General features: G+C 62.6%; 62 protein-coding genes and 3 rRNA genes (2 of these 65 only partly in view). 16 read left to right on the top strand and 49 right to left on the bottom strand.

Annotation, left to right across the window (positions count from 1 at the left end; genetic code table 11):
* The 4 genes in view from rph to clpS are tightly spaced (at most 48 nt apart) and all read right to left on the bottom strand, a layout consistent with a single transcriptional unit that may run on beyond the window.
* A protein-coding gene (gene rph, locus CXR29_RS05600; protein WP_127364084.1) for a ribonuclease PH crosses the window boundary here: on the bottom strand, positions 1-429 show its 5' portion. The gene continues 294 nt to the left of window position 1, outside the view; the window shows 429 of its 723 coding nt (coding positions 1-429); its start codon is at positions 427-429; its stop codon lies off the left edge, out of view.
* 48 nt (positions 430-477) lie between these two features.
* Positions 478-1293: an MBL fold metallo-hydrolase gene (locus tag CXR29_RS05595; protein ID WP_101555425.1), complete on the bottom strand. Its 816-nt coding sequence runs from the start codon at positions 1291-1293 to the stop codon at positions 478-480.
* Positions 1290-1868 (bottom strand): DUF2017 family protein, encoded by a 579-nt coding sequence (locus tag CXR29_RS05590; protein WP_101555426.1) that lies wholly within the window; start codon positions 1866-1868, stop codon positions 1290-1292. The genes CXR29_RS05595 and CXR29_RS05590 overlap by 4 nt, the downstream gene beginning before the upstream one ends.
* 3 nt (positions 1869-1871) lie before the next feature.
* Positions 1872-2177, bottom strand: a complete 306-nt coding sequence (gene clpS / locus CXR29_RS05585) for an ATP-dependent Clp protease adapter ClpS (protein ID WP_025779886.1) — start codon at positions 2175-2177, stop codon at positions 1872-1874.
* A gap of 52 nt (positions 2178-2229) precedes the next feature.
* Here clpS and CXR29_RS05580 point away from each other — a divergent pair, with 52 nt between their 5' ends.
* The gene (locus tag CXR29_RS05580) at positions 2230-3549 is read left to right on the top strand and encodes a nicotinate phosphoribosyltransferase (RefSeq protein ID WP_025779884.1); all 1320 of its coding nucleotides are present in this window, start codon (positions 2230-2232) and stop codon (positions 3547-3549) included.
* A 24-nt stretch (positions 3550-3573) separates the two neighbouring features.
* Here the strand turns inward: CXR29_RS05580 and CXR29_RS05575 are convergent, their stop codons facing one another.
* Both CXR29_RS05575 and CXR29_RS05570 read right to left on the bottom strand, forming a co-directional pair.
* A complete protein-coding gene (locus tag CXR29_RS05575; RefSeq protein ID WP_101555427.1) occupies positions 3574-5367 on the bottom strand; it encodes a DEAD/DEAH box helicase in 1794 nt (597 codons plus the stop codon).
* A complete protein-coding gene (locus CXR29_RS05570) occupies positions 5368-5622 on the bottom strand; it encodes a DUF3039 domain-containing protein (protein ID WP_035320920.1) in 255 nt (84 codons plus the stop codon).
* Between the two features lie 31 nt (positions 5623-5653).
* Here CXR29_RS05570 and CXR29_RS05565 point away from each other — a divergent pair, with 31 nt between their 5' ends.
* Positions 5654-6169 (top strand): flavin reductase family protein, encoded by a 516-nt coding sequence (locus CXR29_RS05565; RefSeq protein WP_025779878.1) that lies wholly within the window; start codon positions 5654-5656, stop codon positions 6167-6169.
* 174 nt (positions 6170-6343) lie between these two features.
* Here the strand turns inward: CXR29_RS05565 and gdhA are convergent, their stop codons facing one another.
* The 8 genes from gdhA to CXR29_RS05525 form a co-directional block, all read right to left on the bottom strand.
* Entirely contained in the window at positions 6344-7690 is a 1347-nt protein-coding gene (gene gdhA / locus CXR29_RS05560) for an NADP-specific glutamate dehydrogenase (protein WP_101555429.1), read from the bottom strand.
* Between the two features lie 102 nt (positions 7691-7792).
* Positions 7793-9094: an ISL3 family transposase gene (locus tag CXR29_RS05555; protein ID WP_127364083.1), complete on the bottom strand. Its 1302-nt coding sequence runs from the start codon at positions 9092-9094 to the stop codon at positions 7793-7795.
* Positions 9095-9477: 383 nt separating this feature from the next.
* On the bottom strand, positions 9478-10356 hold the full coding sequence (locus CXR29_RS05550) for an IS3 family transposase (protein ID WP_115614055.1): 879 nt from the start codon (positions 10354-10356) through the stop codon (positions 9478-9480).
* The gene (locus CXR29_RS05545; protein ID WP_127363851.1) at positions 10353-10919 is read right to left on the bottom strand and encodes a helix-turn-helix domain-containing protein; all 567 of its coding nucleotides are present in this window, start codon (positions 10917-10919) and stop codon (positions 10353-10355) included. Before CXR29_RS05545 ends, CXR29_RS05550 begins: the two co-directional genes overlap by 4 nt.
* Positions 10920-11141: 222 nt before the next feature.
* Positions 11142-11260, bottom strand: a 5S ribosomal RNA gene (gene rrf / locus CXR29_RS05540).
* A gap of 177 nt (positions 11261-11437) precedes the next feature.
* Positions 11438-14556, bottom strand: a 23S ribosomal RNA gene (locus tag CXR29_RS05535).
* Positions 14557-14973: 417 nt separating this feature from the next.
* Positions 14974-16505: ribosomal RNA gene (locus tag CXR29_RS05530) — 16S ribosomal RNA — on the bottom strand.
* Together the 16S, 23S and 5S rRNA genes form the textbook arrangement of a ribosomal RNA operon.
* 569 nt (positions 16506-17074) lie before the next feature.
* The gene (locus tag CXR29_RS05525; RefSeq protein WP_240812239.1) at positions 17075-17749 is read right to left on the bottom strand and encodes an SOS response-associated peptidase; all 675 of its coding nucleotides are present in this window, start codon (positions 17747-17749) and stop codon (positions 17075-17077) included.
* Positions 17750-17801: 52 nt separating this feature from the next.
* On the opposite strand from CXR29_RS05525, the gene CXR29_RS05520 reads away from it, so the two are divergent.
* The 5 genes from CXR29_RS05520 (at position 17802) to CXR29_RS05500 (ending at position 22563) form a co-directional block, all read left to right on the top strand.
* The gene (locus CXR29_RS05520; protein ID WP_101556134.1) at positions 17802-18317 is read left to right on the top strand and encodes a MarR family winged helix-turn-helix transcriptional regulator; all 516 of its coding nucleotides are present in this window, start codon (positions 17802-17804) and stop codon (positions 18315-18317) included.
* A gap of 108 nt (positions 18318-18425) precedes the next feature.
* A complete protein-coding gene (locus CXR29_RS05515) occupies positions 18426-19592 on the top strand; it encodes an acyl-CoA dehydrogenase family protein (protein ID WP_127364082.1) in 1167 nt (388 codons plus the stop codon).
* A gap of 1 nt (position 19593) precedes the next feature.
* Positions 19594-20649 carry an enoyl-CoA hydratase/isomerase family protein gene (locus tag CXR29_RS05510; RefSeq protein ID WP_101595948.1) on the top strand — a complete coding sequence of 352 codons (1056 nt, stop codon included), beginning with the start codon at positions 19594-19596 and terminating at the stop codon, positions 20647-20649.
* On the top strand, positions 20646-21422 hold the full coding sequence (locus CXR29_RS05505) for an enoyl-CoA hydratase (RefSeq protein ID WP_127364081.1): 777 nt from the start codon (positions 20646-20648) through the stop codon (positions 21420-21422). The genes CXR29_RS05510 and CXR29_RS05505 overlap by 4 nt, the downstream gene beginning before the upstream one ends.
* A gap of 169 nt (positions 21423-21591) precedes the next feature.
* Positions 21592-22563 (top strand): NAD(P)H-dependent flavin oxidoreductase, encoded by a 972-nt coding sequence (locus tag CXR29_RS05500; protein WP_241241599.1) that lies wholly within the window; start codon positions 21592-21594, stop codon positions 22561-22563.
* Positions 22564-22674: 111 nt separating this feature from the next.
* Here CXR29_RS05500 and CXR29_RS05495 read toward each other — a convergent pair whose 3' ends face one another.
* The 3 genes from CXR29_RS05495 to CXR29_RS05485 all read right to left on the bottom strand — a co-directional run bounded on the left by CXR29_RS05495 (position 22675) and on the right by CXR29_RS05485 (position 25717).
* Positions 22675-23724 (bottom strand): App1 family protein, encoded by a 1050-nt coding sequence (locus tag CXR29_RS05495; RefSeq protein WP_101556129.1) that lies wholly within the window; start codon positions 23722-23724, stop codon positions 22675-22677.
* A 2-nt stretch (positions 23725-23726) separates the two neighbouring features.
* Positions 23727-24725, bottom strand: a complete 999-nt coding sequence (gene trpS, locus CXR29_RS05490; protein ID WP_127364079.1) for a tryptophan--tRNA ligase — start codon at positions 24723-24725, stop codon at positions 23727-23729.
* Positions 24726-24901: 176 nt separating this feature from the next.
* Positions 24902-25717 carry an exodeoxyribonuclease III gene (locus tag CXR29_RS05485; RefSeq protein ID WP_101556127.1) on the bottom strand — a complete coding sequence of 272 codons (816 nt, stop codon included), beginning with the start codon at positions 25715-25717 and terminating at the stop codon, positions 24902-24904.
* 86 nt (positions 25718-25803) lie between these two features.
* Between CXR29_RS05485 and CXR29_RS05480 the strand changes: the two genes are divergently transcribed.
* Entirely contained in the window at positions 25804-26292 is a 489-nt protein-coding gene (locus tag CXR29_RS05480) for a GNAT family N-acetyltransferase (protein ID WP_025780910.1), read from the top strand.
* Between the two features lie 88 nt (positions 26293-26380).
* Here the strand turns inward: CXR29_RS05480 and CXR29_RS05475 are convergent, their stop codons facing one another.
* The 4 genes from CXR29_RS05475 to glyA form a co-directional block, all read right to left on the bottom strand.
* Positions 26381-27259, bottom strand: coding sequence for an IS3 family transposase (locus CXR29_RS05475; protein ID WP_115614055.1), 879 nt, complete (start codon positions 27257-27259; stop codon positions 26381-26383).
* Entirely contained in the window at positions 27256-27822 is a 567-nt protein-coding gene (locus tag CXR29_RS05470; protein WP_127363851.1) for a helix-turn-helix domain-containing protein, read from the bottom strand. Before CXR29_RS05470 ends, CXR29_RS05475 begins: the two co-directional genes overlap by 4 nt.
* 98 nt (positions 27823-27920) lie before the next feature.
* Positions 27921-28802 (bottom strand): bifunctional methylenetetrahydrofolate dehydrogenase/methenyltetrahydrofolate cyclohydrolase, encoded by an 882-nt coding sequence (locus tag CXR29_RS05465; protein WP_127364078.1) that lies wholly within the window; start codon positions 28800-28802, stop codon positions 27921-27923.
* On the bottom strand, positions 28802-30076 hold the full coding sequence (gene glyA, locus CXR29_RS05460) for a serine hydroxymethyltransferase (protein ID WP_101595956.1): 1275 nt from the start codon (positions 30074-30076) through the stop codon (positions 28802-28804). The genes CXR29_RS05465 and glyA overlap by 1 nt, the downstream gene beginning before the upstream one ends.
* Before the next feature lie 168 nt (positions 30077-30244).
* Here glyA and purU point away from each other — a divergent pair, with 168 nt between their 5' ends.
* The 6 genes from purU to putP all read left to right on the top strand — a co-directional run bounded on the left by purU (position 30245) and on the right by putP (position 37233).
* Positions 30245-31096 carry a formyltetrahydrofolate deformylase gene (gene purU, locus CXR29_RS05455; protein WP_025777883.1) on the top strand — a complete coding sequence of 284 codons (852 nt, stop codon included), beginning with the start codon at positions 30245-30247 and terminating at the stop codon, positions 31094-31096.
* A 140-nt stretch (positions 31097-31236) separates the two neighbouring features.
* Positions 31237-32850, top strand: coding sequence for a phenylacetate--CoA ligase family protein (locus tag CXR29_RS05450; RefSeq protein ID WP_127364077.1), 1614 nt, complete (start codon positions 31237-31239; stop codon positions 32848-32850).
* Positions 32837-33259 carry a hypothetical protein gene (locus tag CXR29_RS05445; protein WP_101555481.1) on the top strand — a complete coding sequence of 141 codons (423 nt, stop codon included), beginning with the start codon at positions 32837-32839 and terminating at the stop codon, positions 33257-33259. Before CXR29_RS05450 ends, CXR29_RS05445 begins: the two co-directional genes overlap by 14 nt.
* Positions 33260-33270: 11 nt before the next feature.
* Positions 33271-34422 carry a GNAT family N-acetyltransferase gene (locus CXR29_RS05440; protein WP_101555480.1) on the top strand — a complete coding sequence of 384 codons (1152 nt, stop codon included), beginning with the start codon at positions 33271-33273 and terminating at the stop codon, positions 34420-34422.
* On the top strand, positions 34419-35576 hold the full coding sequence (locus tag CXR29_RS05435) for a hypothetical protein (RefSeq protein ID WP_101595960.1): 1158 nt from the start codon (positions 34419-34421) through the stop codon (positions 35574-35576). Before CXR29_RS05440 ends, CXR29_RS05435 begins: the two co-directional genes overlap by 4 nt.
* Before the next feature lie 136 nt (positions 35577-35712).
* The gene (gene putP / locus CXR29_RS05430; RefSeq protein ID WP_101555478.1) at positions 35713-37233 is read left to right on the top strand and encodes a sodium/proline symporter PutP; all 1521 of its coding nucleotides are present in this window, start codon (positions 35713-35715) and stop codon (positions 37231-37233) included.
* A 453-nt stretch (positions 37234-37686) separates the two neighbouring features.
* On the opposite strand, the gene rplQ is transcribed toward putP, so the two are convergent.
* The 6 genes from rplQ to infA form a co-directional block, all read right to left on the bottom strand.
* On the bottom strand, positions 37687-38226 hold the full coding sequence (gene rplQ / locus CXR29_RS05425; RefSeq protein WP_101555477.1) for a 50S ribosomal protein L17: 540 nt from the start codon (positions 38224-38226) through the stop codon (positions 37687-37689).
* Between the two features lie 23 nt (positions 38227-38249).
* Positions 38250-39248: a DNA-directed RNA polymerase subunit alpha gene (locus CXR29_RS05420; RefSeq protein WP_025777903.1), complete on the bottom strand. Its 999-nt coding sequence runs from the start codon at positions 39246-39248 to the stop codon at positions 38250-38252.
* Between the two features lie 152 nt (positions 39249-39400).
* Entirely contained in the window at positions 39401-39805 is a 405-nt protein-coding gene (gene rpsK, locus CXR29_RS05415) for a 30S ribosomal protein S11 (protein ID WP_025777904.1), read from the bottom strand.
* Between the two features lie 51 nt (positions 39806-39856).
* Positions 39857-40225: a 30S ribosomal protein S13 gene (rpsM, locus tag CXR29_RS05410; RefSeq protein ID WP_025777905.1), complete on the bottom strand. Its 369-nt coding sequence runs from the start codon at positions 40223-40225 to the stop codon at positions 39857-39859.
* Between the two features lie 214 nt (positions 40226-40439).
* Positions 40440-40553, bottom strand: a complete 114-nt coding sequence (gene rpmJ / locus CXR29_RS05405) for a 50S ribosomal protein L36 (RefSeq protein ID WP_009884960.1) — start codon at positions 40551-40553, stop codon at positions 40440-40442.
* 58 nt (positions 40554-40611) lie between these two features.
* Positions 40612-40833 carry a translation initiation factor IF-1 gene (infA, locus tag CXR29_RS05400; protein WP_025777906.1) on the bottom strand — a complete coding sequence of 74 codons (222 nt, stop codon included), beginning with the start codon at positions 40831-40833 and terminating at the stop codon, positions 40612-40614.
* A gap of 368 nt (positions 40834-41201) precedes the next feature.
* On the opposite strand from infA, the gene CXR29_RS05395 reads away from it, so the two are divergent.
* Positions 41202-42347: a MalY/PatB family protein gene (locus CXR29_RS05395; protein ID WP_101555476.1), complete on the top strand. Its 1146-nt coding sequence runs from the start codon at positions 41202-41204 to the stop codon at positions 42345-42347.
* Between the two features lie 33 nt (positions 42348-42380).
* Here CXR29_RS05395 and CXR29_RS05390 read toward each other — a convergent pair whose 3' ends face one another.
* Positions 42381-43265 carry a PaaX family transcriptional regulator gene (locus tag CXR29_RS05390; protein WP_101555475.1) on the bottom strand — a complete coding sequence of 295 codons (885 nt, stop codon included), beginning with the start codon at positions 43263-43265 and terminating at the stop codon, positions 42381-42383.
* Between the two features lie 79 nt (positions 43266-43344).
* Here CXR29_RS05390 and CXR29_RS05385 point away from each other — a divergent pair, with 79 nt between their 5' ends.
* The gene (locus CXR29_RS05385) at positions 43345-43584 is read left to right on the top strand and encodes a hypothetical protein (RefSeq protein ID WP_127364076.1); all 240 of its coding nucleotides are present in this window, start codon (positions 43345-43347) and stop codon (positions 43582-43584) included.
* A gap of 36 nt (positions 43585-43620) precedes the next feature.
* Here the strand turns inward: CXR29_RS05385 and map are convergent, their stop codons facing one another.
* The 21 genes from map to rplD all read right to left on the bottom strand — a co-directional run.
* Complete coding sequence (map, locus tag CXR29_RS05380; protein ID WP_127364075.1) at positions 43621-44457, bottom strand: type I methionyl aminopeptidase; 837 nt, start codon at positions 44455-44457, stop codon at positions 43621-43623.
* Entirely contained in the window at positions 44454-45020 is a 567-nt protein-coding gene (locus CXR29_RS05375) for an adenylate kinase (protein ID WP_101555472.1), read from the bottom strand. Before CXR29_RS05375 ends, map begins: the two co-directional genes overlap by 4 nt.
* 49 nt (positions 45021-45069) lie before the next feature.
* Positions 45070-46371 (bottom strand): preprotein translocase subunit SecY, encoded by a 1302-nt coding sequence (gene secY, locus CXR29_RS05370; RefSeq protein WP_127364074.1) that lies wholly within the window; start codon positions 46369-46371, stop codon positions 45070-45072.
* A gap of 317 nt (positions 46372-46688) precedes the next feature.
* Positions 46689-47141 carry a 50S ribosomal protein L15 gene (gene rplO, locus CXR29_RS05365; RefSeq protein ID WP_025777913.1) on the bottom strand — a complete coding sequence of 151 codons (453 nt, stop codon included), beginning with the start codon at positions 47139-47141 and terminating at the stop codon, positions 46689-46691.
* A 1-nt stretch (position 47142) separates the two neighbouring features.
* Positions 47143-47325, bottom strand: coding sequence for a 50S ribosomal protein L30 (gene rpmD, locus CXR29_RS05360; protein WP_025777914.1), 183 nt, complete (start codon positions 47323-47325; stop codon positions 47143-47145).
* Entirely contained in the window at positions 47325-48008 is a 684-nt protein-coding gene (gene rpsE / locus CXR29_RS05355) for a 30S ribosomal protein S5 (RefSeq protein ID WP_025777915.1), read from the bottom strand. The genes rpmD and rpsE overlap by 1 nt, the downstream gene beginning before the upstream one ends.
* Positions 48005-48385, bottom strand: a complete 381-nt coding sequence (gene rplR, locus CXR29_RS05350) for a 50S ribosomal protein L18 (protein WP_025777916.1) — start codon at positions 48383-48385, stop codon at positions 48005-48007. The genes rpsE and rplR overlap by 4 nt, the downstream gene beginning before the upstream one ends.
* A 2-nt stretch (positions 48386-48387) precedes the next feature.
* Positions 48388-48924, bottom strand: a complete 537-nt coding sequence (gene rplF / locus CXR29_RS05345) for a 50S ribosomal protein L6 (protein WP_025777917.1) — start codon at positions 48922-48924, stop codon at positions 48388-48390.
* 17 nt (positions 48925-48941) lie between these two features.
* A complete protein-coding gene (rpsH, locus tag CXR29_RS05340) occupies positions 48942-49340 on the bottom strand; it encodes a 30S ribosomal protein S8 (RefSeq protein WP_025777918.1) in 399 nt (132 codons plus the stop codon).
* Positions 49341-49407: 67 nt separating this feature from the next.
* Positions 49408-49977: a 50S ribosomal protein L5 gene (gene rplE / locus CXR29_RS05335; protein WP_025777919.1), complete on the bottom strand. Its 570-nt coding sequence runs from the start codon at positions 49975-49977 to the stop codon at positions 49408-49410.
* Positions 49977-50345, bottom strand: a complete 369-nt coding sequence (gene rplX, locus CXR29_RS05330; protein WP_025777920.1) for a 50S ribosomal protein L24 — start codon at positions 50343-50345, stop codon at positions 49977-49979. The genes rplE and rplX overlap by 1 nt, the downstream gene beginning before the upstream one ends.
* Positions 50346-50347: 2 nt before the next feature.
* Positions 50348-50716, bottom strand: coding sequence for a 50S ribosomal protein L14 (gene rplN / locus CXR29_RS05325; protein WP_025777921.1), 369 nt, complete (start codon positions 50714-50716; stop codon positions 50348-50350).
* A 145-nt stretch (positions 50717-50861) separates the two neighbouring features.
* A complete protein-coding gene (gene rpsQ / locus CXR29_RS05320) occupies positions 50862-51149 on the bottom strand; it encodes a 30S ribosomal protein S17 (RefSeq protein ID WP_025777922.1) in 288 nt (95 codons plus the stop codon).
* The gene (gene rpmC / locus CXR29_RS05315; RefSeq protein ID WP_025777923.1) at positions 51149-51400 is read right to left on the bottom strand and encodes a 50S ribosomal protein L29; all 252 of its coding nucleotides are present in this window, start codon (positions 51398-51400) and stop codon (positions 51149-51151) included. The genes rpsQ and rpmC overlap by 1 nt, the downstream gene beginning before the upstream one ends.
* A gap of 2 nt (positions 51401-51402) precedes the next feature.
* Complete coding sequence (gene rplP, locus CXR29_RS05310) at positions 51403-51819, bottom strand: 50S ribosomal protein L16 (RefSeq protein ID WP_025777924.1); 417 nt, start codon at positions 51817-51819, stop codon at positions 51403-51405.
* Positions 51820-51822: 3 nt separating this feature from the next.
* Positions 51823-52638 (bottom strand): 30S ribosomal protein S3, encoded by an 816-nt coding sequence (gene rpsC / locus CXR29_RS05305; protein ID WP_025777925.1) that lies wholly within the window; start codon positions 52636-52638, stop codon positions 51823-51825.
* The gene (gene rplV / locus CXR29_RS05300; protein WP_025777926.1) at positions 52638-53024 is read right to left on the bottom strand and encodes a 50S ribosomal protein L22; all 387 of its coding nucleotides are present in this window, start codon (positions 53022-53024) and stop codon (positions 52638-52640) included. Before rplV ends, rpsC begins: the two co-directional genes overlap by 1 nt.
* A 42-nt stretch (positions 53025-53066) precedes the next feature.
* A complete protein-coding gene (gene rpsS, locus CXR29_RS05295; protein ID WP_025777927.1) occupies positions 53067-53348 on the bottom strand; it encodes a 30S ribosomal protein S19 in 282 nt (93 codons plus the stop codon).
* Between the two features lie 15 nt (positions 53349-53363).
* Positions 53364-54200, bottom strand: coding sequence for a 50S ribosomal protein L2 (gene rplB / locus CXR29_RS05290; RefSeq protein ID WP_025777928.1), 837 nt, complete (start codon positions 54198-54200; stop codon positions 53364-53366).
* Between the two features lie 30 nt (positions 54201-54230).
* Positions 54231-54530 (bottom strand): 50S ribosomal protein L23, encoded by a 300-nt coding sequence (gene rplW, locus CXR29_RS05285; protein WP_025777929.1) that lies wholly within the window; start codon positions 54528-54530, stop codon positions 54231-54233.
* A protein-coding gene (gene rplD, locus CXR29_RS05280; RefSeq protein ID WP_025777930.1) for a 50S ribosomal protein L4 crosses the window boundary here: on the bottom strand, positions 54527-54949 show its 3' portion. The gene runs 231 nt beyond the window's last position; only the last 423 of its 654 coding nucleotides appear in the window; its start codon lies off the right edge, out of view — the gene reads right to left on this strand; it ends in the stop codon at positions 54527-54529. The genes rplW and rplD overlap by 4 nt, the downstream gene beginning before the upstream one ends.

The following is a 54949-nucleotide window of genomic DNA, read 5'->3' as shown; positions in this document are numbered from 1 at the left end:
CTTGTCGATGGCCTTCGCCAGCGCGACGTAGGCGCCGGTGATCGAGGCGGTGCGGGTGCCGCCGTCGGCCTGGAGGACGTCGCAGTCGAGAACGAGGGTGTTCTCCCCGAGCTTGTCCATGTCGATGACCGCCCGCAGGCTGCGGCCGATGAGGCGGGAGATCTCGTGAGTGCGTCCGCCCTGCTTGCCCTTGACCGACTCGCGGGTGCTGCGCGAGTCGGTGGCTCGCGGGAGCATGGCGTATTCGGCGGTGACCCAGCCGCGTCCCTGGCCCTTGAGCCACCGCGGCACGCCTTCGGTCAGCGAGGCTGCGCAGAGGACGCGGGTGTTGCCGAACTCCACGAGCGCGGACCCTTCGGCGGTGTTGATCCAGTCCGGGGTGATCCGGACGTCACGGAGTTCGTCTGCCGCACGGCCGTCTGCTCGCACTGTCTGCCTCTTTCGTCTCGATGGTGGTGTCTGCTGGTCGTCGCCGAGTCACACGGTCCACGTGGCTCCGGGCTTCGCCAGCTCGATGGGTCCACGGTACTCCCCGGCCGCCTCACCGCGCACGATGGAGCAGTCGGTCCAGGCCGGGATGTGGGTGAGCACGAGCGCGGATGCCTCGGCGTACTGCGCCACACGTCCGGCGCGCTTGCCTGTGAGGTGGATGCCGCGTGCCGTGTCGCGGTCTTCCTGAAAAGCGGCTTCGCAGAGGAAGAGGTCCGCGCCCTTGGCCGCCTCGACGAGGTTCTCGCACTCATCGCTGTCACCGGAATACGTGATGACTTTGCCGGCTGCGTCCGTGATCCGCAGAGCGTAGGCCTCGACGGGGTGGTCGACGAGGAAGGATTCGATCGTCAGCGATCCGATCTGATGCCGACTGCCGTGGTCGATGTCGGTGAACTCGAAGGCGTGGTCGAAGTCCGAATCGTCTCCCCCGTTGGCGACCGGGGACTTGCCGGGATCCGTGTAATAGGCCCGAAAGAGGCGCTCCTTCGCGCCGGCCGGAGCGAACACCGGGGTGCGGATCGTTCCGGTGTCGGAGATGTCGCCGTTGAAGTACTTCGGGTTGAAGCAGTGTTTGACGTAGAGGCCGGTCATGTCCATGCAGTGATCCGGGTGGAGGTGGCTGAGCACGATGCCGGAGAGACGATCGGTGTCGATCGTCTCCTGCAGAGGGCTGAGCGCACCGGACCCGAGGTCGAGGATGATGCGAGTGGGTGTGTCCTCATCCGTCTCGATGAGGTAGCAGCTGGCGAGAGCGCCGCGCCCTGGGAAGGAACCTGCGGTGCCGATAGCGGTGAGTCTCATATCTCGTCATCCCCTTGCCTCTGGTCGAGCAAGGTCGTTGTCAATCGGTCCTGAATCCACGTCAGGAAGTCGTACAGGGTCAGGGTGAGGTCTTCGGACTCGGAGAGGCCCTCGCGGTGGGCGTACTTCTCCTCCTGTGCCTCCTCGGTGTCGATCTCGAGGCGCACGGCGAGGACGAGTCGCAGATCGTTGAGTCCCTTCATCCAGGCGAGCACCTCGTCGCGGGTCAGGGCGATGTCGTTGCCCTTGCTCAGTCCCAGCAGCACGATGCGCACATTGTGTGCCTTGGCCTGTTTGAGGTCGAACTCGGTGAGGCGGCGGAACTCCGCCGAACGCTCCTCGTCGTCGGGGTCGACGTCGGGCAGCAGTCGCAGCAGCGCCGGATCCTCCGGACGCGGCCGGTCGACGAGTCCGAGCCGGGCTTCCCAGTTCTCCGAGTCCGGACGGTCGTCATCGCCGTCACCGTCTTCGGCCAGCAGGGCCGCGAGATCGGTGAACACGGTGAGCATGAGCGAGCGTTCGTTGTCCTGCAGGGTGAGGACGACGTCGTCCCCTCGTGCGTCGATAGCGGCCATGTGTCAGTCGGATCCTGAATCGGGTTGGCACGCGGCCCACAGGCCGTACTCGTGCATCGCTTGGGTGTCTCGTTCCATGGCTTCACGACCTCCCGTGGCAACCACGGAGCGGCCGTTCTCATGGACTTCGAGCATGAGCGAGTGGGCTTTCTCCTCGGAGTAGCCGAAGTAGGTCTGGAACACGAAACTGACATAGCTCATGAGGTTGACCGGGTCGTTGAAGACCACGGTCCTCCAGGGCTTGGCCAGGTCCTCGGCGGGTCGGACATCGACCTCCGGCTCCAGGACTGGTGTCGTTGGATTGCTCACGTTTCCACCATACGGCAGAACACTGACACTGTCGTGACGTAAGATCGCGCCTATGAGTGATCTCACACGGACCGATTCGACGGCTTTCTTCACGGATCAGTACGAATTGACGATGGTGCAGGCGGCCCTGGAATCCGGTGCCGCCCACCGCAAGAGCCTCTTCGAGGTCTTCGGCCGCAGTCTTCCCGCAGGTCGCCGCTACGGTGTCGTCGCCGGTACCGGCCGGATCCTCGAGATGATCCGCGACTTCCGCTTCGATGATGCCGAACTCTCGTTCCTCAGCAGGGAGAACATCGTCGACTCGCGCACCATCGACTGGTTGGCGGACTATCGGTTCTCCGGCAATATCCGCGGCTATGCCGAAGGGGAGATCTATTTCCCCGGCTCACCGCTGCTCACGATCGAATCGACATTCGCCGAGGGTGTCATCCTCGAGACGCTCATCCTGTCGGCGATGAACTATGACTGTGCAGTCGCCTCGGCGGCGTCCCGCATGGCTCAGGCGGCCGGCGATCGACCCTGCGCGGAGATGGGCGGGCGACGGACGAACGAGCATGCGGCCGTGGCTGCGGCTCGAGCCGCTGTCATCGGCGGTTTCGCCTCGACGTCGAACCTGGCCGCCGGCCTCCAGTACGGACTGCGCACGATCGGCACCTCGGCCCACTCGTTCACGCTCCTCCACGATTCCGAGCGAGAGGCCTTCGCCGCCCAGCTGAAGTCGCTGGGCACCGAGACGACTCTGCTCTTGGACACCTATGACGTCGAGGAGGCGCTGGCCACGGCGATCGAACTGGCCGGGCCGAACCTCGGCGGCGTGCGCATCGATTCGGGCGACCTCATCGAACAGGCCAGCGAGGTTCGTGAGAGCCTGGACCGTCTCGGTGCCCGCGACACGACGATCACCGTCACGAGCGATCTCGACGAGTACGCGATCGCTGCGCTGGCCGCCTCCCCCGTCGACTCATACGGTGTCGGCACACGAGTCGTCACCGGTTCAGGCGCCCCGGCCGCCGGGCTGGTGTACAAGCTCGTGGCCCGCGCCGATGAGGCAGGCGAGTGGACCTCGGTGGCCAAACACTCCTCCGGCAAGCCCTCACGCGGAGGACACAAAGAGGCGCTGCGCCTCATCGACGGTCCGATCGCGGTCGAGGAGGCCGTCGGCATTCCGAGCCTGCCCGATGACCTCGGTGACGGTCGTCGGCTCAGCGTCGATCTCGTCGTCGACGGTGAGGTCGATGAATCGTTCACCGGTGCGGCAGGCGTGAAGAAGGCCTGCGCCCGACATGATGAGTCGTTGGCGGAGCTGCCGCGTTCGGCCAGGCGCCTGCAGGACGGCGAGCCCGCCATCCCCACCGTGTTCTATTCAGCCTGATCCGGGCCCGGCCCACCGCGGTGCTCACTTCTTGCCGATGAACCAGCCCTGCAGCTTCTTGATCCGAGCTTGGATCTGCTCCCGTGTGGCCTGAGCGACGGCCGGTCCCCCGCATGCCTTGCGCAGCTCGACGTGGACGTTCTGGTGCGGTGTGCCGGTGCGTCTGGACCAGGCACCGACGAGGCTCTGAAGCTGGTTGCGCTCTTCCTTCATCGCGCGGTGCTCGAGTTCGCTCGTCTCCACCTCGGGTGCCGGAGGTGCCGCCGCAGTCTTGCGCTTCGCCTGCCGGGCCTGCTGAGTGCTCAGCAGCTCACGCACCTGATCGGGTTCGAGCAGACCCGGAATGCCGATGAAGTCGAGTTCGTCCTCGGAGCCGATGGCTCCGCCGGTGCCGAATTCGCCGCCGTCGTAGAGGACGCGGTCGAACAGCGCCTCGGCACCGAGTGCTTCGAAGGATCCGAGTTGGTCCGACGAGGCGCCTTCGTTCCGATTCGCCTGCTCCATGGCCTGCTCGTCGAAGACGACGACATCGTTCTCGTCCTCGTTCTTCGGGCGATCGAGGGCATGGTCGCGTTCGGTCTCCATCGAGTTCGCCAAGGCCAGCAGCACGGGCACCGAGGGCAGGAACACCGAGGCGGTCTCGCCGCGTTTGCGAGCACGCACGAAGCGGCCGATCGCCTGGGCGAAGAACAGCGGCGTCGACGAGGAGGTCGCGTAGACGCCGACACACAGTCGGGGAACGTCGACGCCTTCGGAGACCATCCGCACGGCGACCATCCATCGGTCGGTGGAGTTCTGGAACTGTTCGATCCGCTCCGAGGCTCCTGCTTCGTCAGAGAGCACCACGGTCGGTTTCTCTCCGGTGATCTCGTGCAGCCGTTTGGCGTAGGCTCGGGCGGCCTCCTGGTCTGTGGCGATGACGAGTCCGCCGGCATCGTGGACGGTGCGCCGGACTTCCGTCAGTCGGATATCGGCGGCCTTGAGGACCGCCGGGATCCAGTCGCCCTTCGGATCGAGTGCCGTGCGCCAGGCCTGCGAGTTGATGTCCTTCGTCGTCTCCTCGCCGAGGACGTGCGACATCTCGTCGCCGGCCTTGGTCCGCCAGCTCATGGCGCCGGCGTAGGCGAGGAAGAGGACGGGGCGGACGACGGAGTCCTTGAGCGCACGACCGTAGCCGTAGGAGTAGTCCGCCACCGAGGTGCGGATGCCGTTCTCGTCGGGAGCGTAGGTGACGAACGGGATCGGTGAGGTGTCCGACCGGAACGGGGTTCCGGTCAGGGACAGTCGACGGACCGCGGGGCCGAAGGCCTCTCGCACGGCATCGCCCCACGACAGGGCGTCACCTCCGTGGTGGACCTCGTCGAGGATGACCAGGGTGCGGCCGGCGGCCGTCCGGTTGTGGTGGAGAACGGGTTTGGCCGCCACCTGCGCATAGGTCAGAGCCACTCCGTGGTACCCGGGGGCGTGTTTGCCCTGGGAGTTCTTGAAGTGCGGGTCGAGTTTGATGCCCACACGTGCCGCCGAATCGGCCCACTGCACCTTGAGGTGTTCGGTGGGAGCGACGACTGTGACCCTGTTGACGACTCTTTGGGCCAGCAGTTCGGCAGCCAGGCGCAGAGCGAAGGTGGTCTTACCGGCCCCGGGGGTCGCGACGGCGAGGAAGTCCTTGGGCTGCTTCTGGAAGTAGAGTTCGAGAGCCTCCGCCTGCCAGGCACGCAGCTTTCCGGCCGTTCCCCACGCTGCGCGCTCGGGGAATGCCGGTGGAAGCTGTTCTGCTGCGGAGGTCCCTGGTGCTGATGGGAGACGATCCGCGGACATCTACTCCTGCGGTCCTTCGGACATCGTCTCGTAGATCTCTTTGCACTTGGGGCAGATCGGGAACCGCTCGGGGTCGCGCGTGGGGACCCACACCTTCCCGCACAAGGCGATCAGCGGAGTCCCGGTCACCATGGACTCCATGATCTTGTCCTTGGGCGCGTAGTGGCTGAAGCGCTCGTGGTCGCCGGGCTCGACTAGCTGCTCGGACTGCTCGCGCTCGATCGTTGCTGAACCGCCTGAAGCTGGAATGGTCATGGCTCCATTGTAGTTCCCTAGAATGAGTGTCATGGACCAGGCCTACGACGATTCCCTCACAGAACGCTACCGCGAACTCAGCGATGACATCGCCGCGGCGGTCGCCGTGGTCTCTGCCACCCGCGGCAGTGCCCTGCATGCGATCACCGTCGATTCGTTTCTCGACGTGTCGTACGATCCCCCGACGATGGCGGTGAGCGTCTATTCCGGCTCACGGATGATGGAGACCCTGGAGACGAGTTCTCACTTCGCCATCTCGCTGCTCAATTCCGACCAGCGAGACATCTCTGAACGCTTGGGAGCTTCGGGCCAGCCGCTGTACGGGTCGCTCAAAGGCATTGACACCTTTCCCGCCCCGCAGGCCGGGCAGCCGGTACTCACCGAGGCGATCGCCTGGTTCGAACTCGAACTCACCGAGGTGCTCGAGGTCGCCACGCACAACCTCGTCGTCGGTGAGGTGGTCTCCATGGGTGCGGGCACGAATGCGGGAACATCCCGTCCCCTGCTGCGCTGGCGCAAAGGCTACGGGACGATCGGAAAACGCTGAGCGGGCCGAGCGACGGGACATACACCCGCCGGCGAGTCCTTGGCCCTCTGACAGAACTGGAGCTGTTCGGTCCGACTGCGCGCGGCAGATACGACACAGGCCCTGCTCAGCATCATCATGCTTCGCTTGGAAGCGCAACCGTCCTGGGCAGGGCCTGTCTTGTGGTTCAGTCGATCAGACGACTCCCTGAGCGAGCATCGCTTCGGAGACACGGATGAAGCCTGCGATATTGGCGCCGGCGACGTAGTCTCCGGGCGAACCGAATTCATCGGCAGCGGCGGCGCAGCTGTCGTGGACATCGCCCATGATCTCGGCCAGGCGCGCCTCGGTGAAGTCGAAGTCCCACGAGTCGCGGCTGGCGTTCTGCTGCATTTCGAGCGCACTGGTCGCGACACCGCCGGCGTTTGCGGCCTTGCCGGGGGCGAAGAGGACGCCGGCCTCGGAGAAGATCTTCACGGCTTCCGGCGTGCAGGGCATGTTCGCGCCTTCGGCGAGGGCGATGACTCCGTTCTTGACCAGAGTCGCAGCCGAGTCTCCGTCGAGCTCGTTCTGAGTCGCACATGGCAGTGCGACGTCGACCTCGATGTCCCAGACATTGCCGCCCTCGTGGTAGGTCGCGCGTCCCCCGCGCTGCTCCACGTATTCGGAGATGCGTCCGCGCTCTTCGAACTTGATGCGCTTGACGAGTGCCGTGTCGATGCCATCCGGATCGTGGATGAAGCCGGCCGAGTCGGACATCGTGATGACCGTGCCGCCGAAGGCCGTGACCTTCTCTGCTGCGAACACCGCGACATTTCCGGATCCGGAGATCGAGACTGTGCGACCGTCGATGTTCTTCTTCGCAGCCGCCAGCATGTCCTTGAGGAAGTACACGACGCCGAAGCCGGTGGCTTCGGTGCGGACCATGGAACCGCCGTAGGACAGTCCCTTGCCGGTGAGCACACCTGCCTCGTAGGAGTTCGTCATCCGCTTGTACTGGCCGAAGAGGTAGCCGATCTCCCGACCGCCGACGCCGATGTCGCCTGCGGGCACATCGCGGCATTCACCGATGTGACGATACAGCTCGGTCATGAACGACTGGCAGAACCGCATGACTTCGCGGTCGCTGCGGCCCTTCGGATCGAAGTCAGATCCGCCTTTGCCGCCGCCGATGGGCAGGCCTGTGATGGCGTTCTTGAAGATCTGCTCGAAGCCGAGGAATTTGACGATGCCGAGGTTCACCGAAGGGTGGAACCGCAGTCCACCCTTGTACGGGCCGAGTGCCGAGTTGAACTGCACACGGAAGGCGCGGTTGATCTGCACGACTCCGGAGTCATCGATCCAGGGGACCCGGAAGATGATCTGGCGTTCGGGCTCGCACAGCCGCTCGAGCGCTGAGAGTTCGAGGTATTCGGGGTGTTTGTCCACGACGGGGCCCAGGGAATAGAGAACTTCCTGTACCGCTTGGTGAAACTCCGACTCTCCAGGATTACGCTGGAGCACCGTGTCGAAGATTGGCTGCAGTGATGGATGTAGACTCATGCGCACAAACCTACCGTGACCCGCATAACAACAATCCGAGCGACCAGATAATGGACAGCGTTGTCCGGTCACTTCAAGTGGGATATAAGTGGCTCTTCGCAGTTAGGGGTGTAATCGGGGTCTGAATCCTCCCGTCTCGAGCAAGCTTCGGGCGATGTAGTGGGTGAGGTTCCGGAACCCCAGCGCCGATCCACGTAGGTGTTCCAGCCTGCCGTTCAATGCTTCCGTCGGACCGTTCGACGTCCCCGGCCGATCGAAATACGCCAACACATCCATAGCCCGCTTCTTCAACGTCCGCCCCAGCCGGCGCAGCTCAACAAGACCAGCAGGCACCCCGGACGAGATGGAGTCGATGATCGACTGCAGCGACTTCTTCCCCGCGGTTCGGTCCGGGTTGCGGTAGGCGGTGATGATGTCTTGGAACACGCTCCAGGTCACCTCCACATCAGCATGATTCTCATCAGCAAAGAGAGCGACGATCCGTTGCTGCTGCCGCTCGGTGAGTAACTGACACCCGGTGTGCAGAGTCCGCCGGGCCTGATACAACGGGTCGCCCTTCTTCCCGCGGTGCCCGGTCGTTTCCTGCTGAACACGCCTGCGGACCTCGTCCAGACTGTCCCCGGCGAGCTTGACGACATGGAAGGGATCCATCACTTCCACCGCGGCCGGCAGCTCTTCGACAGCAGCGGTCTTGAACCCGGTGAACCCATCCATCGCCACGACCTCGATTCCATCGCGGAAGGCCTTCGACTGCCGGGCCAGCCACGATTTGAACACGGCCTTCGATCGTCCCTCAACCATGTCCAGCAATCTCGCTGGTCCTGTCTGATCGCGGATCGGGGTGAGATCGATGATCACGGTCACGTACTTGTCACCCCGTCTGGTGTGCCGCCAGACATGTTCGTCGACGCCGATGACGCTCACGTTATCGAACCGGGAAGGATCGTCGATGAGAGCCCGATGTCCTTCGGCCAGGATCGCGTCATTAGCGGTGTGCCAGGATACAGCGAGCTTGGCCGCGATGACGGAGATCGTGGCGTGATCGACAACGAGTGCTTTCAAAGCCCATGCGAGTCCGGTGCGCGAGATCTTGGCCCTGGCTGGGGCTGCTTGGTCGGTGTCATGGCGCCACACGCGCCCACAGAGTTCGCACTTGTAGCGACGGAGTCGGATGAGCAGGGTGGTGGGACGGTGCCCGAAGGGTTCGTGAGCCAATTTCCGGGTCACAGTATCGCGGGGCCGGCCATGTCCGCCCCATCGGTGGCACCACTCATCGTCAGTGGTTGGGGTGCACAGGAGAACTGTTTCTGAATCGGTGACGTGTTGGCCCGTGCAGTGCAGGCCGAGTGTGTCGAGGTGGCAGAACGTGGTGAGGTCAGGGGTGGAGAACGTAAGGTGGTGCACGTCGAGGTCTTTCGGATGGTTTGTCTAGGAAATTCCATCTTCGAAAGGCCTCGACCTATTTCTGTGTAGCGACGCGCACCGGTTCTACACCCTCAACTGCGAAGAGCCATATAAGTCATCCTCGCAGTTCCAGGGCCATTGAACAGGAAAGAATGGAAACAAGTCACATGGACATCTCGGAGATCTGGCCGCCGTTCGCACTTCATCTGCGATCAGATGGTATGGAGCTCTCGCCCGTACAAGAGGCCGATATTCCGGAGCTCGCACAGATCGCGCGAGGCGGAGTGAGACGCGATGGAATCGAAGCCTTCTCCTATTGCTACCTGGCGGGGGCCCAGCAACCCCGCGCTGGACTGGTCCCCAGAAGTTGGACTGCTGTGAGGTCAGCATAGTTCGTAAATAGGCTCACCATCCTTGGCGGTCTTGCTTCGATATTCCATCGGGGCAAGGCCGCCAAGTCGTGACGAGATCCGTTCGTAGTTATACCAATGAATGTACTCATCGATCGCGGCCTTGAGGTCCTCGACCGTGTCGAATTTCTGCAGATAGAACATCTCGGACTTCAACTGCCCGAAGAAGTTCTCCGCCATCGCGTTATCCCAGCAGTTTCCCTTCCGCGACATCGACGCTGTGGCACCATGCTTGGCCAGGATCGACGCCCACGACACGTGCTGATACTGAAACCCCTGATCGGTATGCACCAGCGGCGTCTGCCCGGGACGCAGTCCCTGACAGGCTTGCGTCAGCGACTCGTTCGTCAATGCCGTGTTCGGTGACGTCGACATCGAGTACGACACCACACCGGCATCGAACAGATCGATCACTGGTGACAGATACAGTTTCTTGTCTTCAACAGCGAATTCCGTGACGTCAGAAACCCATTTCTCATTCGGTTCATCAGCGGTGAACTCCCGATTGAGTACGTTGTCAGCAACGGCACCGACCGTGCCGCGATGGGAGTTGAACTTCTTCTTCCGCACCTCGGTCTGCAGACCCATGTCACGCATTAATCGCAGCACGGTCTTCTTCGCTATAGCGATGCCCTGTTTGACCAAGACAGCCCAGATCTTGCGGTGCCCATAGCGTTTGTGACTCTTCTCGAAGATGTCCTTGATGAGTGTTCTCACCTGCGCGTATGGGTCGGGTCTCACGTCGAAGCGTTTCTGGTGGTAGAAGAACGTCGACCGGGCCAAACCCGCGACCTGCAGCAGCAATGGCAGTGGATAGTCCGCCTTGAGACTGGCAACGATGCGTGCTTTCACAGCTGCCCTTTTTGCCTCAAGGCCCGAAGTTTTTTCAAGTACGCGTTCTCCGCTTCAGCCCGCAGCAGCTGGTCTTGCAGCTGCCGATATTCGGCCAGGCTGATGTCCTCGACACGAGTCTTCCTCGCCATCAGGTCTGGCTTGGATGGGGCCGGATCAGCATCCGGGTCCTGACCGTTGTCGAGGGCTCGCATCCGTGCTGTCTTGCCTTTGGCCGGCGGCGATGTCGCGAACGCGTCTTCGCCCTTGTCCCGGTATTTCTTCGCCCAATCAACCACGGTGCGCGAGGAGGCCAGACCAAGCTCCTTGGCTAAAACGACTTTGTGTTCGCCATCGAGATACCGTTTCGCAGTCGCGATCTTCGTCTCTGCCGGTATCCGGCGGCGCTGGTGCGGTTCCATGACCGATATTGTTCCACGCACCAGCCACCGGTCGTGGAGGAGCTTGAGTGAGGGTTTGTGGACGTCGAGCATCGTGGCTGTCGCGGCATAGCCGTGCCCTTGGTCGAAGAGTTCGATCGCGGCTTTGGCTTGTTCGTCTGTGATCAGACAGTCCTTACGCATGGAATGGTCCCTTCAAGTTGGCTTGTGTTGATCACAGTCCAACTTTTGGGGACCACTCCACGCGAGGTTGCTGCGCCCCCGCCAGGTAGCAATAAGCACGGACAACACACCCCATCGTGCACACAGACAACACACCCACCCATAAATGAAAACACACCATGAATAAAGAAGAGGCCCTGCCCCTGACCCAAAGATCAGAAGCAGAGCCTCCCTCAAAAAATATTGCGGCAGTCACTTACTCTCCCACAACCACCAAGTTGCAGTACCATCAGCGCGAATGGGCTTAGCTACCGGGATCGGAACGGTTAACCGGGCGTTTCCCCACCACTATCACCACCGCAAAACCACACAGACCACACACACCCAAACCCACGTTTGAGTGGTAGTGGTCCAAGAACCGCACAGCGAACGCGAACACCAAAAACTATGTAATACGCACACCCCAAAGAGTGTGAACTCTTCAAGCCATCCTAGAAAAAACAAAACATCTTTTCGCACACACCAACCCCAAAAGGATGGTTGATGAGTGATCGGTGTATTAGTACCAGTCAACTCCACACATTGCTGTGCTTCCATACCCGGCCTATCAACCCCATCATCTATAGGACACCTCCCCTGACAAAAGTCAGTTGGAAATCTCATCTCGGAGCCGGCTTCCCGCTTAGATGCTTTCAGCGGTTATCCATCCCGAACGTAGCCAACCAGCCATGCTCCTGGCGGAACAACTGGCACACCAGAGGTTCGTCCGTCCCGGTCCTCTCGTACTAAGGACAGACCTCCACAAATTTCCTACGCACGCAGCGGATAGGGACCGAACTGTCTCACGACGTTCTAAACCCAGCTCGCGTACCGCTTTAATGGGCGAACAGCCCAACCCTTGGGACCGACTCCAGCCCCAGGATGCGACGAGCCGACATCGAGGTGCCAAACCATGCCGTCGATATGGACTCTTGGGCAAGATCAGCCTGTTATCCCCGAGGTACCTTTTATCCGTTGAGCGACCACGCTTCCACAAGCCATGGCCGGGTCACTAGTCCCAGCTTTCGCTCCTGCTCGACACGTCCGTCTCACAGTCAAGCTCCCTTGTGCACTTACACTCGACACCTGATTGCCAACCAGGCTGAGGGAACCTTTGGGCGCCTCCGTTACTCTTTAGGAGGCAACCGCCCCAGTTAAACTACCCATCAGGCACTGTCCCTGAACCCGATCAGGGTCCGAAGTTAAGGAATCCACTATGGTCAGAGTGGTATTTCACCGATCGACTCCACCCCAACTAGCGTCGAGGCTTCCCAGTCTTCCACCTATCCTACACAAACCACACCGAATCCCAATACCAAACTATAGTGAAGGTCTCGGGGTCTTTCCGTCCTGCTGCGCGTAACGAGCATCTTTACTCGTAATGCAATTTCGCCGAGTTCGTGGTTGAGACAGCAGAGAAGTCGTTACGCCATTCGTGCAGGTCGGAACTTACCCGACAAGGAATTTCGCTACCTTAGGATGGTTATAGTTACCACCGCCGTTTACTGGGGCTTAAATTCTCCGCTTCACCCCTAACGGGGTTAACAGGTCCTCTTAACCTTCCAGCACCGGGCAGGCGTCAGTCCGTATACATCGACTTACATCTTCGCACGGACCTGTGTTTTTAATAAACAGTCGCTTCTCTCTGGCCTCTGCGACCACCACCAGCACATCCCACCGCAAGGATGGTTCACCGGGATGGTCCCCCTTCTCCCGAAGTTACGGGGGCATTTTGCCGAGTTCCTTAACCACGATTCTCTCGATCACCTTAGTATTCTCTACTCGACCACCTGTGTCGGTTATAGGGTACGGGCAACACACACCCTCACGTCGATGCTTTTCTCGGCAGCAGAGGATCACCAGATCACCCCACCAATGTGGGGCGCCCATCAGCTCTCACACACTTGCGGGGACGGATTTACCTACCCCCACGTGCTACAACCTTAGACCGTGACTACCATCGCACGGCCTGGCTACCTTTCTGCGTCACACCTCACGCTTACCGACTCCACACTCAGGTCCCCCACTCAAACCCAACCACAGGCCCGAAGGCCTGACGGGGTCATCACAGGGTTAGTCTCATGTGTTTTGGTACTGTCGGTTGTGTGTCGGTACCAGAATATCAACTGGTTGTCCATCGACTACGCCTGTCGGCCTCGCCTTAGGTCCCGACTTACCCAGGGCGGATTAGCCTAGCCCTGGAACCCTTGGTCATCCGGTGGACGGGTTTCTCACCCGTCTTTCGCTACTCATGCCTGCATTCTCACTCGAATCGCTTCCACCACTCGTTCACACGGCGACTTCACCAGCAACTCGACGCTCCCCTACCCAACACCACACCATTACGGCTATACGTGGTGCTGCCACAACTTCGGCGGTGTACTTAGCCCCGCTACATTATCGGCGCTCAATCACTTGACCAGTGAGCTATTACGCACTCTTTCAAGGATGGCTGCTTCTAAGCCAACCTCCTGGTTGTCTTCGCAACTGAACATCCTTTCCCACTGAGCACACGCTTAGGGGCCTTAGTTGATGGTCTGGGCTGTTTCCCTCTCGACAATGAAGCTTATCCCCCACTGTCTCACTGCCACGCTGAACCTTGACTGGCATTCGGAGTTTAGTTGACGTCAGTAACCCGGTAGGGCCCATCAGCCATCCAGTAGCTCTACCTCCAGCAAGAACCACGCAACGCTGCACCTAAATGCATTTCGGGGAGAACCAGCTATCACAGAGTTTGATTGGCCTTTCACCCCTAACCACAGGTCATCCCCTCCATTTTCAACTGAAGTGGGTGCGGGCCTCCACGCGCTCTTACACACGCTTCACCCTGCCCATGGCTAGATCACTCCGCTTCGGGTCTAGGACACGCGACTGACTCGCCCTATTCGGACTCGCTTTCGCTACGGCTACCCCACACGGGTTAACCTCGCCACGTACCGCTAACTCGCAGGCTCATTCTTCAAAAGGCACGCCATCACAGTCATCAAGATACTGCTCTGACGGATTGTAAGCACATGGTTTCAGGTACTCTTTCACTCCCCTCCCGGGGTACTTTTCACCATTCCCTCACGGTACTCATTCCGCTATCGGTCATCAGGAAGTATTTAGCCTTACCAGGTGGTCCTGGCAGATTCACACGAAATTCCACGAGTTCCGTGCTACTCGGGCAACGCACACACCACGACAGGCTGATGTTTCGTCTACGGGACTCTCACCCACTCCGGTCCTGTTTCCCACCAGGTTCGACTACACCAACCACGCTCGCGGACCAGTCATGCTGAACCGGACCATGCACACCCCACAACACCCTGACAGCAACACCAGCACGCTTGACACTGACAAGGTTTAGGCTCATCCAGTTTCGCTCGCCACTACTCCCGGAATCATTGTTATTTTCTCTTCCTGCGGGTACTGAGATGTTTCACTTCCCCGCGTTCCCTCCACATGCCCTATATATTCAGACACGGGTCACCACCCTCACGAGTGGCGGGGTTTCCCCATTCGGAGACCCTCGGATCAACGCCTGTTTATCGGCTCCCCGAGGCTTATCGCAGATTTCCACGTCCTTCATCGGCTCCTGATGCCAAGGCATCCACCATGCGCTCTTACACACTCACCCAACCCCCAAACAGGGCCAGCTTCGTGTGCGCGAAAAATTGTTTCATTCACCTCAACTAGATGATGACAAGAAAAATCACATTACATAAACAACACTTTCGTGTTGTTTGATGCTCGCGTCCACTATACGATTCTCAAACCACTACCAAACACCCACCACCACACAACACCATTTCGCTGCTGTCTGGCCGTCGGGTTGGTCCTGTTGGTTGAAACCACACCCACACACACTGTGTGGGGTTTGTGATTCCAGGACCCAATAACGTGTTCGTCCTAGCCCACCCGATCACCACCGTCGTCATGGCACACAGGCCACACCACGCTGGTTGGATGAGCGAAAGAAGTGATGTTCCACCCTTGAGCACCCAACACCAACACGTACGGCTGGTTCGTTGGGGTTCTGATGTGTGCTCCTTAGAAAGGAGGTGATCCAGCCGCACCTTCCGGTACGGCTACCTTGTTACGACTTAGTCCCAATCACCAGTCCCACCTTAGACGGCCCCCTCCCCACAAAGGGGGTTGGGACACCGGCTTCGGGTGTTACCGACTTTCGTGACTTGACGGGCGGTGTGTACAAGGCCCGGGAACGTATTCACCGCAGCGTTGCTGATCTGCGATTACTAGCGACTCCGACTTCACGTAGTCGAATTGCAGACTACGATCCGAACTGAGACTGGCTTTAAGGGATTCGCTCACCCTCACGGGTTCGCCTCTCTCTGTACCAGCCATTGTAGCATGCGTGAAGCCCAAGACATAAAGGGCATGATGATTTGACGTCATCCCCACCTTCCTCCGAGTTGACCCCGGCAGTCTCCTATGAGTTCCCACCATCACGTGCTGGCAACATAGAACGAGGGTTGCGCTCGTTGCGGGACTTAACCCAACATCTCACGACACGAGCTGACGACAACCATGCACCACCTGTACACCAGCTCCAAAGAGAAGAACTGTTTCCAGAACGGTCCAGTGTATGTCAAGCCTTGGTAAGGTTCTTCGCGTTGCATCGAATTAATCCGCATGCTCCGCCGCTTGTGCGGGCCCCCGTCAATTCCTTTGAGTTTTAGCCTTGCGACCGTACTCCCCAGGCGGGGCACTTAATGCGTTAGCTACGGCGCGGAGAACGTGGAATGTCCCCCACACCTAGTGCCCAACGTTTACGGCATGGACTACCAGGGTATCTAATCCTGTTCGCTCCCCATGCTTTCGCTCCTCAGTGTCAGTTACAGCCCAGAGTCCCGCCTTCGCCACCGGTGTTCCTCCTGATATCTGCGCATTTCACCGCTACACCAGGAATTCCAGACTCCCCTACTGCACTCTAGTCAGCCCGTACCCACTGCACGCGCAACGTTAAGCGTTGCGTTTCCACAGCAGACGTGACCAACCACCTACGAGCTCTTTACGCCCAATAATTCCGGACAACGCTCGTACCCTACGTATTACCGCGGCTGCTGGCACGTAGTTAGCCGGTACTTCTTCTGCAGGTACCGTCACCTTACGGCTTCTTCCCTGCTGAAAGCGGTTTACAACCCGAAGGCCGTCATCCCGCACGCTGCGTCGCTGCATCAGGGTTTCCCCCATTGTGCAATATTCCCCACTGCTGCCTCCCGTAGGAGTCTGGGCCGTGTCTCAGTCCCAGTGTGGCCGGTCGCCCTCTCAGGCCGGCTACCCGTCGTCGCCTTGGTAGGCCATTACCCCACCAACAAGCTGATAGGCCGCGAGCCCATCCCCGATCGAAAAACTTTCCACCAACCCTCATGCGAGGATTGGTCGTATCCGGTATTAGACCCAGTTTCCCGGGCTTATCCCGAAATCGGGGGCAGGTTACTCACGTGTTACTCACCCGTTCGCCACTCATCCACCAGGTGCAAGCACCCGGCTTCAGCGTTCGACTTGCATGTGTTAAGCACGCAGCCAGCGTTCGTCCTGAGCCAGGATCAAACTCTCCATAAAAAACTTTATGTAACGAATGAATCCCAGCAAGACAGCCAACCCCTCACGGGGTGAGAAGGTTGACCCATAAAATTACTGACCAAACACACCATCCACCCCACTTAACGGCAGGAGGTTCGGCGAAGAACCACCCACACGAGGGTGAACCACTGTTTGGCCAGGTGATTGTCTTACCAGAAAATAAATTGTTCTGGCATCACAACTTGTTCAAACAAACACGCTATTGGATTCTCAAACCACAAACACACACCCATCACCACACCACAAACACAGTGTGTTCACTGGGGGTATCAGTTTCTGTTGGCACTTTTCGCCTTGCGACTCGCTGTGCCAGCGGATGTCTACTCTACATGGTTGTTTCGCTCCGTGCAACTCGAAGTTCATCTTCGGTTTGCCCACATCGTTCCCGATCAGAGCGACTGTTGCCTTTCCTTGCGTCCTGGCAACCCGGACTACAATACACACATCTGCAGCCACCTGCAAAACCGCTCCGGCTGCGCTCACTCCCCGGCCCGGAAGAACCCCGAGATCTCGGGCGAGAGTCTCGCCCGCGCAACTTCAAGAGAGATCTATGCCACGGGTTCGGCGAGCTCCGGAGAATCGTTGCGGACATTGCCCACCGCTTTGCCGACCTTGTGCCGAGTGACGCTTGCGGGATCGACCTGATCGAGCGTCGTCGCCAGCAGGTCAGGCACATCATTCGTCAGCACTGCCGGATCGATCCAGTCACTGATCTGGTCGCGCCCGAGGAATACCGGCATCCGGTGGTGGACATCGCTGAGGTGGCCCGCGGATTCCATCGTCAGGATCGTCGTGGAGACCAGCCAGGACTCATCCGGCTGCTTCCAGAACTCGAAGAGCCCGGCCATGAAGAGTGGGTCCTCGCCGGCGGCGGTCATCATCCATGGCTGCTTGCCGTCCTCGGTGTCCTCCCATTCGTAGTAGCCCGGGATGGGCAAGGCACAGCGACGACGTCGAATGGCCTGCCGGAACATCGGCTTCTCGAGCACTGTCTCGGACCGTGCGTTGAATGCCTTGAACCCGATCTTGGGGTCTTTCGCCCAGGCGGGAACCAATCCCCAGGAAGCGGTTTCGAGGCGGCGGTGCAGCTGGCCGTCGTCGTCGAGGCGCTCGACGACGATCGGCACGAATGATCCCGGAGGCACGTTGAAGCGCGGCGTGTAGTCATAGGAGACGACATCCAACCGCAGCTCATCGGCGAGATCTGCCGGATCGAGAGACATATTGAGTCGACCGCACATGCGCCCATCTTCCCACTTCACTACACTGTCGACAATGGCGGCAGAAGAGAATACAGGCACGACGTTCGACCCGATCGAAGAGTCCCGTCGGCAATGGCTGGCCCACGGGTGGGACGGCGCAGCCGATGGAATGACCACGGTGATCTCGGTGATGCGGATCCACCAGCTGTTCCTGGCCCGAGTCGATGCCGCCCTCAAGCCCTTCGCACTGACATTCTCGCGCTACGAGGTCCTCACGCTTCTGTCCTTCACCAGAGCCGGGACCCTGCCGATGTCGAAGATATCCGCTCGCCTGCAGGTGCACGCGACCTCGACGACGAACTCGGTCGACCGCCTCGAGAAAGCCGGACTCGTCGCCCGGCGCAGCCACCCCGACGATCGCCGGACGACACTCGTCGACCTTACGGATGCCGGTCGTGAGCTCGCCGCTCAGGCGACGATGGCGCTCAACGCCGAAGTCTTCACTTCTCCCGATTTCAACGGGATCGACCTCGATTCCCTCCTCCCCCATCTCGAAAAACTGCGCTCAGGACTCGAAGCCGGCAACTGAGCGGATGGACGGACGGGCCGCCTCGGCGAGGAATTAGTTGGATGTCCAAGTAATATGGACGTATCGTGGTGTCGATCACCGAATACGCGTCCGATTCTTGGAGGAATCATGTCCCGCAGTACAGCCGCTGCCCTACCTTTCGGTCTCACCGACGAACAGCAGACCGTCGCCGGGATGGTGCGCGAGTTCGCCGATACCGAAGTCGCCCCGCACGCTCTCGAATGGGACGCCGAGCACTTCTTCCCCGTCGACGTCATCAGGAAGTCCGCCGAACTCGGCATGGGCGGCATCTACGTCAGCGAAGAATCCGGCGGCACCGGAATGGGCCGGATGGATGCGGCGCTGATCTTCGAAGCGATGTCGACCGGATGCCCCTCCGTCGCCGCCTATATCTCCATCCACAATATGGTCGCGTGGATGATCGACAAGTTCGGCAACGACGAGCAGAAGGCCACATACCTCGAGAAGCTCGTCTCCATGGAGCACCTCGGCAGCTACTGCCTGACCGAACCCAACGCCGGCTCCGATGCGGCCGCCCTGCGCACGTCCGCCCGCGAAGACGGCGACCACTACGTGCTCAACGGAGTCAAGCAGTTCATCTCCGGCGCCGGCACCTCGGACACCTACCTCGTCATGGCTCGCACCGGCCAGGACGGAGCGCGCGGAATCTCCGCCTTCATCCTCGAGAAGGGGATGGAGGGCCTGAGCTTCGGCCCCAATGAACAGAAGATGGGCTGGCGCGCCCAGCCGACCCGACAGGTGATCATGGAGAACGTGCGGGTGCCCAAGGAGAACATGCTCGGTGCACCCGGTCAGGGTTTCAAGATCGCGATGTCCGGGCTCGACGGCGGAAGGCTCAACATCGGCGCCTGCTCGCTCGGCGGCGGTCAGGCCGCTCTGGAGAAGGCCATCGCCTATATGGGTGAGCGTCAGGCCTTCGGCACCGAGCTCGCCGGCTTCCAGGCCCTGCGCTTCGAGGTCGCACAGATGCAGGCCGACCTCGAGGCTGCCCGCTCCCTGCTGTGGCGAGCAGCAGGAGCCTACGATACGGGCGATCCGAACACCTCTCTGCTGTCGGCCATGGCCAAACTCAAGGCCACCGACACCGGCTTCGACGTCGCGAACAGGGCACTCCAGTTGCACGGCGGCTACGGCTATCTGACAGAGTATGGAATTGAGAAGCTGGTTCGTGACCTGCGCGTCCACCAGATTCTGGAAGGCACCAACGAAATCATGCGCGTGATCATCTCGCGCAAGAGCACAGGAGTGGGCTGATATGACAGAACCTTCGGCAGAGCAGGCGGACGCCTCCGTCATCACCTCGGTATCCAACGGGGTCGGCCGAATCGAACTCAACAGACCGAAGCTGATCAATGCGCTCAGCCAGGACATGGTGGGCGCCATCGATGACGCCCTCAAAGCATGGCGTGACGACGACGCGGTCAAGCTCGTCCTCGTCACCGGCCGCGGGGAACGCGGACTGTGCGCGGGCGGCGATATCAAGGCCGTGTACAACGACATCGTGGCCGGCAGCGACGAGAATGCGAAGTTCTGGAACCGCGAATACAAGATGAACCACGCGATCTCCGAGTTCCCCAAGCCCTACGTCGTCATCATGAATGGCATCACGATGGGCGGCGGAGTCGGCATCTCCGGACACGGATCGCACCGCATCGTCACCGATTCGACGAAGGTCGGGATGCCGGAGACCGGAATCGGGCTCTTCCCCGACGTCGGCGGCACCCACCTGCTGGCCAACGGCCCCGGAGAGTTCGGAACGCACCTTGCGCTGACCGGGCAGCCCGTCGGAGCCGGCACCGCGATCGGTCTCGGACTCGCCGACTACTTCGTCCCCGATGCGCAGATTCCCGATCTCATCGCCGACCTCACCGCCGGTGAGGATCTCGAGTCCGTCCTCGGCAAGTACGTCGGGGAGGCACCTGCCGATGAACTCGCCGAGGCGGCCGACTGGATCAACGCCTGCTACGTCGGCGACGACGCCGAGGCCATCGTCGCGGCTCTCGCCGCGCACGAGAACCCCGATGCCCAGGCCACCGCGGAGCTCATCGGCACGAAGGCCCCCACCTCGGTGAAGGTGACCTTGGCCGCGATCCGCAATGCGGAGACGATGTCGCTGGCCGAGGTCCTCGAACAGGACTACCGCGTCGCCGTCACTCTCACCGGACTGCCGGACCTCAGGGAAGGCATCCGCGCACAGGTCATCGACAAGGACCGCAATCCGCAGTGGAACCCCGCATCACTGGCCGAAGTCAGCGACGAGCAGGTCCATTCCATTCTCACCACCGATCACGCAGACAAGGTGTTCTCATGAGCGAATTCGAAACTATCCTCACCGACGTCGCCGACGGCGTCGCCACGATCACGATCAACCGGCCGAAGGCGCTCAATGCGCTCAACCTGCAGGTGCTCACCGACATCACCGATGCCGCGACCGCCTTTGACGCCGATGATTCGGTCAAGGCGATCATCATCACCGGCAGCGACAAGGCCTTCGCCGCCGGCGCCGACATCAAGGAGATGTCGAGCCTCGACTTCTCGACGGCATTCAAGGCCGATTGGTTCGCTGGTTGGACCCGGCTGACCGATGTCCGCAAGCCGGTCATCACCGCCGTCGGCGGCTACGCCCTCGGCGGCGGCTGCGAGCTGGCGATGATGGGCGACATCCTCATCGCCTCGACGAAGGCGAAGTTCGGTCAACCCGAGATCAACCTCGGAGTGTTGCCGGGCATGGGCGGATCGCAACGCCTGACTCGCGCGATCGGGAAGGCGAAGTCCATGGACATGTGCCTGACCGGTCGGATGATGGGCGCCGAGGAGGCCGAACGCTCCGGTCTCGTCGCGCGCGTCGTCGAACCCGAGGAGCTGCTGACCACGGCCAACGAGATCGCGCAGACGATCGCGGCCAAGTCCCGGGTCGCCTCGGCGTTGGTCAAGGAAGCGGTGAACACCGCCTTCGAGACCACCCTTGAGCAGGGGCTGCGCTACGAGCGTCGTCTCTTCCACTCTTCCCTGGCCACGAACGATCAGTCCGAGGGCATGGCCGCCTTCGTCGAGAAGCGGGACCCGAACTTCACGGATTCCTGATCCAGCTTCTTATCACAGCCGAAGGCGCAGACTCCCCCGAGAGTCTGCGCCTTCGTCGTCTGATCAGCCGAAATGCGGGCCAGGAGCTGAAAGAGAATGTGTTCCGTATCGCATTTAACAATCGTTCAGTTAGAGTGGGTGTATGCATTCATCTTCGCAAGGAGGCACCGTGAGAACCTTCACCGATCTGCGCTCCCAACTCCGTCTGCCCGTCGTCGGCTCCCCCATGTTCATCGCCTCGGGGCCCGAATTGGTCAAGGCCCAGTGCCAGGCCGGAATCGTCGGGTCCTTCCCCTCGCTGAACGCCCGACCTGCTTCGCAGCTGACCGACTGGCTCGATGAGATCGCCGAGTCGAACGCCGCCCACACCGCGGCGAATCCGCAGCAGCCTGCCGCCCCGTTCGCGGTCAACCTCATCGTCCACCGGTCGAACAATCGCCTCGAAGAAGACCTCGCCGAGGTGGTCCGCCACCAGGTGCCGATCGTCATCACCTCGCTCGGTGCCCGTGAGGAGGTCAACGAGGCCGTCCATTCCTACGGCGGCACCGTCCTCCACGACGTCATCAACAACCGCTTCGCCAACAAGGCCGTCGAGAAGGGCGCCGACGGAGTCATCGCCGTGGCCGCCGGTGCCGGCGGGCATGCCGGGGCCCAGTCGCCGTTCGCGCTGGTCCAGGAGATCCGCTCATGGTTCGACGGCCCCCTGCTGCTGTCGGGCGCCATCGCCCACGGCCGTTCGATCCTTGCGGCTCTGGCCGCCGGTGCCGACTTCGCCTACGTCGGCTCGGCGTTCCTGTCGACACCCGAGGCGAACGTCGTCGACGACTACCGTCAGATGGTCGTCGAATCCGGCGCCGATGACGTCGTGTACTCGAACTACTTCACCGGGGTGAAGGGCAACTACCTGCGCGGATCCATCGTCGCCTCGGGCCTCGACCCGGACAATCTGCCCGACGCCGATCCGACGAAGATGGACTTCAGCTCGTCGTCGGGATCGGACTCGAAGGCATGGAAGGACATCTGGGGCTCGGGCCAGGGCATCGGCGCACTCGGACAGCAGCAGACCACCGCCGAACTCGTCGAGACCTTCGCTGCACAGTTCGACGAGGCGAAGCAGCAGCTCCTCGCACAGCTGCGCTGACCCGACCGAGCACCTCAAAGTCCACCCCAGCCCCTAATTGCTACGTGACGGCGGCCCAGCAACCTCGCGCGAGGTTGCTGGGCCGCCGTCAGGTAGCAAGTGAGGTTTCGTTCAGATGGTCGAGATGATTCCGCGTTCGGTCAGGCGGGAGGCCAAGCCGGCGCCGTCCGGGGCATAGATCCACGGCACGCCCTGGCCGCGACCGTGACGCTTCGACCGGCCGCCGGCCCACACTGCCTCACCGACGGTGAGCTGCCGGATCGCGACGGCGGCGACATTCTTCGGATGGTTCTCGACGAACTCGCCGTAGATCTCCTCATCGTTCTGCCCGTCGTCGCCGATGAGCAGCCACTTCATCCACGGGAACTCCCGGGCCAGGCGTTCCAGCGAATTGCGTTTGTGCTCCTTGCCCGACCGGAACACCCGGGTCGTCGTCGGCCCCCAGTCGGTGAGCAGCAGCGGACCCATCGGGTAGAGGTTGCGGGAGAGGAAGCGCTTGAGCGTCAGCGCCGAATTCCATGCACCTGTCGACAGGTAGACCATCGGTGTGTCCGGACGCATGAAGGTGATCCGGTCATAGAGCACGGCCATTCCCGCCACCGGGGACCTCGCATGCTCGCTGAGGACGAAGGTGTTCCACGCGGCGAGGAAGGGACGCGGCAGAGAGGTGACCATGACCGTGTCGTCGATATCGGAGATGATGCCGAAGGTCGAGTCCTCGCCGATGATGCGCACGGCCGCGGAATCGACGAGCGAACCGTCGGTCCACAGTTCGATCTCCGTCTCCCCCGGTTCGAAGTCTCCGGGGATGACGGTGTCGATGATGCCTCCGCGATCGGAGGTGACCATATGCTCTTCGTCATTGACGCGCACCCAGGCGGTGTCATTGGGCAGAGGCACGCTGACGAACGACTTCCAGCCGCGGATGCTCGCGTGGACGTCGGCGGCCGGCTGTCCGTTCGGGGTGAGCACCAGGCGTCCGAGCACCCGCACCCACTCCGTCCCACCGTATGTGTCGTAGGCGATGACGGTGCGATGGTAGGCGTGATCGGTGGCCCGATTCTGGATCCAGCCGTTGAACCGATCCTCCACCCGTGCAGCGGTGTGGAGCATGTCCGGTGTGAGGTTGAGCGGTCCGTCCTCGGGTTTCTTCTTCGCCACGATCAGATGAAGCCGATCTTGTCATAGACCTCGCGCAGTGTCGCCTCGGCGATGGCGCTGGCCTTCTCCGCCCCGCGGTCGAGGATCGCCTGCAGCTGCGCTCGGTCTTCGAGGAGTTCCACCGTACGCTCCCGCACCGGTGTCAGGGTCTCCACTGCCACCTCGGCGAGGTCGACCTTGAGGTGACCGTACATCTTCCCTGCGTACTCGGCGACGATGTCGTCGACCGGGCGCGCGGTCAGGGATGAGTAGATCGTCAGCAGGTTCGACACTCCCGGCTTGTTCTCCGGGTCGAAGGCGATCTCGGTTCCGTCATCGGTCACCGCGGACTTGATCTTCTTCGTCAGTGCCTTCGCGTCGTCGAGGATGTCGATGCGGCCCTGCGGGCTGGGCTGGGACTTCGACATCTTCGCGCCCGGATTCTGCATGTCGTAGATCTTCGCGGTCGCCTTGAGGATCTGCGCCTCGGGGACGGTGAAGGTCTTGCCGAAACGATAGTTGAATCGTTCGGCGAGGTTGCGGGTCAGTTCGAGGTGCTGGCGCTGGTCTTCACCGACAGGAACGAGCTGCGGCTTGTACAGGAGGATGTCAGCAGCCATCAGCGCCGGGTAGGTGAGCAGCCCCAGGGACACATGATCCTGCTTCGCGGACTTGTCCTTGAACTGGGTCATCCGGCTCGCCTCGCCCATCGAAGCGGTGCACTCGAGCACCCAGGACAGCTGCGGATGGGCAGGCACCTGGGACTGGACGAAGATCGTCGACTTCTCCGGGTCGAGACCGGCGGCGAGGAACTGCGCGGCCGTGCGCAGCGTGCGCTCCCGCAGCTCTGCCGGATCCTGCTCGACGGTGATCGCGTGCATATTCGCGATGAAGTAGAAGGCATCGTGCGACTCCTGGTGAGTCACGAACTGCTGCAGGGCTCCGATGTAGTTGCCGAGATGGAGGGAATCGGAGGTGGCTTGGATACCTGAGACAGTGCGCGGCTGTGAAGAGTTCGTCATAGTCCTATGATGCCATCTCACCTGCCGGGGACCGATCAGGCCTCCGGCCTGGTGTCGGGGATCATACTGACGTCCCGGGCCAGTGGGCTCGGGCCCGGCCCGCAGGCTCCGTCGACGAGCAGTTCTCGGGGAGCCGCCTCGGCGAAATCTGCCTGCGGCCCACGAATACGGCCCGGTCAGACCTTGACGGCCGGGAGGTCGTAGTCGATGACCAACGGGGCGTGGTCCGACCACCGTTCGGCCCAGCTGTCGGCCTTGTCCACGGTCGCCTTGACCGCGGTATCGGCGAGGGCCGGAGTGGCCATCTGGTAGTCGATGCGCCATCCGGTGTCATTGTCGAAGGCCTGACCGCGCATCGACCACCAGGTGTAGGGTCCGTCGACGTCGCCGCTGAGTGTGCGGTGGACGTCGACATATCCGATCTCACCGAAGAACCTGTCGAAGTAGGCGCGTTCCTCCGGCAGGAATCCCGACTTCTTCCGGTTGGCCTTCCAGTTCTTCAGATCACGCTCGGTGTGGCAGACATTGAGGTCGCCGGTGATGAGCACATGATCGGCCGTCTCGGCCAGCTGCGGCATGCGTTCGATCATCCGGTCGAGGAACCGATACTTGTCGTCCTGTTTGGGGGTGTCGGCCTCACCCGAATGGACGTAGGCGGACACGAGGGTGAGCAGCGAACCGTCACCGAGGCGGAAGTCCGTCTCCACCCATCGTCCGGCTCGATCGAAGTACCCGTCGTCGCCGAGTCCTTCACGCACCGCCTCGGGTTCGGTGCGGGCCATCACAGCGACGCCGGCTCGGCCCTTGGCCTCGGCATCATGGCTGATCGTGGTGTAGCCCGTGTCGGCGAGAACACTGTGCGCGATATCGTTCGCGGCGCGCACCTCTTGAAGGGTGATGAAGTCCGGTTTCGCGGCATCGACCCAGGTGGGCATCCCCTTTCGCCATGCTGCGCGGACTCCGTTGACGTTGACTGAAGCAATCCGAATCATGTGATCTATGATGGCATGGAGCGCACTGTTCTTCGGGGACAGGGCGTTATAGAGTGAGGCTAAGCACGAACACTTCAGGAGGCGCAATGGCCGTTGACGACACTATCGATACCGAGCAGCTGAGCATCAGTCCGCTCGATGAGGTCGACGCCCGCGAGATGCGCGAATTCCTGCTCGATGCCCAGGCGAACTTCTGGGGAGACCGCGACCTCAGCGGTGACCACGATGCCTACTGGTTCCATCAGTTCGTGACCTCAGGGCTTGTCGCCCGCTACCGCTCGGAGATCGTCGGCTACCTGCTCGGCGTCATTCCCCATGACGGCCCTGCCTACATCCACCTGGTGGCGGCGCGTTCGGATTTCCGTCACCAGGGAATCGGCCGTCACCTCTACCAGCACTTCATCGACCATTCGCGTCAGCTCGGGGTCTCCTCTGTGCAGGCGACGACGAAACCGGAATCGTCGGGGGCGATCTCCTTCCACTCCTCCATGGGCTTCAGCGGTGAACTCATCGAGGACTATGCCGGCCCGGGCAACCCCCGCGTCTTCTTCGAACTCAAGTTCTCCGAGGACTGATCACCCCGCAACGACCTCCCAGAACTACCTGACGGCGGCCCAGCAACCTCGCGCTGGACTGGTCCCCAGAAGTTGGACTGCTGTGAGGTCAGCATAGTTCGTAAATAGGCTCACCATCCTTGGCGGTCTTGCTTCGATATTCCATCGGGGCAAGGCCGCCAAGTCGTGACGAGATCCGTTCGTAGTTATACCAATGAATGTACTCATCGATCGCGGCCTTGAGGTCCTCGACCGTGTCGAATTTCTGCAGATAGAACATCTCGGACTTCAACTGCCCGAAGAAGTTCTCCGCCATCGCGTTATCCCAGCAGTTTCCCTTCCGCGACATCGACGCTGTGGCACCATGCTTGGCCAGGATCGACGCCCACGACACGTGCTGATACTGAAACCCCTGATCGGTATGCACCAGCGGCGTCTGCCCGGGACGCAGTCCCTGACAGGCTTGCGTCAGCGACTCGTTCGTCAATGCCGTGTTCGGTGACGTCGACATCGAGTACGACACCACACCGGCATCGAACAGATCGATCACTGGTGACAGATACAGTTTCTTGTCTTCAACAGCGAATTCCGTGACGTCAGAAACCCATTTCTCATTCGGTTCATCAGCGGTGAACTCCCGATTGAGTACGTTGTCAGCAACGGCACCGACCGTGCCGCGATGGGAGTTGAACTTCTTCTTCCGCACCTCGGTCTGCAGACCCATGTCACGCATTAATCGCAGCACGGTCTTCTTCGCTATAGCGATGCCCTGTTTGACCAAGACAGCCCAGATCTTGCGGTGCCCATAGCGTTTGTGACTCTTCTCGAAGATGTCCTTGATGAGTGTTCTCACCTGCGCGTATGGGTCGGGTCTCACGTCGAAGCGTTTCTGGTGGTAGAAGAACGTCGACCGGGCCAAACCCGCGACCTGCAGCAGCAATGGCAGTGGATAGTCCGCCTTGAGACTGGCAACGATGCGTGCTTTCACAGCTGCCCTTTTTGCCTCAAGGCCCGAAGTTTTTTCAAGTACGCGTTCTCCGCTTCAGCCCGCAGCAGCTGGTCTTGCAGCTGCCGATATTCGGCCAGGCTGATGTCCTCGACACGAGTCTTCCTCGCCATCAGGTCTGGCTTGGATGGGGCCGGATCAGCATCCGGGTCCTGACCGTTGTCGAGGGCTCGCATCCGTGCTGTCTTGCCTTTGGCCGGCGGCGATGTCGCGAACGCGTCTTCGCCCTTGTCCCGGTATTTCTTCGCCCAATCAACCACGGTGCGCGAGGAGGCCAGACCAAGCTCCTTGGCTAAAACGACTTTGTGTTCGCCATCGAGATACCGTTTCGCAGTCGCGATCTTCGTCTCTGCCGGTATCCGGCGGCGCTGGTGCGGTTCCATGACCGATATTGTTCCACGCACCAGCCACCGGTCGTGGAGGAGCTTGAGTGAGGGTTTGTGGACGTCGAGCATCGTGGCTGTCGCGGCATAGCCGTGCCCTTGGTCGAAGAGTTCGATCGCGGCTTTGGCTTGTTCGTCTGTGATCAGACAGTCCTTACGCATGGAATGGTCCCTTCAAGTTGGCTTGTGTTGATCACAGTCCAACTTTTGGGGACCACTCCACGCGAGGTTGCTGGGCCGCCGTCAGGTAGTAATTGGGGTCAGGTGGTTGAGCGTTGGGCAGTGTCGACGACGTTCTTGAGCAGCAGGGCTCGAGTCATCGGTCCGACGCCTCCCGGGTTCGGTGAGACCCAGGACGCCACCTCGGCGACCTTCGGGTCCACGTCTCCGACGATCGTCGACTTCCCCGTCTCCGGGTTCGTCTCCCGTGAGACTCCCACGTCGAGGACGATCGCGCCGGGCTTGACCGCCTCCGCCTTCACGATGCGAGCCGCACCGGCGGCCGCGACGATGACATCGGCCTGACCCAGCAGCTCGTCGAGGTTGCGGGTGCCGGTGTGCGTCAGCGTCACCGTCGCATTGTGCTCACGTCGGGTCAGCAGCGACCCGATCGAACGGCCGACGGTGACCCCGCGGCCGATGACGACGACGTGCTTGCCGGCCAGTTCGATGCCGTTGCGGGTGATCAGCTCGATCACCCCGCGCGGAGTGCACGGCAGCGGGGTCGTGATCTCCGAGTTGACGTTGAGCATGAGACGCCCGAGGTTCGTCGGATGCAGCCCGTCGGCGTCCTTGGCCGGGTCGATCGCTTCGAGGATCGTGTCCGTGTCGATATGGTCCGGCAGCGGCAGCTGCACGATGTAGCCGGTGCACTCGTCATCGTTGTTGAGTTCATCGATGACAGCCAACAGCTCATCCTGGCTCACCGACTCCGGAAGGTCACGACGGATCGACTGGATCCCGACCTCGGCACAGTCACGGTGCTTGCCCGCGACGTACCATTTCGAACCGGGGTCCTCCCCCACCAGGACGGTGCCGAGGCCCGGGACGATCCCGGACTCGGCCAGGGCCGCCACCGTCTCGGTGAGTTCGGCCTTGATCTGCTTCGCACAGGCTCTGCCGTCGAGGATCTGCGCGCTCATCAGTACTGCTCCAGACCTTCGTAGAGCGGGAAATCGTCGCTGAGCTTCTTCACGCGAGCAGCCAGCGCTTCGACGTCGGCGCCGGGCTTGAGCGCTTCGGCGATGACGTCGGCGACCTCGGTGAACTCCTTGTCCCCGAATCCGCGGGTGGCCAGTGCCGGAGTGCCGATGCGCAGTCCGGAGGTGACCATCGGCGGGCGCGGGTCGAACGGCACGGCGTTGCGGTTGACGGTGATGCCGACCGCGTGGAGAAGATCCTCGGCCTGCTGTCCGTCGAGGACCGAGTTGCGCAGGTCGACGAGCACGAGGTGGACATCGGTGCCGCTGGTGAGCACGGTGGCCCCGGCTTCGGCGACATCGGAGGCCAGCAGACGGTCAGCCAGGATCTGTGCACCGCGGACGGTGCGTTCCTGACGTTCCTTGAACTCGGCGGAGGCGGCGAGCTTGAAGGCCACTGCCTTCGCCGCGACGACGTGCATGAGCGGTCCGCCCTGCTGGCCCGGGAAGACAGCGGAGTTGAGCTTCTTCGCGTACTCCTCCTTGCCGAGGATGAAACCGGAGCGAGGTCCGCCGATCGTCTTGTGCACCGTCGAGGACACGACATCGGCGAACGGCACGGGGTTCGGGTGCAGACCGGCGGCGACGAGCCCGGCGAAGTGGGCCATATCGACCCACAGCTTCGCATCGACTTCGTCGGCGATGTCGCGGAAAGCCTGGAAGTCCAGCTGACGAGGATAGGCCGACCAGCCGGCGACGATGACGTCGGGGCGGTGTTCGAGAGCCTTCTCGCGCACCTTGTCCATATCGATGCGGTAGGTGTCGGGGTCGACCTCGTAGGAGGCGACGTCGTAGAGGCGCCCGGAGAAGTTGATCTTCATCCCGTGGGTGAGGTGTCCGCCGTGGGCCAGGGACAGGCCGAGCATCTTGTCACCCTGACGAGCCAGGGCGTGCATGACTGCAGCGTTGGCCGAGGCACCGGAGTGGGGCTGGACGTTCGCGTAGTCGGCTCCGAAGAGGCTCTTGGCGCGGTCGATGGCGAGGTTCTCTGCCACGTCGACGTATTCGCAGCCGCCGTAGTAGCGCTTGCCGGGATAGCCCTCGGCGTACTTGTTCGTCAGCACTGACCCCTGTGCTTCCAGCACGGCGCGGGGGACGAAATTCTCCGAGGCGATCATCTCAAGCGTCGACCGCTGGCGGCCCAGCTCGAGGTCGAGGACTTCGGCGATCTGCGGGTCGATGTCGGCAAGCGAGGCCTGCATCGAGTTTTCGGTCATGAGTACTCTCCTGTGGCATCCGATGATGGGAGCGAAGCAACGCGCACACTGCGGCCGTCACCCGGCACCATGCTAACAGCGACCCCGCCTGCTTCCGGGGCTGCGACCGCCATCCGGATGCCGATGCCGGATGGGTGGAATCCGCATCCACCGATTAGGATCGAGACCATGAGCTGCGAATGGATCCTGAGAGTCACCTGCCCCGATTCGACCGGAATCGTCCATGCCGTGACCGGGGTGCTCGCAGGCCTCGGCGGCAACATCACCGAATCGCAGCAGTTCTCCTCCCCCGATTCGCGTCAGTTCTTCCTGCGCGTCCAATTCTCGACGCCCGCGCAGACCTCGGCTCAGACCGTGGAAGACGGCCTCGCCGAGGTGGCTCCCCGGTTCGCGATGACCGTGAGTCTGCAGCCGGTGGAGAAGAGGACCCGCACACTGATCATGGTGTCCAAGGCCGCGCACTGCCTCAACACTCTGCTGTTCCGGCATTCGGCCGGTCAGCTGCCCATCGACATCGTCGGCGTCGCCGGCAACCATGACGACCTGCGTCCGCTCGCAGAGTTCCACGGCCACGACTTCCACCATATTCCGATCACCCGGGACACGAAGGCCGACGCCGAGGCGAGGCTCTCGGCTCTCGTCGACGACCTCGATGTCGAGCTCATCGTCTTGGCCCGGTACATGCAGATCCTCTCCCCCGACCTCTGCGACCGCCTCGAGGGTCGGGTCATCAACATCCACCATTCGTTCCTGCCCAGCTTCAAGGGCGCGAAACCCTACCATCAGGCCCATGCCCGGGGTGTGAAGATCATCGGGGCGACCGCCCACTACGTCACGAGCGACCTCGACGAGGGTCCGATCATCGAACAGGATGTGGCCCGCGTCGATCACAATCAGGCGATCGCCGATTTCGTCCGGCACGGTCAGGACGTCGAAGCGGCCGTGCTCGCCCGGGCCGTTGCCTGGCATGCGGAAGGCCGGGTGCTCATGGACGGCCACCGCACCGTCGTCTTCGACTGAACCATCACCTCGCCGAGGCGGCGCGACCCTGACCGGGCTGCCTCGGTGATGGTCGGAGTTCGCCCCGTCGTTTGATGCGGTTCTGACACATCTGCGGGCTTTCCGTGTGCCCGGACTCGAGGCTGGGTTAGCCTCGGACTATGAGAGAGACCCACCTCACACCGGAAGTCGAACTCCGTCGTCTGCCGATCCCCCGCGGACCGGGCAACCTGGCCCGACAGGCCGTGCTGCGCATGGCGAACGTCGGGCTCACCGCCGCCTACGGCGCCTACCGGGCACACCCCGCGATCTGGCGTTTCACCGCCCGCCATTACAACCCGCGGCTCGAACCCTTCGCGAAGCTCAATGCATGGATGATCTGCCAGCAGGCCTCCCTCGATGTGCCGGCGTACCAGGACTATCTTGCGCGTTCCGGTTTCGAGTTCCGGTGGTGGGACCTCGAGGCCTACACGCCGACGTCGAAGGACGAGTTCGTTCGCCGCTACAGCGAGGAACATCGCTGCTGGGACGGTCGTGTCGGCACTGTCGTCGACGAATCCTCGGGCTCCTCGGGCACCCCATTCAACTGGATGCGGTCGAAGAAGGAGCTCGACACCGTCCATAAGAACGTCGCCGGCTACGTCACGATGCTCTTCGACCACACGGACCTGTTCTGCATCAACGCCTTCTCGATGGGTGCCTGGGCGACGGGGACGAACACGGGGCTGGCCATGGCCAAGGTGGCGATGGTGAAGAACACCGGCCCGGATCTCGAGAAGATCCTCGACACGATGCAGCATTTCGGACCGAACCATTCCTACCTCATCAGCGCCTATCCCCCGTTCCTCAAGCATCTCGTCGACCGGATGGACTCCGAGCCAGACAGATGGGCAGACTTCCGGCTCAATGGGTTCGTCGGCGGAGAAGCGATGACGGAAGGTCTGCGCGACTACCTCGAGGCGCGTTTCGAGCGGGTCTATTCCGGGTACGGCGCCAGCGACCTGACGATCGGGATGGCCGGCGAATCCGACCTCTCGGTCGTCATCCGTCGGGCCTTGGCCCACGATCTCGACTTCCGTGCCGATGTGCTCGGCCCCGACGAGTCTCGCGTGCCGATGGTCTTCCAGTACAACCCGTTGGAGACCTATTTGGAGACCACCGACGACGGTGAACTGGTCGCCACGATCAACTCGGCGGCGGTGATGAGTCCACGGCTGCGCTACAACATCGGAGACGAGGCCACGCTCATCGACTTCCCGACCATGGTCGAGCTCACCCGTCGCCATCCGGATCTGGCGCGAGCGTGTTCGGCGGCGTTCGCCGGCAATGGGATGAAGCTGCCGTTCGTGCTGCTGTTCGGGCGCGCGGATTCGACGATCTCGTATATGGGCGCCAACATCTACCCCCTCGACATCGAGAACGGGCTCTACCGAGACAATCCCCGGGCCCACCTCATCGAGTCCTTCCGCATCGAACTGCGTGAGATCGCCGGGCACGAACAGCGCCCCGCCCTTCACATCCAGCTGCGGGAAGAGTCCCCGTCCATGGACGGGGCTGCGCGGCAGGACCTGGCTGGGACGATCCGGGCCGGGGTGCTCGGACACCTGGCGTCGGTGTCGAGAGACTTCGCGCAGAGCCTGGAGGAGGACCCGACGACCGCGGAGATCCACGTCGAGATCCACGATCACGCCACAGGCCCGTTCGAAACGGCGAACACGAAGATCAAGAACGTCTATGTCCAACGAACGCAGGAGGGTGACGATGCGATCGAATGATTTCTCCCAGGCTCCCCCACAGGCCCGCGCCGAGGCGTTCTTCCTCGGCGCGAACCGCTACCGCAATCCGCTGGCGATGATGGGCCAGCTGCGGAGGTGGCCGCGGGTGGCCAAGGGGCTGAAGGCCTCAGCCGGCTACCTGTGGCATCGCAGCTACTTCGAGTTTCCCGACCGGATCGGACTGATGGTCGCCTTCGCCACCCGTGACGACCTCCTCGCCTATGCACGCACCCCCGAGCATCGGGAGATCATGAAATGGCTGGTCGGCAGCGGCAAGGACTCCCCGGCCCGAGGCGGCTTCATCCGGATCCTCACGGCCGATGAGTGGGGATACACGAATGGTGAGTTCCGAGCCGAGGACGGCCGGTTGGGCATGATCGACGATTTCACGAAACTCAGTTCCGAATGAGACCGCGGCGGGTGCGTTCCCGGGCCGATCTCGCCGAGTTCATCGACCTGGCTCCTCGCCTGGCGCGGGCGCGCGGCGAAGAGGACCACTATGTTCCACTCTTCGCCGCCGATATCCGCGACTGGTTCGCCGGTCGCGGGTGGTTCGACGAACCCGCCGAGCTCTGGCTGTTCGACACCGATCGGGCAGAAGCGGCGGCCCGCGTCATGTGCCACCGGTCGGCAGCATTGGCCGCCGAACTGGGTTCTGCTGACGCAACCGCTGCGCCTCTGTTCTTCGGCGCCGTCGAAGTCGCCGACGAGGAGGCGCTGGACGTGCTGATTGCGTTCCTCGACGAGCGAGCCGAACAGGTGGGAGCATCACGGATCTTCGGTCCCGTCTCTCCCCTGCCGAACGTCACCGGCGGTCTGCTCACCGACGGCGTCCGCCATCCCGGCTTCTTCGACTCAGCGTGGAATCCCGCCTTCTGCTGGCCGGCATTCGCCGCGGCCGGGTTCGAGACCTGGGGGCCGGCACACACGTGGGAGGTGCCCGTCGGTTCCATTCCCGCAGCCCGTGCGACTGCGGTCACCGCTGACGAATGGCGTCGCCTGAGGCTGCGTCGCCGCCCTGTCTCCCGTCTCGGCCTGCGCCGTTTCGCCGACCGGCTGCTGCCGAGCCTCAATGCCGCCTTCTCCGAACTGCCCTATTACACGTCCATCACACCCGCTCAGCTGCGCTCGCAGATGCAGGGCCTGTCCGCCCTGATGGACCCCGATCTCATCATCGACATCACCGGTGCCGACGATCCTGCCGACGCCCCGCCTCGCTGCTTCGCTCTCGTCATTCCCGACCCGGTGCCGATCCTGCGTCGCCACGGCGGCCGCCTCGGTGTGCGCACCGTCTGCGACCTGCTCCGGCACCGTCGCACGATGAGCGACGCGGTGCTCATCATCCAAGGCACCGACCCTCGCTATCAGGGGTCGGGTCTGCTCAGCCTGGCCATCCGCGAACTCAACTGTGCGCTGGTCGCCAAGGGATATCGACGGCTGCGGGTCACGTTCATCGCCGAGGACAATCCCGCCTCGGCGGCGGTCTTCGCCCGTTCCGGGGGCAGGCAGCTGCACCGGCTCGTGTTCGTCGACCGCACCCTGCCTCCGTCCCCGCCCGAGGAGCACCGTTGACACTGACCACTGCCCTCGTCGAGTCGCTCTTCACTGTCGCCGCCTCCGCCCCATCCGCCCACAACACCCAGCCCTGGGTTCCTGAGATCACGAGCTGCACGCCGACGGTCGCCGAGGTGCGGGTCGGGGCCGACCCCGCCCGCGTGCTGCCCCACGGGGACCCGCGCAGTGAGGATCTCCACCTGAGCCTGGGCTGCTGGGTGGAGGCGCTGACGATCGCCGCCGCCGAGGTGGGGCTGCGCACCGAATCGGTCACCGTCCGAGGGCGCGGGCCCACCGTGGACATCCGGGTGCGCTTGGCCACCGGGGAATCCATCGCGGACCCCGCCGAGAAGGATCCCGCGTCGGCGGACGGCAGTGTGTGGCCCGCGTTCGGGACCGCGGACCTGCACCATCGTCAGGTCGACCGCGGCCCCTTGGTCCGGGCCGAGGCCCGATTCGCCGAGGCGGCCGCGATCTGTCGCAGCGCCATGGCCGACACAGCGGTCGACCTGGTGGAGGTCCCCGACCGCGCCTGGCGGGCATGGCTGCGTCGTGCCGCACTGCATTCCTTCGCTGACCGACCGGTGTTCGCCGAGACCCTGCGGTGGCTGCGCTTCGACCCCGCCGATCCGCGCTACCACCGGGACGGACTCACCGCCGAGTGTCTGCGCATCCCGGCGGCAGGTGCTCGAGCCGCTGTCTTCCTCGATCGCCCCTGGCTGCGCTCCTGGATCGTCGGCCTGACATCGGTGGGGCTCAGACCATTCGCACTCGCGGACTCCGCGATGAGGTCATTCGCGAACTCGGATCGGGGATCACGACGGTCGACCCTGCGCCGTTCATTGCGTGCGGGACTTCGGCGGACCTCTGCGGCAAAGCCCACCTCGTCTGCTCGTCACGACCGACGTCATTCCCATCATCTGGTCCTGTCCGTCCCCGATCGACCGACGCTGTCGGCCGCGGACGAGGTGGGGGTCGGACGGATCCTGCTGCGGCTCTGGCTGACACTCGACCGGCACGGGCTGCGCGTCGATGTCCACTCCGAAGTCAAGGACAGTCCGACCGTCCGACGCGAATTGGCGACCTTCCTCCGCGGTCGGCCGATCGCGGCCTTCTCGGCGGGGGCCTCCACCACGCCGGTTCCCCGAGCACCCCGTCTGCCGACTGTCTGACGCTGGCGTCTGTCGAGCCCTGCTGTCGGAGGCAGGTCGAGGTGTATCTTCACACCAGGTAGGCGCACAGGGAATTCACACCTCCGACCTCTTGTGCTGTAGGGTCGGCTCGGTCTATCAAAGGAGCTGAGTTCAGATGTCGGAAACCACTTTCCGTATGATCGCGATCGTCCTCTACTTCATCGGCATGCTGGCCATCGGCTGGTTCGCCTACCGCAAGACGAGGAACAACCTCGATGAATATATGCTCGCCGGCCGTGGACTGCGGCCAGGCGTTGCCGCTCTCAGCGCCGGCGCCTCGGATATGTCCGGCTGGCTGCTCATGGGGCTGCCCGGCGCCATCTACGTCTCCGGTCTCATCGAAGCGTGGATCGCCGTCGGCCTCACCGTCGGCGCGTGGATCAATTGGAAGATCGTCGCACCCCGACTGCGCGCGTTCACGGAGAAGGCCGACGATTCGATCACGATCCCCAGCTTCTTCGAACAGCGCCTGAAGGATCGGACACGACTGCTGCGCATCGTGTGCGGCATCATCATCCTCGTCTTCTTCACCTTCTACGTCTCTTCGGGCATGGTGGCGGCCGGAAAGTTCTTCGAGTCGAGCTTCGGACTCAACTACCTCGGCGGAATGCTCCTCGTCGCCGCGATCACCATGGTCTACACCCTCTTCGGCGGCTTCCTCGGTGCAACTCTCACCGACGTCGCCCAGGGGCTGCTGATGTTCGCCGCTCTCATCGCCGTGCCGATCGTCGCCGTCATCAACGCCGGCGGCCCCTCGACCGTCATCAGCAACGTCACCGAGATCGACCCCGGCCTGCTCAGCCTCGTCGGCTCGGGAGACTTCTGGACCTTCGCCACGATCGCATCCATCGTCTCCGCGCTGGCCTGGGGACTGGGCTACTTCGGACAGCCGCACATCATCGTGCGCTTCATGGCTCTGCGCACTCCTGCCGATGCCGGCGTCGCCCGGCGCATCGGCATCAGCTGGATGGCGATCTCCGCTCTCGGCGCCATCGCCACCGCCATCGTCGGCATCTCCTACTTCTCCCAGCACGCGGACATGGAGCCCGCCGATGCCGAGACCGTCTTCCTCGACCTCGCGCAGATCCTCTTCCACCCATTCATCGCCGGCCTCGTGCTGGCAGCGGTGCTGGCTGCGATCATGTCGACGATCTCCTCGCAGCTCGTCGTCACGTCATCGGCGCTCATCGAGGACCTCTTCAAGATCGTCGCCCTGCGCACCGGTTCCACACGCACTCTGCAGGACAAGACCTATGTGCTGCTCGGCCGCCTCGGCGTGCTCGTCGTCGCCATCATCGCGGTGGTGCTCGCGATCTCGCCGTCGAACAGCATCCTCGACCTCGTCGCATTCGCATGGGCAGGATTCGGCGCATCCTTCGGCCCGATCGTCCTGCTCACTCTGTTCTGGAAGCGACTGAGCAACTGGGGCGCCCTGTTCGGTCTGCTCTCCGGTGCGGTAGTGGCCTTCGTCTGGGGGCAGGTGAGCACTCCGATGACGGACGCGATCTACGAGATCATTCCCGGCTTCATCGTCAACCTCGTCGTCGCCGTCGTCGTCAGCCGCTTCACCTACAAGCACGATGAGGCCTCTGACATCGAGTTCGACGAGTCCGTGGCGCTCTCCCGAGCCAAGTGAGAGCGAACGTGTGACGGTGAGAGCCGACGCACGACGGCGCGGGGCGTGAGAGCCGACGCACGCGTGGAAAAGGCCGGGGCATGTGTGCCCCGGCCTTCTTCGTGCCCCGGCCTGCGTCGTGCCCCGGCCTTCTTCGTATCGACACGTCAGTACGACCCATGGCCTACCCGCCATCGGTGCACCGAACGGATCGCGCCTCAGGTTGCGTACCCGAATAATCGCTTTTCGTTCCAATCATCTGAATCGAGAGCGATGATCGGAACGAAAAGCGATTATTCACGCCGAGGTGGCCAGACAGGTGCGTCCACACTGACCCCGCCGAGGCGGCCTGCACGACCTTGTCGACCGCCGCACCAGCGGTGAAGACACGTCGGGCGGGCACCTGTGCAGGTGCCCGCCCGACGTGTCTGACTCACGGCTCGGCAGATCCCGGCCGAGAGTCGGTCGAGGAGTTTACTTCTCCTCGGCAGCCTCGTCAGCGGTCTCGGCGTCAGCCTCGACAGCATCGGCCTCGACAGCGGCGTCCTCGGTGGGCGCCTCGTCGACGACCTCGGCCTCAACCGGTGCCTCTTCAGCCGGAGCGGCAGCGGCGGTGGCCTGTTCGGCTTCCTTCACGGTCGCCTGCTTCGGCGAGTAGGGCTCGAGGACCAGTTCGATGACGGCCATCGGGGCGTTGTCGCCGGGGCGAGGACCGATCTTGGTGATCCGGGTGTATCCACCGGGACGCTCGGCCATCGTTTCGGCGATCGAGGTGAAGAGCTCGTGCACGATCGACTTGTCGGAGATCTGGCCGAGCACGCGACGACGTGCGGCCAGGTCACCCTTCTTGGCGTTCGTGATCATGCGCTCGGCAACCGGGCGCAGGCGCTTGGCCTTGGTCACGGTCGTCTTGATCTGCTTGTGCTCGAACAGCTGGGCTGCCAGGTTGTTGAGCATCATGCGCTCGTGTGTGGGCGATCCGCCGAGGCGGGGACCCTTGGTTGGGGTTGGCATTGTCAGTTACTCCTAGGTCTTAATCAGTACTGTTCGTCTTCGACGTAGGACTGGTCCTCATCAACGAGTCCGGCTTCGAAGCCGGCAGGACTGTCCTTGAGGCTCAGGCCGAGCTCGTTGAGCTTCGCCTTGACCTCGTCGATCGACTTCGAACCGAAGTTGCGGATATCCATCAGATCGGCTTCGCTGCGAGCAACGAGCTCACCGACGGTGTGGATGCCTTCGCGCTTGAGGCAGTTGTAGGAGCGCACGGTCAGGTCGAGATCTTCGATCGCCAGCGCCAGGTCGGCGGCCAGTGCCGCGTCCACAGGCGAGGGTCCGATCTCGATGCCTTCAGCTTCGACGTTGAGCTCTCGAGCCAGGCCGAAGAGTTCGACCAGGGTCTTGCCCGCAGATGCGATGGCATCGCGCGGGGTCATCGAGGGCTTGGTTTCGACGTCGAGGACCAGTCGGTCGAAGTCGGTGCGCTGTTCGACACGCGTGGCTTCGACCTTGTAGGTGACCTTGAGAACCGGGGAGTAGATCGAATCGACCGGGATCCGGCCGATCTCTGCATCCGCGTTCTTGTTCTGAGCGCTCGAAACGTATCCGCGTCCACGTTCGATGGTCAGTTCCATGTCCAGACGCCCCTCACCATTCAGCGTGGCGATGTGCAGGTCCGGATTGTGGATCTCGACCCCGGCGGGAGCAGAGACATCGGCAGCGGTCACGGTGCCGGGTCCCTGCTTGCGCAGGTAGGCGACGACCGGTTCGTCGAATTCGGACGATACGACCAGGGACTTCAGGTTGAGGATGAACTCGGTGACATCCTCCTTGACTCCCGGTACGGTGCTGAACTCGTGGAGCACTCCGTCGATCCGGATGGACGTGACGGCGGCACCAGGGATCGAGGACAGCAGGGTCCGGCGAAGCGAGTTGCCGAGGGTGTAGCCGAATCCGGGCTCGAGCGGTTCGATGGCGAACCGTGAGCGGTTATCGGAGACGACTTCTTCCGTGAGCGTTGGGCGCTGTGCAATGAGCACGTGGGCTTCCTTTCAGCGAACATCCGCTATATGACGTTCGCACTGCACGTCATGGCTCTGAGGCCATGAAGAACGGTTCGGGTTATCTGGGAATCCGTTCTGCGACCGATGTCGGACAAGTGCCCGTCATCCGTTGCAGTTCCACGGAAGGATCAGCCGCGGCGGCGCTTGGGGGGACGGCAGCCGTTGAACGGAACGGGGGTGACATCCTGGATGGTTCCCAGTTCCAGGCCAGCGGCCTGCAGCGAACGGATGGCCGTCTCGCGGCCCGAGCCCGGTCCCTTGACGAACACGTCGACCTTCTTCAGGCCGTGTTCCTGCGCCCGGCGAGCAGCCGATTCAGCAGCCATCTGAGCGGCGTACGGGGTCGACTTGCGCGAACCCTTGAAGCCGATCTCACCTGAGGAGGCCCAGGAGATGACAGCACCGGTCGGATCGGTGATCGACACGATGGTGTTGTTGAAGGTTGATTTGATGTGAGCCTGGCCGGCAACGATATTCTTCTTCAGCTTGCGGCGAGGCTTGCGCACTGTAGCGGCGCGTGACTTGGGAGGCATATGTCCTACTCCTGATCGAGGTGGTTGGCGCTGGCCAACCGGGTGAGCGTGTTACTTCTTCTTACCGGCCACGGTGCGCTTGGGTCCCTTGCGGGTACGCGCATTGGTCTTGGTCCGCTGACCGCGAACCGGCAGACCGCGGCGGTGACGCAGGCCTTCATAGCTTCCGATTTCGACCTTGCGGCGGATATCGGCGGCCACCTCACGACGGAGGTCACCCTCAACCTGGAATGTGCCCTCGATGTAGTCACGCAGCTGGACGAGCTCTGCGTCGCTCAAGTCCTTCACACGGGTATCAGGGCTGATTCCCGTTTCGGTCAGGGTCTGGCGCGCACGGGTGCGGCCCACACCATAGATGTAAGTCAAGGCGACTTCCACACGCTTTTCACGCGGGATGTCGACTCCGGCAAGTCGTGCCATGGGTACTGTCTCCTGTTGTTGTTTCGGAGGTGCTGATGCAGACCTGTCCTTGGTCTCCCAAGGTCTCCGGCCCCCGACCGGAGGTATCGTCCTGTGTCCGTTCCGCCGAAGCTCTCACTTCTCGCGGGTCCGAACGCAGATGGCGAGGTCTGCGCGGGTGTGGTGCTGCTGAAGCCCCTCTCGGAGGAGCCTCGATCTGCTCAGAACGAGCTGCTCAGCCCTGGCGCTGCTTGTGGCGCGGGTTGGAGCAGATGACGATGACCCGACCGTGACGGCGGGTAATCTGGCAGTTCTCGCAGATCTTCTTGACGCTGGGCTTAACCTTCATCGTTTTTCCTTCTTTCGGTCCCTGCCCGGCAGGACAGGACGCGAATGATCGAAGATCCTTACTTGTAGCGGTAAACGATTCGTCCGCGCGAGAGATCGTATGGAGACAGCTCCACGACGACCCGGTCCTCGGGAAGGATGCGGATATAGTGCTGTCGCATCTTTCCGGAGATATGTGCGAGCACCTTGTGCCCGTTGCTCAGCTCGACCCGAAACGATGCGTTCGGCAGAGCCTCGACAACGGTGCCCTCGATCTCAATGACCCCTTCTTTTTTGGCCATATCGTTCGCTAACCTCGTATTCCCGCGAAACCTTCGCGTTCGACGTAATCGTGTATCACCGACTCAGTGCCGGTGACCCCTCGGCCTGCCGTCCTCGTCACCACATGAAAAGATGTGGATGGCAGAAGCCGCCCACAACTGAAAAAGGGTGAGTTGAATGAGAACAGACCAATCATCAACCCTACACTACGGGGAAAGATTCTTCCACACGGTGTTCGCTTCCGGGCGTGAAGTCCCTTACAATTCCATCCTCGCCGAGGCGGCCGACCGCTCCCGTGACGGCTGAGGTCGAATGCACCCGACGTTCACCGACGCGACTGCTAGCGTGAGAACCGCCCCCGACGCAGTCCCCGAAGAGGAGTACACAGATGTCCGATTTCGATGCCATCACCGAGGAGTCCCTGGTCACGAAGGGCGGGCGCAAGTGGTCGTCCTTCCCCGGTTCCATCGGAGCCTTCATCGCCGAGATGGACTTCGGGGTCGCTCCTGCAGTGCGTCAGTCGCTGCAGACCATCGATGACCGCGACCTCTACGGCTACGCTCCCGCCGATCTCGTCGCCGATCTGAAGACAGCGACCTCGAGCTTCTGCTCCGAGCACTACGGCTGGCGCATCCCCGTCGGCCACATCGAACCGGCCAGTGATGTGCTGGCCGCGTTCCTCGGCGTGCTCACCCACCTCACCCCGCCCGACACCCCGATCGTGCTGCCGACACCGGCCTACATGCCCTTCTTCGACGTCGCGCGGGTGACCGGCCGCGAACTCATCGAAGTTCCGATGCTGCGGTCGGAATCCGGCTGGTCCCTCGATCTCGACGCCATCGCCTCTGCCCTGACGCCCGGTGCGACATTCGTTCTGTGCAATCCGCACAACCCGATCGGCAAGGTCTACACCGAGGCCGAGCTGTCGGCACTCGCGGACGTCGTCGAGGACGCAGGAGCCCGGGTGTTCTCCGACGAAATCCATGCTCCCGTCGTCTATGCCCCCGCACGGCACATCCCGTATGCCGCCCTCACCGAGGCGACCGCCGCGCACACCGCGACCGCGACGGCCGCGTCGAAGGCCTTCAACATCCCCGGCCTCAAATGCGCTCAGCTCATCCTCACCTCTTCTGCCGACCGTGATGTCTGGGCCGAGAAGGGGCAGTTCGTCTCCGGTGCCGCCTCGAACCCGGGAATCCTGGCGACGACCGCCGCATACACCCGCTCGAGCGACTGGCTGAGCGAGGTCAACGGCTACCTCAAGGCAAACCGCGATCATTTCACCGATCTCGTCGGCTCGCTGCTGCCGGGGGCCGCCTACATCGAACCCGAAGGCACGTATCTGGCGTGGTTGGATCTGCGCGGCTACGGCCTGGAGTCGGGTCTGTCCGCTATCATCCGTTCCCGCGCCGAGGTGGCCGTGACCGAGGGTCGCCTGTGCGGTGAGGTCGGGGCCGGGCATATCCGGTTCAACTTCGCCCTCCCCCGTCCTCTGCTCACCGAGGCGGTCGAGAGGATCGCCCGGATCCTCTGAGCCCCGTCCCGAGGCACGTTGTTCTTCGGCGGCTCAGTGCTCGGGCAGCCATTCGATGAGGTCGAAAGAGGAGCTGGCTCCCGCACACTCGCGGATCTGCTGATCGAAGCGCAGATAGTACTCGAGATTGCACTGCTGCATGAGAGCGCGGAACCGCACGGCCGGCTGAGTGCCGTCGACGAGGGCTTCGGGCAGCAGCGGGTGGGTCATCACGGCACGCGCGATGTCAAAGTACAGATCGAAGAAGCCTCTCAAGCTCAGCTCCGGGCATCCGGTTCCCGGCGCTGATCCGCCCGAGGTCAGTGCGTTCATGCGCTGCTCCAATTCAGGCAGCTGGGCGAGAGCGGCATCGAGTTCGAAGGCCCGAGTCGTCATCCTGCGAGCCGCGGCCGTGGAGTCGGGTGTCAGCTCTCCCGCCTCGGACCAGCTGGGACCCGACATCTCGGGCAGCCGCGCCGACAGCTGAGCGGACCGGTCTGCGAAGCCGATGAGGATTCCCGGCCTCAGCTGCCTGTATCCCAAGCTCTGGGCAATGTACTGCAGTCGGTCCCGCAGACCGCGCGAGGACTCCGGAACGGAATACACAACAGTGTGGAAGCGACCCTCGTAGTCCGGAAAGACATGGTCGCCTGCGATGTCGCCGAAGTCCGAGAGGACGTGTTCGCTCAGGCGGTAGACGGAGACCCGCCCGAAACGCTCACTGCTGATGATGCCTCGTTGGACCATTCGCACGAGCTGATTGTGCACGCTCGAGGAAGAATACCCGTGCTCACCCAGCACACTGACGATGACGGGCCCCGGCAGTCCACTCGCCTGCAGACACCCGAAAGCGGAGATCACATCGAAGGCGATACGTGTCATCCGATAGCGATCGCCCACATCTGTCCGACGTTTCGGGACATCGTGGACACTCGTCATGGCCAGATCCTACCGTGAAAACACAAGGATCGGTGCCGACAAGGACCGAGATCGCAGCGAAGCGACGAGGAGCCACAACATGGATGCCGAGAAGCACTCAATCGATCAGCGCGCGTACCAGATGTCCCGCACATCGGGAATGCTGGCGGGGGCCATCACGGCCTTCATCGCCTTCTGCGCGCTCCAGATCTTCGGGTTCACCATCGCCGAGACCGCAACATGGATGTTCGCGCTCGGGCTGATGGCGGCGTCCGGAACTTTCGCCGCCGTCTACTTCGTCGGCAGGTCGACCCTGAGGAGGCAGATGGCGGCCACCTGAGTTCGGGCTCGGGCCCCCTCCCCCGCGGATCTCCCCTCAGATGCCGTTCGGAGGCACGGGAGTGATTCCGAACGGTGCCAATCCGGCCGCTCCACCGTCGGCGGCTGTGAGTACCCAGACTCCCCCATCGTGGCGAGCCACGCTGTGTTCCCAGTGGCTCGCCCGTGAGCCGTCTGCCGTGACGACTGTCCAGTCATCGGCAAGGGTGCGCGTATCCGCGCCGCCGGTGGTGAGCATCGGTTCGATCGCCAGGCACATTCCGGGCTTGGTCTTCGGGCCGTTCGAACGCGCACGGTAGTTGAGCACCTCTGGAGCCATGTGCATGGAGGTGCCGATCCCGTGTCCGGTGAATTCCTCGACGAGACCCAGGTGGGGGAAGGACTCGGAGACGAAGTCATCGATGGCGTCTCCGATGTCGCTGACCTTCGTGCCCGTTGCGAACGCCGCGATGCCTGCCCACATGGCCGCCTCGGTGGCGGTTGAGAGCTCACGGTCGGCGGCCGTGCCCGCTTCGTCGCCGCCGACGATCATCGTCAGCGCGGAGTCCCCGTGGAAGCCGTCGACGATCGCACCGCCGTCGATCGAGACGATGTCGCCGGCGTGGAGGACACGAGGCCCCGGGATGCCGTGGACGATCTCCTCGTTCACGGAGATGCACACGACCGCAGGAAATCCCTGATAGCCCTTGAAGTTCGACCGTGCCCCGGCGGAGTCGATGACCGCCTCGGCGACGGCGTCCACCTCGGCCGTGGTGGCCCCGGGAACGGCCGCGGACCGGGCTGCTGACAGCACTTGCCGTGTCAGCTGCCCGGCCCGATGCATGAGCTCAAGCTCCGCGGGAGTCTTCAGCTCGATACGCGGTCCGAAGATCATCGAATGGACGACAGGATGCGTTCGGTGATGTCGTCGACGTCGCCGAGGCCGTCGACCTGGCGCAGCAGTCCGCGGCTGCGGTAGATATCGGTCAGCGGCTGCGTCTGCTCTTCGTACACGTCGAGACGGTGGCGGATGACGTCTTCGCTGTCATCGCTGCGGCCCTCGGTCTGAGCCCGCGCGAGCAGGCGGGCGACGACCTCGTCGGTGTCGGCCGTGAGTTCGACGACGTGCTCGATGGCTGTGTCCTCGGCTGCGAGGATCCGATCGAGCTCATCGACCTGGGCACTGGTGCGGGGGTATCCGTCGAGGAGGAACCCGACAGCTGCATCGTCCTGTGCCAGACGGTCGGCGACCATCGAGTTCGTGACCTCGTCGGGCACGTATTCGCCGGCATCCATGTAGCGTTTCGCCAGCTTGCCCAGCTCGGTCTCACCCTTCACATTCGCCCGGAAGATGTCTCCGGTCGAGATGGCTGGGATGCCGAGCGCCTCGGACAGGCGGGCGGCCTGGGTGCCCTTGCCGGCGCCGGGAGGGCCGATCAGGATGATGCGTGAACTCATAAGATGTCCTTCCAATGGGATGTCCGCTGAACGTCAGCGTCCGGTCGTATCAGCGCAGCAGACCCTCGTAGTGGCGCTGCTGCATCTGTGCGTCGATCTGCTTGACCGTTTCGAGGCCGACGCCCACGACGATCAGCAGGGAGGTGCCGCCGAACGGGAAGTTCTGATTGGCATTGATGAGCACCAGCGCGATCAGCGGGATGAGGGCGACGAAGGCAAGGTAGAGCGAGCCGGGGAAGTTGATGCGGCTGAGCACGTAGCTCAGATATTCGGCGGTCGGGCGACCGGCGCGGATACCCGGGATGAACCCGCCGTACTTCTTCATATTGTCCGCAACCTCTTCCGGGTTGAAGGTGATGGCGACGTAGAAGTAGGCGAAGAAGATCGTCAGCAGGGCGTACACGGTGATGTAGATCGGGTGGTCACCGCGGGTGAAGTAGGTGTTGATCCATTCGACCCACGTGGATTCGGGATCGAAGAACTGCGAGACCAGCCTCGGCAGATAGAGCACCGAGGACGCGAAGATGACGGGGATGACACCGGCCATGTTCACCTTGATCGGAATATAGGTCGAGGTTCCGCCGAACATCCGACGGCCCACCATCCGCTTGGCGTACTGGACGGGAATTCTGCGCTGCGACTGCTCGACGAAGACGACGAGGGCGACGAGCACGAGACCCACGACCATGACGATGAGGAAGATGTCGACGCCCTGTTCGCGGAAGATCGCACCGAGCGAGGATGGGAAGGCGGAGGCGACGGAGGTGAAGATCAGCAGCGACATTCCGTTGCCCACACCGTGTTCGGTGATCTGCTCGCCGAGCCACATGATCAGGCCGGTGCCTGCGGTCAGAGTCAGCACGAGGACTGCGATGCCCCACCAGGTGTCGTTGGCGATGAGGTCCTGGCAGCCTTCGACACTGCCGAACAGCGCACCGGAACGGACGGTCGCCACAAGAGTCGTCGAGTTGAGGATGGCGAGGCCGATGGTCAGGTAGCGAGTGTACTGAGTCAGCTTCGCCTGACCCGAGGCTCCTTCCTTGTGAAGAGCCTCGAAGCGCGGAATGACCACGCGCAGCAGCTGGACGATGATGCTCGCGGTGATGTAGGGCATGATGCCCAGGGCGAAGATCGACAACTGCAGCAGCGCGCCGCCGCTGAAGAGGTTGATCATGGCGAATCCGCCCTCATTGAGCTGAGGCGAAGCCACGCATTCCTGCACCTTGGTGTAGTCGATGCCAGGCGAGGGAATGAACGAGCCGAGTCGGAAGATGACAAGAATGCCCAGGGTGAAGAGGAGTTTCTTCCTCAAGTCGGGCGTTCTGAAGGCCCTCCGGATTGCGCCGATCAAGCGTCCTCCTCGTTGGGGGATGAAAAGTCAGAGTCGTGGTCGCGACCTGGCGATTGAGACAAATACCTGCAAAAGACTACCAGGGTATGCCCTCCAGGCCGAAACCGGCGAGCCCGTTGCGGCCTGAGTTTCAGGCGGTGTCCGAGAGGTCTCGGGGGCTCGGTTCGAGGTGGCATCGTCATGGACTCTCACCGGTGTGCTCGCGTCGGAGCGATGCTCGCCGCCTTGACAGTTGCGGGCATGCAGAAGGGGGCGGCCACCGAAGTGGCCGCCCCCTTGCCGGCGTAGAGACCGGGATACCGTCCGAGACGAACGGATCAGGCCTCGTTGGCGCTTCCGCCTGCAGCCTTGATCTTCTCGGCTGCGGAGCCGGAGAACTTGTCTGCAGTGATGTTCAGGGCCACGGTGATCTCACCGGTGCCGAGAACCTTGACGGGCTGCTTTGCGCGCACAGCGCCCTTCTCCACGAGGTCGGCGACGGTGACGTCTCCGCCCTCGGGGAACAGGCTGGACAGCTTGTCGAGGTTGACAACCTGGAACTCCACCTTGGCGGGGTTCTTGAATCCACGCAGTTTGGGCAGACGCATGTGCATCGGAGTCTGGCCGCCCTCGAAGCCGTGCGGAACCTGGTAGCGGGCCTTCGTGCCCTTGGTTCCGCGTCCGGCGGTCTTGCCCTTCGAAGCCTCACCACGACCGACGCGGGTCTTGGCGGTCTTGGCTCCCGGGGCAGGGCGCAGATCGTGCAGCTTCAGCGAGTCGTTGTTCGACATATCAATCGACCTCTTCCACAGTCACGATGTGGCGGACAGCGTTGATCATTCCCCGGATCTCGGGGCGATCTTCCTGCACCACAACGTCGTTGGTCCGCTTGAGACCGAGCGAACGCAGCGTGTCGCGCTGGCTCTGACGGTATCCGATTGCGGACTTGCGCTGAGTAATCTTGAGCTTTGCCATCAGGACTTCGCCCCACTTTCAGCGGCTGCTCGCAGCAGTGCGTGCGGAGCAACCTCGTCGACGGGCAGGCCGCGGCGAGCCGCAACCTCTTCCGGACGCTCGAGGCCCTTCAGCGCGGCGATCGCGGCGTGCACGATGTTGATCGCGTTCGCCGAGCCCAGCGACTTGGACAGGACGTCCTGGACGCCTGCCGCATCGAGGACCGCACGGACGGGTCCACCGGCGATGACTCCGGTACCCGGAGCGGCCGGACGCAGCAGGACGACGCCTGCAGCCTCCTCGCCCTGGATCGGGTGCGGAATGGTCTTCTGGATGCGGGGAACGCGGAAGAAGTTCTTCTTCGCTTCCTCGACACCCTTGGCGATGGCGGCAGGAACTTCCTTCGCCTTGCCGTAGCCCATGCCGACCATGCCGTCGCCGTCGCCGACCACGACGAGAGCCGTGAAGGAGAACCGACGTCCGCCCTTGACGACCTTCGACACGCGGTTGATCGTGATGACGTGTTCGATGAACTGGTTCTTGTCTTCACGGTCGTTGCGACCGCCGCGTCCGCGACCTTCGCCGCGTCCGCGACCCTGACCGCCCTGTCCGCCCTGGCCGCGGCCACGGGAAGAACGGTCACCGCTGTTGTCGGTGCGGGTCTCAGCAGCTGCCTGCTGTTCCTTGTTCTCTTCAGTGCTCATAGGGCCAATCCTCCTTCACGGGCACCTTCGGCGATTGCCTGCACACGGCCGTGGTAGGCATTGCCTCCACGGTCGAAGACGACGGATTCGATTCCGGCGTCCTTGGCACGCTGAGCAACCAGCTCGCCCACCTTGCGGGCCTTGCCGGTCTTGTCGCCTTCGAATGTCCGCAGGTCGGCTTCCATGGTGGAGGCCGAAACCAGGGTCTTGCCGACGGTGTCGTCGATGACCTGGACGAAGACGTGGCGCGTGGAGCGAGTCACTGAGAGGCGAGGGCGCTCGGTCGTGCCGCTGACATGCTTGCGCAGTCGAGCGTGACGACGCTTGCGAGCAGCTGCCCTGCCTTTGCCGTAGCTTTCCTTCTTGCCAAAGGCCATCTTTACTTACCAGCCTTTCCGACCTTGCGACGGACGATTTCGCCGGCGTAGCGCACGCCCTTGCCCTTGTAAGGCTCGGGCTTACGCAGCTTCCGGATGTTCGCAGCCGTCTCACCGACGAGCTGCTTGTCGATTCCGTGGACAGCGACCTTGGTCTGGCCGTCGACGCTGAAGGAGATTCCCTCCGGCGGTTCGACGACGATCGGGTGGCTGTAGCCGAGGGCGAACTCGAGGTTCGATCCCTTGGCCAGGACACGGTAACCGGTTCCGACGATCTCGAGGGCCTTGGAGTAGCCATCGGTCACACCGACGATCATGTTGTTGATGAGCGTACGGGACAGTCCGTGCAGCGAACGCGATTCGCGCTCCTCGTCCGGACGGGCCACTGTGATGACACCGTCTTCGAGCGAGACCGTGATCGGCTCGGCGATGGTGACGGACAGCTCGCCCTTAGGTCCCTTGACGGCGACATCCTGGCCGTCGACCTTGACCTCGACGCCGCTGGGAACGGAGATCGGGTTCTTGCCAATACGTGACATGTTCTTCTCTCCTTCCTTTACCAGACGTAGGCGAGGACTTCCCCACCCACACCCTTCTTGGCGGCCTGACGGTCCGTCAGGAGACCTGACGAGGTCGACAGGATGGCGATGCCGAGGCCGCCGAGAACCTTGGGCAGGTTCGTGGACTTCGCGTAGACGCGCAGTCCCGGCTTCGACACACGGCGCAGGCCGGCGATCGAACGTTCCCGGTTGGGTCCGAACTTCAGGTCCAGGAGCAGCGTCTTGCCGACTTCGGCGTCTTCGACGCTCCAGCCGGTGATGTAGCCCTCGGTCTTGAGGATCTCGGCGATGTTCGACTTGAGCTTCGAGAACGGCATGCTGACGTCCTCGTGATAAGCCGAGTTGGCGTTGCGCAGACGCGTAAGCATGTCTGCGACTGGATCAGTCATTGTCATTTGGGCACGTGCCCTTCCTCGTTACGGTTTCCGCCCACATGCTGTGCTTGGACCTGCAACGTAGCGATTATTTTTGCTTGAACGGGAACCCGAGGTGACGCAGCAGTGCACGTCCCTCATCGTCGGTTGCCGCGGTGGTGACGACGGTGATGTCCATACCGCGGACACGGTCGATCCGGTCCTGGTCGATCTCGTGGAACATGGACTGTTCCGTGAGGCCGAAGGTGTAGTTGCCGTGTCCGTCGAACTGACGATCCGAGAGTCCACGGAAGTCGCGGATACGCGGCAGTGCCAGAGTGATGACGCGGTCGATGAACTCCCACATCCGAGCTCCACGCATGGTCACGTGGGCGCCGATGGGCTGACCTTCGCGCAGCTTGAACTGTGCGATGGACTTGCGGGCACGGGTCACGACGGGCTTCTGACCGGTGATCAGAGTCAGGTCGTTGATCGCGCCTTCGATCATCTTGGAATCGCGTGCTGCGTCACCCACACCCATGTTCACGACGACCTTGGTCAGTCCGGGAACCTGCATGGGGTTGGCGTAGTTGAACTCTTCCTGCAGCTTCGCAACGATCTCTTCGCGGTAAATCTGCTTGAGACGCGGTGCGGGACGGCTGGTGGTTGTTTCCGTCATCAGATCTCCTCCCCGGTGCGACGCGAGAAGCGAACCCGAACGGTCTTGGTGCGACCGTCGCGCTCGACGCTCTCCTCGCGGTATCCGACGCGGGTGGGCTTGTTGTCCTTGGGGTCAACGAGCGCCACGTTGGACACGTGGATGGGGGCTTCGTGGGTCTCACGGCCACCAGCGGTGCCGCCGGCCTGAGTCTGCGTAGCCTTCTTGTGCTTGATCACGCGGTTGACGCCCTCAACGAGGACGCGGTTGCGTTCGGGGTAGACGGCAAGGACCTTGCCCTGCTTGCCACGATCGCCACCACGGGACTGCCGAGCGCCGGCGATGACCTGGACGAGGTCGCCCTTCTTGATATTGAGCTTGTTCGCCATGCTCACAACACCTCCGGTGCCAGGGAGACGATCTTCATGAACTTCTTGTCGCGGAGTTCGCGTCCCACGGGTCCGAAGATACGGGTGCCGCGCGGTTCCTCATCGTTCTTGAGGATGACGGCTGCATTCTCATCGAACTTGATGTACGAACCGTCGGGACGACGACGTTCCTTGGCAGTGCGAACGATGACGGCCTTGACGACGTCACCCTTCTTCACGTTTCCGCCCGGGATCGCATCCTTGACGGTTGCCACGATGGTGTCACCGATCGAGGCGTAGCGCCGACCGGAGCCACCCAGGATCCTGATTGCCAGGATCTGCTTGGCGCCAGTGTTGTCGGCGACTTTGAGTCGCGACTCTTGCTGAATCACTATTTTCTCCTGTCGTCGCGCTGGTTCTCACGCCTTGAGCGTGAGCCTTGCGGAACGGATTCATTGACATTTCACCCCGTTCCCGGTAGCCGCCCGCGGCCTGCAGGAGGCCGCGGGCGGGACCGGGTGGGTGGGGTGGCGTTGACTACTTGGCGCGTTCGACGATTTCGACGAGCCGCCAACGCTTCGCGGCCGAAAGGGGCCGCGTCTCGGCCACGAGGACGAGGTCGCCGATGCCGGCGGTGTTCTCTTCGTCGTGAACCTTGTACTTGACCGACTTGCGCATGACCTTGCCGTAGAGGCGGTGCTTCATGCGCTCCTCAACCTCGACGACGATGGTCTTGTCCATCTTGTCGGATACGACGTAACCACGTGCGGTCTTGCGGGAGTTGCGTTCCGCAGCAGTGGCCTCGGTATTCGTGGTCTCCGCCATCACTTGCTCTCTTCCTTGGCATCAGCGGGGTTCGGACGGATGTCCAGCTCCCGTTCGTTGAGCACGGTGTAGATACGAGCGATGTCGCGACGCACGGCCTTGAGGCGACCGTGGCTCTCCAGCTGACCGGTGGCCGACTGGAAACGCAGGTTGAACAGCTCGGCCTTGGCCTTCTTGAGCTCTTCCTGCAGACGCTCGTTGTCGTAACCGTCAAGCGCGTCGATGGAAAGGTTCTTCGAACCGATAGCCATTCTCACTCACCACCTTCGCGGGCCACGATACGGGCCTTCAGCGGAAGTTTGTGGATCGCCAGGCGCAGGGCCTCGCGAGCAACTTCCTCGGACACACCGCCGAGTTCGAACATGACTCGACCGGGTTTGACATTGGCGATCCACCACTCCGGCGAACCCTTACCGGAACCCATGCGGGTCTCGGCAGGCTTCTTCGTCAGCGGGTGATCAGGGTAGATGTTGATCCACACCTTGCCGCCGCGCTTGATGTAGCGGGTCATGGCAATACGTGCGGCCTCGATCTGACGGTTGGTGACATAAGCCGGCTCGAGAGCCTGGATGCCGTAGTCACCGAAGGACACCGTCGTGCCTCCCTTGGCGGCGCCGCCCCGGTTGGGGTGGTGCTGCTTGCGGAATTTCACTCGACGAGGGATCAGCATTTCTCAGCCCTCCGATCCGGCCTCAGCCGCGGGGGCTTCGGCACTGTTCTCAGTATTACGGGCCTGGTCGCCTCGGCGCGGTGCGCCTTCCTGACCACGTCCGCGGCCTCCACGACCGCGCCCACGGCCACGCGGGCCACGAGCAGCAGGAGCCTTGGCCTGCTCGGCGGCAAGCTCCTTGTCGGTCATGTCGCCCTTGTAGATCCACACCTTGACGCCGATGCGTCCGAAAGTGGTGTGGGCTTCGTGAACGCCGAAGTCGATGTTCGCGCGCAGGGTGTGCAGCGGCACACGACCTTCACGGTAGAACTCGGACCGGCTCATCTCAGCACCGCCGAGGCGGCCGGAGCACTGCACGCGGATGCCCTTGGCACCTGCGCGCTGCGCGCTCTGGATCGCCTTGCGCATCGCACGGCGGAAGGCCACGCGGCTGGCGAGCTGTTCGGCAACACCCTGAGCGACGAGCTGTGCGTCGACCTCGGGGTTCTTCACCTCAAGGATATTGAGCTGAATCTGCTTGCCGGTGAGCTTTTCGAGCTGACCGCGGATGCGGTCCGCTTCGGCTCCGCGACGGCCGATGACGATGCCCGGACGTGCGGTGTGGATGTCGACGCGAACACGGTCACGCGTGCGCTCGATGTTGACCTTCGAGATGCCGGCCCGCTCGAGACCGGTGTTCAGAATCTGGCGGATCTTGACATCTTCGAGCACGTAGTCGCGGTAGCGCTGCCCCGGCTTGGTCGAGTCAGCGAACCACTTCGACTTGTGATCCGTGGTGATTCCGAGTCGGAATCCATTCGGATTGATCTTCTGGCCCATTAGCGGTTCCCCTTCCGGCTCTTGCGCTGAGGCAGGTCGTCACCGCTGGCCAGGACCACTGTCACGTGGCTGGTGCGCTTCTCGATGCGAAAAGCGCGGCCCTGGGCACGCGGACGGAACCGCTTCATGGTCGGCCCCTCGTCCACGAAGGCTTCGGAGATGACCAGTTCGTTCTCGTCGAACGCAACGCCTTCCTCGTCGGCCCGGACACGCGCATTGGCGATGCCGGAGGCCACGAGCTTGTAAATCGGATCTGATGCCGACTGTTCTGCAAACTTCAACACTGCAAGTGCTTCGGTCGCCTGCTGACCACGAATGAGGTCGATGACGCGCCGAGCCTTGCGAGGCGTAACGCGCAGGTAACGCGCCTTAGCCTTGGCTTCCATCGCTTCCTTCTCTCTTCTCTAGGATCGAAAGAGTGCCCCGCCTCAGCGGCGGCGCCCCTTGCGATCGTCCTTTTCGTGGCCACGGAACGTCCGTGTCGGTGCGAACTCGCCGAGCTTGTGTCCGACCATCGACTCAGTGATGAAGACGGGGACATGCTTGCGTCCGTCATGTACTGCGATGGTGTGTCCCAGGAAGTCCGGGATGATCATCGAGCGACGAGACCAGGTTTTGATGACATTTTTGGTGTTCTTCTCGTTCTGACGAGCCACCTTCTGGAAGAGGTGTTCGTCGACGAAAGGACCCTTTTTGAGGCTACGAGGCATAAGTCAGTACTCCAATCAGCGCTTCTTGCCGGTCCGGCGACGGCGCACGATGTACTTGTCGCTCTCTTTGTTCGGTCGGCGTGTGCGGCCCTCCAACTGACCCCACGGGCTGACTGGGTGACGACCACCCGAAGTACGGCCCTCGCCACCACCATGCGGGTGGTCGATCGGGTTCATCACGACACCGCGGACGGTCGGGCGCTTGCCCTTCCAACGCATGCGGCCTGCTTTGCCCCAGCTGATGTTCGACTGCTCGGCATTGCCGACCTCGCCGATCGTCGCACGGCAGCGCGCATCGACGTTGCGGATTTCGCCCGAGGGCATCCGCAGCTGTGCGAAACGGCCGTACTTCGCCACGAGCTGCACGGACGAACCGGCAGAACGAGCGATCTTGGCACCGCCGCCGGGACGCATTTCGACTGCGTGCACGACAGTGCCGACCGGGATGTTGCGCAGGGCAAGGTTGTTGCCCGGCTTGATGTCTGCACCCGGACCGGCTTCCACCTGTGCGCCCTGCTTGAGGTTCTGCGGGGCGATGATGTAGCGCTTCTCTCCGTCTGCGTAGTGCAGCAGAGCGATGCGAGCCGTACGGTTCGGGTCATATTCGATGTGTGCGACCTTCGCCGGAACGCCATCTTTGTCATGGCGGCGGAAGTCGATGACACGGTACTGACGTTTGTGACCGCCGCCCTGGTGGCGAGTGGTCACGCGTCCCTGACTGTTGCGGCCGCCGCGCTTGGGCAGCGGGCGCAGAAGCGACTTCTCCGGTGTAGACCGGGTCACTTCGACGAAGTCGGCGACCGACGAGCCACGGCGGCCCGGGGTCGTCGGCTTGTGCTTACGGATTCCCATGAGTCTTGTCCTTCTTTGACGAAGGATCGCTTAGAGCGATCCACCGAAGATGTCGATCGATCCGTCCTTGAGGGCGACGATGGCACGCTTGGTGTCCTTGCGCTTTCCCCAACCGGTGCGGGTGCGGCGGCGCTTGCCCTGACGGTTCAGGGTGTTCACCTTGGCAACCTGCACATCGAAGATCGTTTCAATGGCTTGCTTGATCTCGGTCTTGTTCGAGTCCTGGTCGACGAGGAAGGTGTACTTGCCTTCGTCCATCAGGCTGTAGGTCTTCTCCGAGACGACCGGAGCGACGATGATGTCGCGCGGGTCCTTGAAGTTCAGACTCATGATGCGTCCTCCGATTTGCGGTTTCCGCTCAGGAACGCGGCAAGAGCTGCCTCGGTGAACACGATGTCATCGGCGAGCAGCACATCATAGGTGTTGAGCTGATCGGAGGTGAGCACGTGAACGTGGGGCAGGTTGCGCACGCTCAGGTAGGTGAGCTCGTCGTCACGCTCGAGCACCACGAGAGTGTTCTTGCGCTCGGACAGGCCGGCCAGTGCGGCCTTCGCCTGCTTGGTCGACGGGGCGTCGCCGGTGACCAGGTTCTTCATCACGAAGACCTGATCGAGCCGTGCGCGGTCGGACAGGGCTCCGCGCAGAGCGGCGGCCTTCATCTTCTTCGGGGTCCGCTGCGAGTAGTCGCGCGGGACCGGTCCGTGCACGATTCCGCCGCCGTTGTACTGGGGAGCGCGGATCGAACCCTG

This window comes from Brevibacterium linens (genome assembly GCF_003999335.1).
GTDB lineage: Bacteria > Actinomycetota > Actinomycetes > Actinomycetales > Brevibacteriaceae > Brevibacterium > Brevibacterium linens.
The sequence above is the reverse complement of the archived record's forward strand: the minus strand, read 5'-3'. Positions and strand labels throughout refer to the sequence as shown.

Excerpts from the sequence above, each read along its gene's own strand:
- infA (WP_025777906.1), bottom strand. The coding sequence starts at position 40,833 with ATGGCCAAAAAAGAAGGGGTCATTGAGATCGAGGGCACCGTTGTCGAG.
- CXR29_RS05375 (WP_101555472.1), bottom strand. The coding sequence starts at position 45,020 with ATGAGTTCACGCATCATCCTGATCGGCCCTCCCGGCGCCGGCAAGGGC.
- rpmD (WP_025777914.1), bottom strand. The coding sequence starts at position 47,325 with ATGGCAAAGCTCAAGATTACTCAGCGCAAGTCCGCAATCGGATACCGT.
- CXR29_RS05515 (WP_127364082.1), top strand. The coding sequence starts at position 18,426 with ATGTCCCGCAGTACAGCCGCTGCCCTACCTTTCGGTCTCACCGACGAA.
- rpsQ (WP_025777922.1), bottom strand. The coding sequence starts at position 51,149 with ATGGCGGAGACCACGAATACCGAGGCCACTGCTGCGGAACGCAACTCC.
- CXR29_RS05505 (WP_127364081.1), top strand. The coding sequence starts at position 20,646 with ATGAGCGAATTCGAAACTATCCTCACCGACGTCGCCGACGGCGTCGCC.
- CXR29_RS05565 (WP_025779878.1), top strand. The coding sequence starts at position 5,654 with ATGGACCAGGCCTACGACGATTCCCTCACAGAACGCTACCGCGAACTC.
- CXR29_RS05445 (WP_101555481.1), top strand. The coding sequence starts at position 32,837 with ATGCGATCGAATGATTTCTCCCAGGCTCCCCCACAGGCCCGCGCCGAG.
- rpsC (WP_025777925.1), bottom strand. The coding sequence starts at position 52,638 with ATGGGCCAGAAGATCAATCCGAATGGATTCCGACTCGGAATCACCACG.
- rpmJ (WP_009884960.1), bottom strand. The coding sequence starts at position 40,553 with ATGAAGGTTAAGCCCAGCGTCAAGAAGATCTGCGAGAACTGCCAGATT.
- rpsH (WP_025777918.1), bottom strand. The coding sequence starts at position 49,340 with ATGACAATGACTGATCCAGTCGCAGACATGCTTACGCGTCTGCGCAAC.
- CXR29_RS05480 (WP_025780910.1), top strand. The coding sequence starts at position 25,804 with ATGGCCGTTGACGACACTATCGATACCGAGCAGCTGAGCATCAGTCCG.
- rplE (WP_025777919.1), bottom strand. The coding sequence starts at position 49,977 with ATGACGGAAACAACCACCAGCCGTCCCGCACCGCGTCTCAAGCAGATT.
- rplO (WP_025777913.1), bottom strand. The coding sequence starts at position 47,141 with ATGTCGAACAACGACTCGCTGAAGCTGCACGATCTGCGCCCTGCCCCG.
- CXR29_RS05595 (WP_101555425.1), bottom strand. The coding sequence starts at position 1,293 with ATGAGACTCACCGCTATCGGCACCGCAGGTTCCTTCCCAGGGCGCGGC.
- rpsE (WP_025777915.1), bottom strand. The coding sequence starts at position 48,008 with ATGAGCACTGAAGAGAACAAGGAACAGCAGGCAGCTGCTGAGACCCGC.
- CXR29_RS05525 (WP_240812239.1), bottom strand. The coding sequence starts at position 17,749 with ATGTCTCTCGATCCGGCAGATCTCGCCGATGAGCTGCGGTTGGATGTC.
- CXR29_RS05580 (WP_025779884.1), top strand. The coding sequence starts at position 2,230 with ATGAGTGATCTCACACGGACCGATTCGACGGCTTTCTTCACGGATCAG.
- map (WP_127364075.1), bottom strand. The coding sequence starts at position 44,457 with ATGATCTTCGGACCGCGTATCGAGCTGAAGACTCCCGCGGAGCTTGAG.
- CXR29_RS05450 (WP_127364077.1), top strand. The coding sequence starts at position 31,237 with ATGAGAGAGACCCACCTCACACCGGAAGTCGAACTCCGTCGTCTGCCG.
- CXR29_RS05395 (WP_101555476.1), top strand. The coding sequence starts at position 41,202 with ATGTCCGATTTCGATGCCATCACCGAGGAGTCCCTGGTCACGAAGGGC.
- rplV (WP_025777926.1), bottom strand. The coding sequence starts at position 53,024 with ATGGAAGCCAAGGCTAAGGCGCGTTACCTGCGCGTTACGCCTCGCAAG.
- rplP (WP_025777924.1), bottom strand. The coding sequence starts at position 51,819 with ATGCTGATCCCTCGTCGAGTGAAATTCCGCAAGCAGCACCACCCCAAC.
- rplB (WP_025777928.1), bottom strand. The coding sequence starts at position 54,200 with ATGGGAATCCGTAAGCACAAGCCGACGACCCCGGGCCGCCGTGGCTCG.
- glyA (WP_101595956.1), bottom strand. The coding sequence starts at position 30,076 with ATGACCGAAAACTCGATGCAGGCCTCGCTTGCCGACATCGACCCGCAG.
- rplW (WP_025777929.1), bottom strand. The coding sequence starts at position 54,530 with ATGAGTCTGAACTTCAAGGACCCGCGCGACATCATCGTCGCTCCGGTC.
- CXR29_RS05510 (WP_101595948.1), top strand. The coding sequence starts at position 19,594 with ATGACAGAACCTTCGGCAGAGCAGGCGGACGCCTCCGTCATCACCTCG.
- rplR (WP_025777916.1), bottom strand. The coding sequence starts at position 48,385 with ATGGCCTTTGGCAAGAAGGAAAGCTACGGCAAAGGCAGGGCAGCTGCT.
- putP (WP_101555478.1), top strand. The coding sequence starts at position 35,713 with ATGTCGGAAACCACTTTCCGTATGATCGCGATCGTCCTCTACTTCATC.
- rpsM (WP_025777905.1), bottom strand. The coding sequence starts at position 40,225 with ATGGCACGACTTGCCGGAGTCGACATCCCGCGTGAAAAGCGTGTGGAA.
- trpS (WP_127364079.1), bottom strand. The coding sequence starts at position 24,725 with ATGACGAACTCTTCACAGCCGCGCACTGTCTCAGGTATCCAAGCCACC.
- CXR29_RS05590 (WP_101555426.1), bottom strand. The coding sequence starts at position 1,868 with ATGGCCGCTATCGACGCACGAGGGGACGACGTCGTCCTCACCCTGCAG.
- purU (WP_025777883.1), top strand. The coding sequence starts at position 30,245 with ATGAGCTGCGAATGGATCCTGAGAGTCACCTGCCCCGATTCGACCGGA.
- CXR29_RS05545 (WP_127363851.1), bottom strand. The coding sequence starts at position 10,919 with ATGCGTAAGGACTGTCTGATCACAGACGAACAAGCCAAAGCCGCGATC.
- rplQ (WP_101555477.1), bottom strand. The coding sequence starts at position 38,226 with ATGCCAACCCCAACCAAGGGTCCCCGCCTCGGCGGATCGCCCACACAC.
- CXR29_RS05520 (WP_101556134.1), top strand. The coding sequence starts at position 17,802 with ATGGCGGCAGAAGAGAATACAGGCACGACGTTCGACCCGATCGAAGAG.
- rplF (WP_025777917.1), bottom strand. The coding sequence starts at position 48,924 with ATGTCACGTATTGGCAAGAACCCGATCTCCGTTCCCAGCGGCGTCGAG.
- CXR29_RS05485 (WP_101556127.1), bottom strand. The coding sequence starts at position 25,717 with ATGATTCGGATTGCTTCAGTCAACGTCAACGGAGTCCGCGCAGCATGG.
- rpsS (WP_025777927.1), bottom strand. The coding sequence starts at position 53,348 with ATGCCTCGTAGCCTCAAAAAGGGTCCTTTCGTCGACGAACACCTCTTC.
- CXR29_RS05465 (WP_127364078.1), bottom strand. The coding sequence starts at position 28,802 with ATGAGCGCGCAGATCCTCGACGGCAGAGCCTGTGCGAAGCAGATCAAG.
- rplX (WP_025777920.1), bottom strand. The coding sequence starts at position 50,345 with ATGGCGAACAAGCTCAATATCAAGAAGGGCGACCTCGTCCAGGTCATC.
- rpsK (WP_025777904.1), bottom strand. The coding sequence starts at position 39,805 with ATGCCTCCCAAGTCACGCGCCGCTACAGTGCGCAAGCCTCGCCGCAAG.
- CXR29_RS05575 (WP_101555427.1), bottom strand. The coding sequence starts at position 5,367 with ATGTCCGCGGATCGTCTCCCATCAGCACCAGGGACCTCCGCAGCAGAA.
- CXR29_RS05570 (WP_035320920.1), bottom strand. The coding sequence starts at position 5,622 with ATGACCATTCCAGCTTCAGGCGGTTCAGCAACGATCGAGCGCGAGCAG.
- CXR29_RS05470 (WP_127363851.1), bottom strand. The coding sequence starts at position 27,822 with ATGCGTAAGGACTGTCTGATCACAGACGAACAAGCCAAAGCCGCGATC.
- CXR29_RS05390 (WP_101555475.1), bottom strand. The coding sequence starts at position 43,265 with ATGACGAGTGTCCACGATGTCCCGAAACGTCGGACAGATGTGGGCGAT.
- CXR29_RS05385 (WP_127364076.1), top strand. The coding sequence starts at position 43,345 with ATGGATGCCGAGAAGCACTCAATCGATCAGCGCGCGTACCAGATGTCC.
- gdhA (WP_101555429.1), bottom strand. The coding sequence starts at position 7,690 with ATGAGTCTACATCCATCACTGCAGCCAATCTTCGACACGGTGCTCCAG.
- rpmC (WP_025777923.1), bottom strand. The coding sequence starts at position 51,400 with ATGGCTATCGGTTCGAAGAACCTTTCCATCGACGCGCTTGACGGTTAC.